This window comes from Lysobacter enzymogenes, assembly GCF_900106525.1.
GTDB lineage: Bacteria > Pseudomonadota > Gammaproteobacteria > Xanthomonadales > Xanthomonadaceae > Lysobacter > Lysobacter enzymogenes.
This window is the reverse complement of the sequence record NZ_FNOG01000016.1, coordinates 1-46,535: the sequence shown is the minus strand read 5'-3', so window position 1 is coordinate 46,535 and position 46,535 is coordinate 1. Positions and strand designations below refer to the sequence as shown.

Here is a 46,535-nt window from a genome sequence, read left to right as displayed (position 1 = left end):
GCGCCGCTCCTACAGGAGGCTTCGGCGGCTTCGATTCCGACTGTAGGAGCGACGCAAGTCGCGACCGCGAGGTCGCAACTGCGATGAAGCTTTCGGCGTAGCCGCGATGGCGTGGTCGCGGCTTGCGCCGCTCCTACAGGGGCTACGGACGGATTCGCTTGCGGGGGCGAGGCAATGCGAACGCGCCCCACGCCATTCACGATATTCGGCACTCGCCGCCGCCCTCCCGCGGCGGCGAGGCCGTCCCCATCACTGCACCGTGCAGCTGAACTCCAACGTCACCGGGATCGACGGCAGTAACGTGTCCAGAGTGACCCCGCTGGCCAGATCGCCGACGGTGATCGCGATGCTCGGACAGCCCGACGGCCCAGAGCACGTCACCGGGTTGCTGGCCGGGCAGTTCAGGCCGGCCGCGGGGGTGTCGCGAACCACCGCACCGGTCACCGACACCGAATCGTGAAGGGTCACTTCCAACTGATATGTCGTGGTGGCGCCCGCAACCAGCGTATCCCCGGCCTGATCGCTGGGTCCGTTGGCCGGCGTGTTGGTCTTGGTGATCGACAGATCGGTCGTGCGCAAGGTGTTGGTGTAGGTGCACACCGCAGGGTTGGTGCTGGTGATGGTCAGCGTGTTGTCCGCCTCCTGGCCATTGGTGCCGACCAGCTCATGGCCGCCGGTGCACGTCAACACGGTGCCGTAGTTGCCTACGTCCGGACCCGCTTCCGCCGGCAAGGTGATCGTGTCGCCGATGGTCACCAACACCGCCGCACCACTGTTGGCCGCATTCGGCGCCGTGGCATTGAACGCGGCGGTGTTGTTGGTGCCGCCCGTGGTCGCGCCGATGCTGATCTGATGCCCCGCGGTGCTGCCCGCCGCCCAAGCCTTGGCCAGTTGCAGCGTGGCCGTGCGCGGAGTGTTGGTGTAAGTACACACCGCCGCGGTGCCGCTGGTGATGGTCAGCGTATTGCTCTGCTGGCCGTCGCTGCCCGACAAGGTGTGGCCGCCGCTGCACGCCACCGTCGTGGTGTAGTTGGCCAGGTTCGCGCCCGTCTCCGCCGGCAGCGTGATGCTGTCGCCGACGTTGACGATCACCGCCGCGCCGCTGTCGGCCGCGGTCGGCGCGGTGGCGCCGAACGAGGCGGTGTTGTTGCTGCCGCCGGTGGTCGCGCCGATCGTCACCTGGTCGCCGGCGATGCTGCCCGCCGCCCAGGCCTTGGCCAGCTGCAAGCTGGACTGGCGCTGGTTGGTGAAGGTACAGGCGATCGCGTTGCCGACCGCAGTGTCCGCAGCAGCCAGGTTGAAGGTCGACGTCGCCGGATCGAACGCGCCGGCCGCTGGCGCCGCGCTGCCGCCGGCGGGAGTCACCGTACACGCGGCCCCCGCCAGCAACCAACCCGCGGGCACCGTCTCGGTCAGCGCGGTTGCCGTATCGACCGCCGCCAGGGTCTGCACGGCGCCCTGCGTACCGGTTCCGCCGTCGGCAGTCGTGGTGATCGAATGATTGGCGATGCCGTTGCTGCCGCCGAACTGGAAGGTGCCGGTTCCGCCGTTCGAAACCTTCGTCACCCGCACCGTCGGTGGGCGCTGGTTGACGAACGTACAGGCGATCTGGTTGCCGCGCGCGCCATCCGCGGCCGACAAGTTCACCGAACGGCCTGCGGCACTGAAGGTTCCGGCCGGAGCGGTCGTGCCATCCGGGCGCGTGACCGTGCAGCTCGCGGTGCGCAGGACAAACCCCGCGGGAGGCACAGTTTCCTGAACCACCATGCCACTGTTGTTGAGCGAATTATCCTGCAGCGTCGGGCCGGTGGTTCCCGGAGTTCCCGCCGCAGTGGTGGTGATCGACTGATTGAACAGCGCGCCGCTGGCGACAAGGATCCTGAACCCGAACGTCCCTGTTCCGCCTTCGGTGACTTTCGTGATCCGAAGTTGGGTGGCCATGTCGTCGTTGGTGATCGTACAGACCGCGTTGTCGCCAAGTCCCAAGGTCAGGCTGTTGCCGGCCACGGCGGCAGCGCCATTGAGCACGCACCTGTACTGCGAAGCCGCATAGCCGCCCGGACCGCCCGTCTCGCCCAAGGTATAGGCGCCCACCGCGACCGCAGCGTTGGTCACCGCAGCGCTGCCATGCGCGCCGCTGAGGTTGGTCGGCCCGGCGGCCGTCAGCGTCCACGCGGCGGCCGTCGCCGTGCCGCCGTTGTTGTTCACCACGGTCTTGCGCAGCGTCAGCCGCGCCGGCTGGTCGTCGTTGGTGATCGTGCAGACGGCGTTGTCGCCCCCGGCCAGGGTCAGGTTGTTGCCGACCACCGCTGCGCCACCGTTGACGACGCAGCTGTAAGCGCCGGTCGCCGCGTACCCAACCGGGCCGTTGGATTCCGCCAGCGTGTAGGCACCAGGATTTACCGCCGCATTGGTCACCGCCGCTGCGCCGTGCGTACCGCTAAGGTTGGTCGGGCCCGTCGCCGTCAGCGTCCACGCCGTGTTGACCGCGGCGCCGCCGTTGTCGTTGGTGACGGCCTTGCGCAGCGTCAGTTGCGCGGGCTGGTCGTCGTTGGTGATGGTGCAAGTGGCGGTGTCGCCCGCGGCCAAGGTCAGGTTGTTGCCGACCACCGCCGCGGCGCCGTTGACAACGCAGCTGTAGGCACCGGTTGCCGCGTAGCCCGCCGGGCCGTTGGATTCCGCCAGCGTGTAGGCACCAGGATTCACCGCCGCATTGGTCACCGCCGCTGCGCCGTGCGTACCGCTGAGGTTGGTCGGGCCCGTCGCCGTCAGCGTCCACGCCGTGTTGACCGCGGTGCCGCCGTTGTCGTTGGTGACGGCCTTGCGCAGCGTCAGTTGCGCCGGCTGGTCGTCGTTGGTGATCGTGCAAGTGGCGTTGTCGCCCGCGGCCAAGGTCAGGTTGTTGCCGACCACCGCCGCGGCACCGTTGACGACGCAGCTGTAGGCACCGGTCGCCGCGTAGCCGGCCGGGCCGTTGGCTTCCGCCAGCGTATAGGTGCCGGGATTCACCGCAGCGTTGGTCACCGCAGCCGCACCGTGCGCGCCGCTGAGGTTGGTCGGGCCCGTCGCCGTCAGCGTCCACGCGGTGTTGACCGCAGCACCGCCGTTGTCGTTGGTGACCGTCTTGCGCAGCGTCAACCGCGCCGGTTGGTCGTCGTTGGTGGCGGTACACACCGTGGTCTGGCCGAGCGCCAGGACGATCCGGTTGCTGGCGTCGACGGTAACGCCGTTGGTGCAAGCCCAGCCGGTCAGCGCGTAACCCGCGGGACCGCCCGTTTCCGACAGCGTGTAGGTGCCGACCGGAACGGCAGCCGCGGTGATGCCGGCCTGCCCTTCCGTGCCGCTGATGGTCGCCGGGCCCGTCGCGGTCAGCGTCCAGGCGGTATCGACGGCGGCGCCGCCGTTGTCGTTCACGACCGTCTTGGCGAGCGTCAGCACCGGCAATCGATCGTTGGTGAACGTACAGGCGATCGCGTTGCCGCCTGCCGTATCGGCCGCGGTCAAATTGAACGTCCGCGTCGCCGAGTCGAACGTGCCCGCCGCGGGTGCGGCGGTGCCGTTGGGCGGCGTAACCGTACAGGCCGCGTTCGACAGCGCCCATCCGGCGGGCGGAGCGTCTTCGCTGATCGCGGTCGCCGTGCCGGAAGCCGTCAGCAACTGCTGCGCGCCGACGGTTCCGGGGGTACCGGCCGCCGTCGTCGTGATGCTATGCGCAGCGATGCCGTTGTTGCCGGAGAAGCCGAACGTGCCGGTGCCGCCGTTGGAAACTTTGGTCACTGCCAAAGTTGTTGCAACGCGGGCGTTGGTGAACACACAGACCACATTGCGCCCGGCGCCCGCGACCAGCGGCAGCGTCGGCAACGTCAGCGTCTGCGTGCCGGCGTTGTAGCTTGTTCCGGCCAGCGTCGCGCCGTTGACGGTACACGACGGCGTACCCGTGACTTGCCAACCGGCGGCGGCCGCCTCGGTCAACGTAGTCGTTCCCGTGGTGCTGGCCAGGACCAAGGTCTGCCGCGCGCCCTGGGTGCCGGCCCCGCCGTCCGCCGTCGTCGCGATGGCATGGCCGGCGATGCCGTTGCTGCCGCTGAAATTGAACGTGCCGGTGCCGCCGTTGCTGATCTTGGTGACGGTGACGGTGTTGGCCACCCAGGTCATCGGCACGGACTGGTTCGGGATGTTCAAGCCGGTCGAGCTGGTGTAGTTGGCCTGCGTGTTGGTGAACGTGCCCAGCGTATTGCTGACCACGTTGACGCTGATGGTGCAGGTGGTCGCCGCGGCGCCCGGCACATTGCCTCCCGGCGTGCCGGCAGGCAGATTGCCGCCCGCGACCGAGAACGTGGTCGCGCCAGCGGTGGCGGTCAGCGTGGTGCCCGTACCGCAGGTGGTGGTGGCATTCGGCGTGGGGGCGATGACCACATTGGTCGGCAGCGTGTCGGTGAAGCCCCAGCCGACCTTGGCATTGTTGTCACCGCTGGTGTTGGTGACGGTGAAGGTGAGCCGCTTGACCTGGCCGACATGATTGGAGGCAATGTCCACCGCCTTGGTCACGCTGGGGCTCACGTCGATAGCGGCGAAATTGTCGAAAGCCCAGTCGTTACCGCCGCCCAACGGTTGTTGATTGATCATGGCGAAGGTCAGCCCTCCGCCGGTAATCAGCGGGGCCGAGCCGGCTCCCGTCGGAATATAGTTGGAGACTCGGACCTGTAGGGTGAAACCTGCGACGACCGGCGAGTCGGGACGCGCTGAAACGTTGTAACCGCGAGAGCCCGCCGGCGGGGCGCAGAGATTCATCTGGCTGCCGATCTGCGTCCCGTTGAGGTTGACAACGACCAGCGGCGAAGCGTTGCCCCCCCCGCAATTGACGACAGCAGCGGTGAACCGGAAGCTGATGAAACGGCCGCTGCCGCCTGCCGGGACACCCGGAAACGGGATAGGCGTGGCGTTCTGCATAATGGTATTGGGTGCGCCCGGATCGCCATTGGTATAGGCGGTCAGTCCAATGTTCTGCTTTTCGGCGTTGGTCGCGGTGGCGTTGTCGACTGTTGGCACAAAGCCATCGGGCCGGCCGGCGTTGAATGCGCCAAGCGCGAGCAGGTTTATCTGCGCCGAGCCCCAAATCCTCAATGGCTGAGGAGACCCCGCTCCCACGCAGCTCGCTGCGGCATTGGCATCGGCCGCGGGGCTCGCCCAAGCGCCGACGATGCCGTTGCATCCTATCGTACCGTTCCAGGAGGGATCGGCCGTATACGTCATGTTGAGCGGCGCGGGACCGATGTAGGCCGGGATGTCCCGCGTAGCGAAGGTGGGGCCGACGACGTTGCCGTTGTCGAAGGTTTCCTGAAAGATCACCGTCTGCGCCGCGGCAGGCAGCGCGATGCCGGACAGGGCCAGCGACAGCAGGCCGGCGAACTGGCTGTACTTAGTCATGCGCATCTCAATCACGCCCCAAAAATTCGTGGACCCGCCCGCCGGCCGTGGCGCATGGCGCCGCCCCTGAAACCGCATCCAGCCCGATCGACACTTCACTCATCTTCTTTTCCTAGGGTGCCGGCCCGAATGTCCCCGGTGCGGATTCGGCGGCGGTAGCGACGGAGCGGTCCGGGCGGCGCCTGCGCCACGGCTGGACGTTTCCTGGTGGCTCTGTCAGGGCGGCATGCGGTGCGCTCGGGCGCGCCGGCCTGCTCGCTGTGTTGAACCATTCGTCCAATCGCGCTCGGCCCCGGGAGGCGGACAAGACGGCGCCCGCAGCGGCCCGTTTGCGCGCTGCGGTGGCGGTCTCGCGGCACGTCGCCGGGTTCGGCGGGGGCGGCGCTGGTCGCGGTGGTGAGGTGTGTGAGGAGGCTGCCGGGCGCAGGCGGCTCGCGGTATCGCGGGTGTCGGGCGGGGATTGGTGGCTTCGGGCTTAAGCCGCGGGGCGGTTCGCTGCGAGCGGCGGCGCGGAGCGGGCGGCGCGCCTGGGATTCGGGCGGATGCCTGGGAAGCACCGGGGTGACTGGGGCGAACGTGGGCTGCGTCGCGGGGTTCGCGGGGACGCTGGCGGGTAGCCGGCGCCGTTGTTGCGTTGGCGCGGTCGCGGCTTGCGCCGCTCCTACAGGGGGCGACCGGGACAGCGCGGGCGGGAATAAAAAAGGCCGCCTCGGGGGCGGCCTTGTTTGGCGATGGCGATGCGGTTTAGCGCAGGACCATGATCGCGTCGACTTCGAAGGCTACGCCGCGCGGCAGCGCGGAGACTTCGACGGTGGAGCGCGCCGGATACGGTGGGTTGAAGTATTCGCCCATCACCGCGTTGACCTTGCCGAACGCGCCCAGGTCGGTGAGGTACAGGCCGAGGCGGGCGATGTCGGCCAGCGAGCCGCCGGCGGCTTCGCACACCGCCTGCAGGTTCTGGAACGCGCGGTGCGCCTGCGCTTCGATGTCGCCTTCCACGACCAGGCCGCTGGACGGGTCGAGCGCGATCTGGCCGGACAGGTACACCGTGTTGTCCACGCGCACGGCTTGCGAGTACGGGCCGATGGCGGCCGGGGCTTTGTCGGTCTGGATGATTTCGCGGGACATGGGTCGGGGCCGGGATAGGGAAGGGAGAAGGGGATCGTAAAGGCAGGACACGGCGACGCGAAAGAGCGCCCTGCCCGCTTCGGCGATTTCCTGTTCTGATTTCCCGGTTTCCCAGCTTCCAGCGAAAGCGAAGCCGCCGCGGCCGCTACATCCGCTGCACGCCCAGCACCACGGTCAGGCGCCGCACCCGCCGCATCACATCGGCCAGGTGGCGGCGGTCGTGCACTTCGATGGCGAAGCGCATCACCGCGATGTTGGCGTCGCGTTCCAGGTATTCGACCCGGTCGATGTTGGATTCGGCCTCGGCGATCGCCGCGGCCACCTGGGCCAGCGAGCCGGGGCGGTTGTCGACCTCGATGCGCAGCGCGGCGGCGAAGTCGCCGGAAACCTGGCGGTCCCAGCCGATGGAAACCCAGCGGTCGGGCGACTTGCGGTAGTCGGCGACGTTCGGACAGTCCAGCCGGTGCACCACGATGCCGCGGCCGGCGGTGTGGTAGCCCATGATTTCGTCGCCCGGCAGCGGCAGGCAACAGTTGGCGAAGCTGATGACGCCGCGCTCGGAACCGGTGATGAGGATCTTGTCCTCGGGCAGGCGCGGCCGGTCGATGGCGCGGCCGCGCGACTTGCCCGGCGCCTCGCGCGCCAGCGCCAGCGCGACCTGGTTGGGCATGCGGTTGCCCAGCGCGATGTCGGCCAGCAGCGCTTCCAGGCGCGGGTAACGGTTCTCGCTGAGGTAGGCCTCCAGGCGCAGCGCCGGGGTGCGGTCGAGCGAGGTCTCCAGCGACTCCAGCGCGCGGTCTAGCATGCGGTGGCCGAGTTGCACCGCGTCCTCGTGTTCGAGCTGCTTGAGCTGCTGGCGGATCGAGGTGCGGGCCTTGCCCGAGACCACAAACTCCAGCCACTGCGGCTTGGGCGAGGACGACTTGGCGGTGATGATCTCCACGCGCTGGCCGCTGGCCAGCTTGGTCCGCAGCGGTACCAGCTTGCCGTCCACGCGCGCGGCCACCGCGCGGTTGCCGACGTCGGTGTGCACCGCGTAGGCGAAGTCGAGCGCGGTGGAATTGCGCGGCAGCGAGAGGATGTCGCCCTTGGGCGTGAACAGGTAGACCTCGTCCGGGAACAGGTCGACCTTGACGTTCTCGAGGAATTCCAGCGACGAACCGGTGGCGCGCTGCGACTCGACCAGATTGGCGATCCAGCTGTGCGCACGCGACTGCGCGCTGTTCGGGCCTTCGCCGCCGTGCTTGTACGACCAATGCGCGGCGATGCCGCGCTCGGCGACGAGGTCCATGTCCTCGGTGCGGATCTGCACTTCCACCGGCGAGCCGTAGGGGCCGAACAGCACCGTGTGCAGCGACTGGTAGCCGTTGGCCTTGGGGATGGCAATGAAGTCGCGAAAGCGCCCGTCCAGCGGCTTGTACGCCGAATGCACCACGCCCAGGGCGTGATAGCAGTCGGGCACGTTCTTGACCACGACCCGGAAGCCGAACACGTCCATGACCTGGTTGAAGCTCTTATGCTCGTTGTGCATCTTGGTGTAGATGCTCCACGGCGACTTCACCCGGCTGATCAGCCGGTGCGGCAGCTTCTCTTTCGCCAGCCGCTGGGCCAGGTGCGCTTCGATCTGCACCAGCGATTCGCGCCGCACCACCGGCTGAGTGCGGATGCGCTTTTCGATCACCGCGTGGCGCCAGGGGTGCATGGCGCGGAAGCCCAGGTCCTGCAGTTCGGCCTTGATCAGGTTCATGCCCAGGCGCTGGGCGATCGGCGCGTAGATCTCCAGCGTTTCCAGGGCGATGCGTTGTCGCGCCTCCATGCTTTGCGCGCCGAGGGTGCGCATGTTGTGCAGGCGGTCGGCGAGCTTGATCAGGATCACGCGCAGGTCGCGCGCCATCGCCAGCAGCATCTTGCGGAAGCTCTCCGCGGCGGCTTCCTGGCGGTCGCGGAACTGCAGCTTGTCGAGCTTGGTGACGCCGTCGACGAGTTCGGCCACGGTCGGGCCGAATTCGGTGGACAGGCACTCGCGGGTGACCGGGGTGTCTTCGATGGTGTCGTGCAGGATCGCCGCGATCAGGGTCTCGATGTCCAAGCCCTGCTCGGCCAGCACCTTGGCCACCGCCACCGGATGGGTGATGTACGGCTCGCCCGACTTGCGCGTCTGCCCGGCGTGCGCGGCCGCGCCGACCGCCCAGGCGCGGCGCAGTTGCTGGCGCTGGGCTTCGGGCAGGTAATGCGCGGCCAGCTCCAGCTCGCGCACGTAGTCCGGCAGCTCCGTGTCGTCGGCAGCGGCGGGATAGGTGTTCAATGCGGGCTCGGCGGGAGTCATAACGGAAATTTACGCGCGCGGCACGGTCAGTGGCAACGCATCGGCCTGCATTGAATGTGGCGGCGGTGCGATGGGGCGCAAGCAATGATGCGCGCGACGGGGGCGCGGGCGCCGATCCGGTTCAGGAAAGCGGCAGGTTCGGGGCCGGGCTCGCGCTGGATGCGCAGGCGCTTGGGCTGTTGTGGGAGGGGCTTCAGCCCCGAGGCTCTTGTGTCCGGTCGCGGCGATCCGAGCGCAGAGCGTCGGGGCTGAAGCCCCTCCCACAAGAGCTGGCTGGCCTGGGCGGTCCACCTGGCCGGCATGGCTGAAGCGCAAAAGAAAACGGCCCCGCGAGGCGGAGCCGTTTTCCGGTCGCAGCCCGCGCCCGACGGGGCGCGAACCGCTGCTCGCGCGGCCCGCACGCGGCGGGCCGGGAGACTCAGTCGTCGCCCTTGGACAGGTCGTCGTCGGCGACCACTTCGGCCGCGGCCCATTCCAGGGCTTCGCGTTCCTTGCGCTCGCGCTCGGCCTTCTCGACCGCGTCGATGTAGTCCGGGTTGACCTGGCGCGCGGCGATTTCGCGCAGCGCCAAAACGGTCGGCTTGTCGTTGGCTTCGCTGTTGTCCAGCTGCGGCTCGACGCCGTTGGCCAGCTGGCGGGCGCGCTTGGCGGCCAGCATGACGAGTTCGAAGCGGTTGGGGACCACTTCCAGGCAATCTTCGACGGTGATGCGGGCCATGGGGCTCCTGCGGCCGGGTCGGCCGTCTTGCAAACGGATGGGGACCGGGAAGTCTAGGCGCAGCCGCCCCGAAACGCAAGGTTTTCGATAATTAACCCTTACGAATCAAGCGGATGCCCCCTGCAGGAGCGGCGCGAGCCGCGACCGCGACATCGCGCATACGACGCAAGACCGGAAGCCCGCAGTCGCGGCTCGCGCCGCTCCTACAGTCGGACGTCGGCCCTGCGCGGCCCGGATCAGCCCTCGTCGGCCAACAACGCCGTGATCAGCCGCGAATGCCGCGCCACCTGAGGTTCGCGCCGCAGTCGGCTGGCGGTGAAGATCGCGCACATCTCGTCGACCGCGGTGTCGAAGACTTCGTTGACGATGACGTAGTCGAATTCGCCGTAGTGCGACATCTCCTCGCGCGCGGCGGACAGACGCTGGCCGATCACTTCCTCGGTGTCCTGCCCGCGCGAGCGCATGCGCGACTCCAGCGCCTGCCGCGACGGCGGCAGGATGAACACGCTGACCGCGTCGGGCACCTTGTTGCGCACCTGGCGCGCGCCTTGCCAGTCGATCTCCAGCAGCACGTCCTTGCCGGCCGACAGGAACGGCTCCACCGACTGCCGCGCCGAGCCCTTCCAGTCGCCGTGCACGCGCGCATGCTCGAAGAAATCGCCTTCGGCGACCATCGCCTCGAACTCCTGCTCGCTGACGAAGTGGTAGTGCTCGGCGTGGCGCTCGCCCGGCCGCGGCTTGCGCGAGGTGAACGAGATCGACAGGCGGATGTTCGGGTCGCGCGCGAGCACCGCGTTGACGATGCTGGATTTTCCGGCTCCGGAGGGAGCGGCGACGATGTAGAGGGTTCCGCGCATGGGGTCGGTCGGTCCGGCCTGTGACAATGAAAACGGTGAAAACTGGAGGAACGGGCGAAGCGGAAACGGCAACGAGCGACGGCGCCCGTCCCGCGTTTGCGCCGGCGCGTTACTCGATGTTCTGGATCTGCTCGCGCGCCTGATCGATCAGCACCTTCAGCTCGACCGCCGCCGACGAGCTGCGCGCGTCGACCGACTTGGAGCCCAGGGTGTTGGCCTCGCGGTTGAATTCCTGCAGCAGGAAATCCAGGCGCCGGCCGACCGCTTCGCGCAGCTTGAGCACGCGCCGGGCTTCGGCGACGTGCGATTGCAGCCGGTCGAGCTCTTCGTCGACGTCGAGCTTCTGCAACCACAGCACCAATTCCTGCTCCAGGCGACCGTTGTCGGCCGGCTGGGCCAGGTCGGCCAGGCGGGTTTCCAGCTTGGTGCGCTGGCCGGCGCGGATCGCCGGCATCATCGTGCGGACCTCGCCTGCGATGCGCTCGATGCCGTCCACGCGCTCGCCGATCGCCGCGGCGAGCTTGGAGCCCTCGCGTTCGCGCGAGGCGACGAATTCGTCGAGCACGCTGTCCAGCAAGGCCAGCGCTTCGGCCTGCAACGCCGCCGGGTCGGCGGCCGGCGCCTGCAGCACGCCGGGGAATTGCAGCAGCTCGGTGAACTCGGTGCGCAGCGCCGGGAAGCGCGCGGACAAGTCGATGGCCAGCTCGCTGAGTTCGCGCAGACGGGTCGGATTGAGCTGCAGCGCGTCGCCGCCTTCCGGCGCGCGCAGGCGCAGGGTCAGGTCGAGCTTGCCGCGGCCGACGCGGGCGCCGATGCGCTCGCGCAGCGCCGGCTCCAGCACGCGCAGCTCGTCGGCCAGGCGCACGCCCAGTTCGAGGAAACGGTGGTTGACCGAGCGCAGCTCGCAGCCGAGCGTGCCCCAGGGTGTCGCGCGTTCGCCGCTGGCGAAGGCGGTCATGCTGCGGATCATTCGCCGGTTTCCGAGCCTTACGGGGGGTGAATGGTAAACTCGCCGGCCCTCAAAACGGTAACGCCGCGCCATGACCGGTCCCAATGCCGCCCCTGCCCAGGCTCCGGCCGGCCCCGTCGCCCGTCCCAGCGGCCGCCTGGCCGACCAGTTGCGCGAAGTGACCATCGAGCGCGGCTACACCCGCCACGCCGAGGGCTCGGTGCTGGTCAGCTTCGGCCAGACCCGGGTGCTGTGCACCGCCAGCGTCGACAACAAGGTGCCGGCGTTCCTGCGCGGCAAGGGCGAGGGCTGGGTCACCGCCGAGTACGGCATGCTGCCGCGCGCCACCCACACCCGCAGCGACCGCGAGGCCGCGCGCGGCAAGCAGGGCGGCCGCACCCTGGAAATCCAGCGCCTGATCGGCCGCGCCCTGCGCGCCTGCGTCGACCGCAAGGCGCTGGGCGAGCGCACCATCACCCTGGACTGCGACGTGCTGCAGGCCGACGGCGGCACCCGCACCGCCGCCATCACCGGCGCCTACGTGGCCCTGGTCGACGCGGTGCGCTGGCTGCAGGCGCGGCGCGAGATCACCCGCGACCCGATCTTCGGCGCGGTCGCGGCGGTGTCGGTCGGCGTCTACCGCGGCGCCCCGGTGCTGGACCTGGACTACGCCGAGGACAGCGACTGCGACACCGACATGAACGTGGTCATGAACGACGGCGGCGGCTTCATCGAGCTGCAGGGCACCGCCGAAGGCCACGCCTTCCGCCGCGAGGAACTCGACGCGCTGCTGGGCCTGGCCCAGGCCGGCATCGTCGAACTGCTGGAAAAGCAGCGCCAGGCCCTGGCCGCCTAAAGCGCGCGCCACGCCCCTGCGGGCGGTGGGGAGACGACGGCGAGTAGGGGATCTGCGCCCTTCGCCCGTTATGTGCTTCCTCACCGCCCGTTCGTTTTTTATCGATTTTGCCGATCGCGCCGGTTCCGCGCCGACGCGCGCACTGCATCGCAGTTCGCGCGCGCGGCGCTGAACTTTCGCGCTGCGTGCGCGTTCAATCGAAACGTTCGGCCGGGCGCCGGCCGGCGCGTTCGCGCGCATCGCCGCGCAAGCGCGGCGCGCTCGCGTCCGGACACCCCGCAGACCTCTCATCCTCCGCAAGGCATCGGCATGAACCGCAGCATCGGCAGCATCACCCTGGTCGTGGACGACTACGACCGCGCCATCGATTTCTATACCCGCGCGCTGGGCTTCGTCCTGCTCGAGGACATCGACCTGGGCGAAGGCAAGCGCTGGGTGCGGGTGGCGCCGGCGTCCGGCGCGCACACCGCGCTGCTGCTGGCGCAGGCCGCGGGCGAGGCACAGAGCGCGCGCGTCGGCGACCAGACCGGCGGCCGGGTCGGCTTCTTCCTGCACACCGACGACTTCGCCCGCGACCACGCCGCGATGTTGGCCCAGGGCGTGCGCTTTCTGGAATCTCCGCGCGTCGAGACCTACGGCACGGTCGCCGTTTTCGAAGATCTGTACGGTAATCGCTGGGACTTGCTGGAACCGAAAGCATGAAACTGGTGCTGGCCAGCAGCAACGCCGGGAAACTGGTGGAACTGCGGGAGCTGCTCGGCGACACCGGCATCGAACCGGTGGCGCAATCCGACCTGGGGGTCGAGGACATCGAAGAAACCGGCAGCACGTTCGTCGAGAACGCGCTGCTGAAGGCCCGGCATGCCTGTGCGGTGACCGGGCTGCCGGCGCTGGCCGACGATTCGGGCATCTGCGTGGACGCGCTCGGCGGCGCCCCCGGGCTGTACTCGGCCCGCTACGCCGGCCGCCACGGCGACAACGAAGCCAACATCGACAAGTTGCTGGCTGCGCTCAAGGATGTGCCCGATGAGCGCCGCGGCGCGCACTTCTATGCGGTGATCGTGGCCTTGCGCCATGCCGGCGATCCGCGTCCGATCATCGCCGAAGGCCTCTGGAACGGGCGCATCCTGCACCAGCGTCAGGGCAGCCGCGGCTTCGGCTACCAGCCGGTGTTCCTGGATACCGAGCACGGCATTTCCGCCGGCGAGATCGACGACGCGCTCAAGAACCGGGTCAGCCACCGCGCCCGCGCCCTGGCCGCGCTGCGCGCGCGCCTGCCGGAGCTGGGCGGGTGAACCGCCTGCTGCGCGCCGCCGCCGCGCCGCGCCGGGCGTTCCGCACCGGCGGCCACACCGTGGCCACGGTGGCGGTGCTGTACCTGTTGGCCCTGCCGATCGCGGTGTGGATCCGCCAGGACGGCCTGCAGACCGGCGCCACCGACTTCGGCAGCGAGCTGGAACTGGCGCTGTGGCTGCTGGCGGCGCTGGTCGCCGCGGTCGCCGCGGCGGCGGTGCAGCGGGTCAGCCTGGACGGCGTCGCCGCCGGCGGCGCGATCCGCTACGCCAACATCACCAGCGGCCACCGCACCCGCACCTTCGACCCGGCCGAGGTGCAGAGCATGTCCCTGCACCGGGCCAAGGACGGGCGCCTGCGCCTGACCTCGACCCTGGAACTGCGCCTGGCCCCGGCCGCGCACCGGCGCTGGACCACGGCGACCCTGTTCGACGGCGACATGTCCGGCGACGGCCGCGCCGAGCCGCTGGCCTCGATCATCCGCCAGGTCGTGGAGGCCAAGCCCGAGGTGGTGCTGGATACGAATCTGCGCGCGCTCCTGGCGGCGCGGCGATTCGGCGCCACGTTCGGGGGCGGGGCGAAGGAGTAAGCGGGCGGCCCCGAGAGGTCGGGGATATCGCGAGAACCGCGGGCACGCCGCCTCCAGGCGCGTCCTCCAGCCCCCGAGTCTCTTCCTGTCCCTGCGCCCCTGCCGTGCCCTGGCGCGCGCGGCCCAGTAAACTGCCCGCCTTCCCCGCCTCGAGTTCCGGGCCCTGCGCCCGGCCCTAGCCCATTGAGCGTCGCCCTCGTTCCCCCGCCGCTGTCGCTGTACGTGCACCTGCCCTGGTGCGTGCGCAAATGCCCGTACTGCGACTTCAACTCGCACGAGGCCCGCGGCGCGCCGCCGTTCGCGGCCTATGTCGATGCGCTGATCGCCGACCTGGAGTACGACCTGCCGCTGGTCTGGGGCCGCACCGTGCACAGCGTGTTCTTCGGCGGCGGCACCCCGAGCCTGTTCCCGCCGGAGGCGATCGAGCGCTTCCTGCAGGCGGCCAGCGCGCGCCTGCGCTTCGCCCCGGGCTGCGAGATCACCCTGGAGACCAACCCGGGCACCGCCGAGCACGGCCGCTTCGAGCTGTACAAGGCGGCCGGGGTCAACCGGCTGAGCTTCGGCATCCAGAGCTTCGACGACGGCTGCCTGCAGCGGCTCGGGCGGATCCACGGCAGCGCCGAGGCCGAGGCGGCGGTGAAGCTGGCCCAGGACGCCGGCTTCGACAACCTCAACCTCGACCTGATGTACGCCCTGCCCGGCCAGACCCTGGCCATGGCCGAATACGACCTGGAGCGGGCGTTAGCGCTGGAGCCGGCGCATATCTCGCACTACCAGCTGACCCTGGAACCCAACACCGTGTTCGCCGCACGGCCGCCGCAGGGCATCCCGGACGAGGACAACGCCTGGGACATCCAGGAACGCTGCCAGGCGCTGCTGGCGCAACGCGGCTACCGCCAGTACGAGGTCAGCGCCTACGCGCGGCCGGGGCGGCAGTGCCAGCACAACCTCAATTACTGGCGCTACGGCGACTACCTGGGCATCGGCGCCGGCGCGCACGCCAAGATCAGCCTCGGCGCCGAGCAGGCGATCCTGCGCCGCTGGAAGCTCAAGCACCCCACCGCCTACCTGGCCCAGGCCGGCCGCGCCGAGGCGATCGGCGGCGACGACCGGATCGCGCCGTCGCGGCGGCCGTTCGAATACATGCTCAATACCTTGCGGCTGGTCGAGGGCTTCTCGCTGGATTCGTTCGAGGCCTCCACCGGCCTGTCGCGCGCGCAGATCGCGCCGCAGCTGGACGCCGCGCAGGCCGCCGGCTGGCTGCAGCGCGACGGCGACCGGGTCCGCCCGACCGAGCTGGGCCAGCGCTTCACCAACGACGTGGTGGCCTTGTTCCTGGGCGCCGACGAGCCGGCCGACCCGCACGCCGGAAACTGAATCCGCCGGCACCGGCGGCATCACGGCTCAGACACATCCCGGCACCGAGACTGAGTTTGGCCGGCGCTTCGGGGACAAAGCGTTTGTGCCAATGGTCGCCTCCTGTCGGCCGTTCGCTGCGCCCGGTACCGTCGGGCTGGGCGGGCGCCGGGGAGGCGTGGTTATATTTCGCGGTCGTCCGTTCCGAATGCACATGCCCGCCACGTTCGATCCCTTGAACGCTTCGCCGCGCGCCACTTTGGCCACGGCCGTATTGCCACGCCGCGTGCGCCGCCTGCTGGAGCAGTTGTATGCCCTGGTGAGCGACGAGATCGCGCCGCAGATGGAACGGATGCTGGCCGAGTTCGAGCAGCAGCTGTTCCGCCAGGCCGACCAGGCCCGCAACCCCGGGTTGCAGTCGGGCTATCTGGAGACGCTGCGGCTGGTGCGGTTGCGGCGCTCGGATTTGATTCCTCGGTATTTGTCGGGGTTGGAGGCTTCGTTGTCGGGGGTCAGGGAGGCGGCGGTAGGGATGTCGCGCTCGGCTACGACTGCGGCGCCTGAGTTTCGGGAGCTTCGGTTGGTCGACGACAGCGAAGTCGACGAAAACACCGTGCTGCGCAGCCTGTCCAGCCGCCACGAATCGCGCGCCGGGCTCGGCCTGATGCTGCTGGGCCAGCGCTTCGGCGTGCTCGCCGGGATGCCGGCGTTCGATTGCGAGCGCCTGCCGGTCGGCCCGCAGCGGCTGATCCGCGGCTTCGCCCAGGCCTGCCAGCCGCTGCAGATTTCGCCCGAATCGCGCCTGGACCTGTACCGGGTGTTCGACCAGCAGGTGATGCTCGGCTATGCCGCGCTGGTGGAATCGATGAACCAGTTGCTGGTGCGCGAGAACGTGCTGCCCAGCCTGTCGTTCGTGCCGCTGCGCACGCGCCCGCAGGCGCAGGACAAGCCGGCGCCGGCGGCCGAAACGGCCGCGCGCGGCGCCGACCCCGCGCAACCCGCGGCCGACGCCGATACGCGCCCGGCCGGTCCGCGCCCGTACACCGCCTGGACCACCGCCCCGGCCGCCGCCGACGGCGCGCCCGACTTCGCCACCTTGCAGCGCTGGCTGGCCGATCGCCGCGACCTGGTCGACAAGCTGCGCCCGCGCACCGCGCAACCCGATGCGCCGCAGCCGCCGGCGCCGCTGTCCACCGCCGAACTGGTCGCCGGGCTCGAACGCCTGGACGAGGCCGCGGCGCGCGGCGCCCAGCCGCTGCGCAAGATCGCCGACCTGCGCCAGGCCGTGCTCGCCCAACGCCGCGCCGCCGGCGCCGACGCCGCGCTGTCGCGCGAGGACGGCGACACGTTCGAGCTGCTGGGCCTGCTGTTCGACGAGATCGAACAGCGCCTGCGCGGCGACGCGCTGATCTCCAGCCTACTCAACCGCCTGCAGCCGCCGCTGCTGCACGCCGCGCTGCGCGACCGCTCGCTGCTGGCCGCCGACGGCCACCCGGCGCTGCAACTGCTCAACACCGTGGCCGAAGCCGGCGCGCGCTGGACTCCGAACGAGGAAGCCGACCCGCAACTGCACGAGCCGCTGCGGCAGGCGGTGGAGCACGTGGTCGAACAGCGCGGCTCGGCGCAGTCCTTCGATTCGGCCAACCAGCGCCTGCAGGAGCACCTGCACGCGCAGGCGCGCAAGGCCGAAGTGGCCGAGCGGCGCTTCGTCGAGGCCGCGCGTGGCAAGGAAAAACTGGAGCTGGCCAAGCGCCGCGCCCAGCAGGCGCTGGAACAAACCGTCGCCGGCCAGCGCTTGCCGCGCTTCGTCCAGACCCTGCTCAACCAGGCCTGGACCGACGTGCTGACCCTGACCCAGCTGCGCCACGGCGAGGATTCGCCGGCGTGGCAGCGGCAGTTGCAGATCACCGGCCAGATCGTCGCCGCCAACCAGGGCGCCGGCAGCGAAGCGCTGCGCGGGCTGGACGGCGACATCGAACACGCGCTGACCCTGGTCGGCTACCACGGCGACGACGCGCGCGCGATCGCCCGCCAGCTCACCGCCGGCCCGGTCGCGAACGAGGACGCCGCCTCGCGCACCGAGCTGGCGATGAAGCTGCGCCAGCGCAGCCGCCTGGGCGAAGACAACGCCACCGCGGCGGCGCCGCGCGCGCCGCTGCCGCCGCGCGACGAGCGCGAGCAGGCCTGCTTCGAACGCCTGCGCGCGCTGCCGTTCGGCACCTGGTTCGAATTCGTGCAGAACCAGCAGGGCGACGCGGTGCGGCGCCGGCTGTCGTGGTTCAGCCCGGTCACCGACAACGCCTTGTTCGTCAATCAGCGCGGCCAGCGCGCGGCCGAGCACTCGCTCGACACGCTGGCGCGGATGATGGCGCGCGGCCAGGCGCGGGTGGTCGAGCAGGAACGCAGCCGTCTGGTCGACCGCGCCTGGCATGCCGCGCTGGACGCGCTGCGCGGTTTCGGCGGGCGCGGCCGCGACGAGGCCGCGTCGGCGCAAGGCGAACCCACGTGAGCGGGGCGGCCGTCAGTGGAGCGGGCATGAGCGAAGAATTCCGCCGCGCGCGCCGGCGCCGCATCGTCGACACGGTGCAGGTGGTCGACACCATGACCGAACAGGTGATCGGCCACCTCGGCAATCTGTCGGAGACCGGCATGATGATGATCGCCAGTGCGGCGCTGACCGACGACGCGCTGTACCAGTTGCGCTTCGACCTGCGCGACGCGCCGCGGCAGGCGCCGATCGAAGTCGGCGCGCACCTGCTGTGGCAGGACAGCGCGAGCATGCCGGGGCAGAACTGGGCCGGGTTCCGCTTCATCGCGATGCCTGAGGACGGGATGGTGCATTTGCGGCAGTGGCTGGATTCGCCGGGTGGGAGTTACGAATAAGGGGGCGTCGCGGCCCTCATCCGCCCCTTCGGGGCACCCCCGATCAAAAGCGCTTCGAGGGCAGGCTCTTCTCCCGCGAGCGGGAGAAGGAACAGCCATTGGCACCTCGCTTTTGAGCCCCTCTCCCGCTTGCGGGGTGAGGGGCTGCGCTTGCGAGCCATCGGCTCGCGCAGCACCGAACGCCCGAACGCTCTGCGTTCGGGCCGGGGCGCGGGTTGGGGTGAGGGCCGCGCCTCCCCCAAACCACACCCAATCCCGCAAGCCCCACCCCGCACAGATGCGGCAAAATGGCGATTCCGGCCTCCCCGCCAGCACCCAGCCCGCCGCCATGACCGCTTCCGCCGCCCCCGCCGATCTTTACGCGCAGCATTTCGCCGAACAGCAGCGCCGCGCCGCGCAAGCGCTGGAACGCGGCGGCTTCGACCATCTGGTGGTCCCCAGCGGCACCCTGCATTACCAGGTCTTCGACGACCGCGACTATCCCTACGCGGTCAACCCGCAGTTCAAGGCCTGGGTGCCGCTGGTGCGCAACCCCGGCAGCTGGCTGGTCTTCACCCCCGGCGCTACGCCCAAGCTGATCTACCTGCAGCCCTTCGATTACTGGCACGTGGTGCCGCAGGCGCCCAGCGGCGCCTGGGTCGAGCACTTCGAAGTGATCGTGATCCGCGAGCCGGCCGACGCGCTGCCGCATCTGCCCAAGGATCCGGCGCGCTGCGCCATCCTCGGCGAGCCGCAGAGCGCGCTCGGCGATTACGCGCCGAACAATCCGCAGGCGGTGATCGACTACCTGGAATACCACCGCGCGTTCAAGACGCCCTACGAAGTGGCGATGATGCGCGAAGCCACCCGCAAGGGCGTGCGCGCGCACCGCGCCGCCGAGGCCGCGTTCCGCGCCGGCGCCAGCGAGTTCGACATCCACCTGGCCTACTGCGCCGCCGCGCGCCAGGACGCCAACGAACTGCCCTACGGCAACATCGTCGCGCTGAACCAAAACGGCGCAGTGCTGCACTACATGGAACTCGGCCGCGAAGCGCCGGAGCAACTGCGCAGCTTCCTGATCGACGCCGGCGCCAGCCACGCCGGCTACGCCTGCGACATCACCCGCACCTACGCAGGCGATACCGACGGCGAGTTCCAGGCGCTGATCGACGCGGTCGACGCGGCCCAGCAGCGCATGTGCGCGCAGGTCCGCGCCGGCTTCGACTACAAGCAACTGCACCTGGACGCGCATCTGGCCCTGGCCGGCATCCTCAAGGACTTCGGCGTGCTCAAGATCTCGCCGGAAGCGGCGGTGGCCAACGGCGTCAGCAACGTGTTCTTCCCGCACGGCATCGGCCACGGCATCGGCCTGCAGGTGCACGAAGTCGCCGGCTTCGCCGCCAGCGACCGCGGCGGGCGCATCGACAAGCCCGCCGGGCATCCGTATCTGCGCCTGACCCGGGTGCTGGAGCCGGGCATGGCGGTGACGATCGAGCCGGGGCTGTACTTCGTCGATCTGCTGCTCGACGGCCTGCAGCGCGGCGAGCACCGCGACAGCGTGGATTGGGCGCGCATCGATGGGTTCCGCCCGTTCGGCGGCATCCGCATCGAGGACGATGTGGTCTGCACCGACGACGCGCCGATCAACCTGACCCGCGAAGGATTCGCCGCGGCCTGAGCGCCGCGTCCCGCCCCACTGCCACCGGAGCGCCGCGATGAGCGATACCCACGATCCCTTCCTCGCCGCGCTCGACGCATATGCCGCAGCGGTCGCAGCCAAGGACGCCGACGCCTTCGCCGCGCTCTACGCCGACGACGTGCACGTGTTCGACCTGTGGGGCCGCTGGGAACTGCGCGGCCTGCCGGCGTGGCGGGCGATGGCGCAGGACTGGTTCTCCTCGCTCGGTGCGGAGACGGTGGCGGTGACTTACGCCCAGGCGCAGTCGCGCGCCGACGGCGCGCTGGCTTACGGCCACGCCGTGCTCACCTTTGCGGCGCACACCGCCGACGGCGCCCGCCTGCGCTCGCTCGACAACCGCATCAGCCTGGTGCTGGAGCGTCGCGGCGAGGGCTGGAAGATCGTGCACGAGCACACTTCCGCGCCGGTCGATCACGCCAGCGGCAAGGCGGTGCTCAAGCGCGACGGGGCCGAGTAGCGGCTTCGGTGCTTGCAGGCAGGCCTTCAGCGCCCGCTCTTGTGGGAGGGCCTTCAGGCCCGAGGCTTTTGTTTCAGATAGCCGCGACCTGAGCGAAGAGCTTCGGGCCTGAAGGCCCTCCCACAAGAGCGCAACGCCTCGGGCTCGCAGGCCGGTTATAGCGACACCTGCGCGCGCACCCCGCAGGATTGGCGCTGCGTGCCCGGGCAGGCCGCGCAGCGCCTGCCCGAGCCGCCGCGAGACTCACCAGACTTCGATGGTGCGCCCGCTCTGCACGCCCTCGACGCTGCGCTGGTAGGCCAGCGCCGCGCGCGCGGCCGGCACCGGCTCGAAGCCGGGGAAGAACGCGCCGTAGGCGTCCATCGATTCGCTCAGCACGTTCGGGCTGACCGCGTTGATGCGCAGCCCGCGCGGCAGTTCGCAGGCGGCGCCGGCGACGAAACCTTCCAGCGCGCGGTTGACCGCGCTGGCGTTGACGCCGCCGCGGATCGGCTCGGCCGAGACGATGCCGGTGGTCAGGGTGATCGAGCCGCCATCGTTGAGAGAGTGCTGGCCCAGCAGCGCCAGCCGCACTTGGCCGAGCAGCTTGTCGTTGAGGCCGATGGCGAACTCGGCCGGCTTCATCTGCGTCAGCGGGCCGAAGTGCAGCGCGCCGGCGGCGGAAACGATGGCGTCGAGCTTGCCGGTCTTGCGCAACAGCGCCTCGACGCTGGCGTCGTCGGTGATGTCAACCGGGTACTGCGCGCTGCTGCGGCCCGCAGCGAGGATCTCGTGGTGGGACAGGGTCTGGGCGATGGCGCGGCCGAGAGTGCCGGTGGCGCCGACAAGCAGGATCTTCATGACGATTCCTAGGGGGAAGGAGAACAGGCGCCCAGTCTGCGCGCCCGGCCGGGCACGGTGAATGCGCTAGCATTTCGCGCACCCCTAACCCTGAGTTAGCCATGGACCTGCTGCGCGCGATGGCGGTGTTCGTTTCGGTCGCCGACACCGGCAGCTTCGCCGCCGCCGCGCAGGCGCAGCGGCTGTCGGCGGTGATGGTCGGCAAGCACATCCGCCAGCTCGAAGAGCGCCTGGGCGCGCGGCTGCTGCAGCGCGACACCCGCAAGCAGCGCCTGACCGAGGTCGGCGCGGCGTTCCTGGTCGAGGCGCGGCAGGTGCTGGAACAGGTGCGCCGCGCCGAGACCGTCAGCGAGCGGCTCGGCGATGGCGCGCGTCCGCGCGGTCATCTGCGCGTCAGCGCGCCGCTGACCCTGGGCACGGTCTCGATCGCGCCGCTGGTCACCGCTTATCTGCGCGCCTATCCCGAGGTCAGCGTGGACCTGGCGCTGGAGGACCGCATGACCGACCTGATCGCCGAGGGCATCGATGCGGCGATCCGGATCGGCCCGCTGGCCGATTCCGACCGCCTGGTCGCGCGGCCGCTGCGGCCGTACCGGATGATGGTCTGCGCGGCGCCGTCGTACCTGCGCGAGCGCGGCACGCCGGCGAGCCCGGCCGAGCTGGCCGGGCACAGCTGCCTCAACCACCTGCTGTGGCATCCCAACGCCGGCTGGCGCTTCGCCAGCCTCGGCGGCGAGGCCTTGCAGCTCAGCGGCCGGTTCGCCTCCAACCACGGCGAAGCGCTGCGGCGCGCGGCGCTGGACGGCTGCGGGATCGTGCTGCAGCCCGAGGTGCTGCTGGCCGAAGACATCGCCGCCGGCCGCCTGGTGCCGCTGTTCGAAAACGACCTGCCGCCGCCGCGGCCGGTGCACCTGCTGTACCCGCGCGACCGCCAGCCGGTGCCGAAGCTGAGCCGGTTCGTGGAGTTGGTGATGCAGACGCTGGGGCCGCGGGAATGACGGAAGTCGACCTGTAGGAGCGGCGCGAGCCGCGACTGCGATAACGCGACTGCGCCAACGCGACTGCGCCGAAACCTTCGCCGCGAGCGAGGTGTCGCGGTCGCGGCTCGCGCCGCTCCTACAGTCGCTGCGTTGTCGATTCGCTCTAGGCGCTGCTTTCACGCCGACATGACGATAGGTGGGTTGCGCGTCGTTTCTTTCGAGTTCGCGGCGCCCCCTCACCCCGTCATCCCCGCGAACACGGGGATCCAGAGACTTCAGAGTCATGTCGCGATAAAGCCCTGGATGCCCGCCTTCGCGGGCATGACGTTAGGTGGGTGCGCGCGGCGTTTCTTTCGACCTCGCGACGCCTCTCTCACCCCGTCATCCCCGCGAACGCGGGGATCCAGAGACTTCAGAGTCATGCCGCGATAAAGCCCTGGATGCCCGCCTTCGCGGGCATGACGATAGGAGGGTTTCGCGGGGTCTCTTTCGAGTTCGTGGCGCCTCTTCCAGACCGTCATCCCCGCGAAGGCGGGGATCCAGAGACTTCAGAGCCATGCACCGGTGAAGCCCTGGATGCCCGCCTTCGCGGGCATGACGATGGTTGAGTTGCGCGGCAACCGGCCGTCCGCGGACCTAAGCCGCCCGCCGCTGCGCCATCAACGCTTCGATCTCGTCGGCGCTGCGCGCCAGCCGCGCGGTCAGGACCTCGTGGCCTTCCTTGGTGATCGCCACGTCGTCCTCAGTGCGGATGCCGATGCCGCGCCACTTGGGTTCCACCGTGCTGTCGTCGGGCGAAACGTACAGGCCCGGTTCGATGGTGAACACCATGCCCGGTTCGAGCAGGCGCGATTCGCCGTCGATGCGGTATTCGCCGACGTCGTGCACGTCCATGCCCAGCCAGTGCCCGGTCTTGTGCCGGTAGAAGCGCTTGTAGTGGCCGTCGGCGAGGTTGCGCTCCAGCGTGCCCTTGAGCAGGCCCAGCCGCAGCAGGCCTTCGGTCAGCGTCTGCACCGCGGCGTTATGGCCGGCTTCGTAGGTCGCGCCCGGCCGCGCCTGCGCTAGCGCCGCGGCCTGGGCCGCGCCGACCAGGTCGTGCAGCGCGCGCTGTTCGGGCGTGAAGCGGCCGTTGACCGGGAAGGTGCGGGTGATGTCGGCGGCGTAGCCGCGGTACTCGGCGCCGGCGTCGATCAGGATCAGTTCGCCGTCGCGCGACTGCGCGCGGTTGGCGCGGTAGTGCAGCACGCAGGCGTTGGCGCCGGTGCCGACGATGCTGCCGTAGGCCGGCTCGGCATCGAAGCGGCGGAACACGCATTCGATCTCCGCCTGCAGTTCGAATTCGTGCATGCCCGGCCGCGCCGCGCGCATCGCCGCTTCGTGGGCGAGCACGCTGATGTCGGCGGCGCGCTGCATGAAGCGCAGTTCGTCGCGGTCCTTGAACAGGCGCAGTTCGTCGAGCAGGTGGCCCAGTTCCAGGAACTCGTGCGGCGGCTGCGCGCCCTGGCGCACCATCGCCCGCACCCGGTTGAGCCAGCCGATCAGCTGCAGGTCGAACTCGACGTCGCGGCCGAAGTGGTAGTACACCCGCGAACGGCCTTCCAGCAGGCCGGGCAGGATGTCGTCGAGGTCGGTGATCGGGTACGCATCGTCCAGGCCGAACGCCTCGACCGCGTCTTCCGGGCCGTAGCGCGGGCCGTCCCAGGCTTCGCGCTCGCGGTCGCGCTCGCGGCAGAACAGCAGCACCTCGCCGTGGGCGCGGCCGGGCACCAGCACCAGCACCGATTCGGGCTCGGGGAAACCGCTGAGATAGCTCAGGTCGGAATCCTGGCGGAACGGGTAGTGGGTGTCGCGGCTGCGCACCAGCTCGTGCGCCGAGGGCACGATCACGATCGCATCGGGCCCGGCCATTTCCATCAACTGCCGGCGCCGGCGCGCGTAGGCCTTGTCCGGCATGGTCAGCGCGGCCTGCATTTCAGTTCAACCGCTGCCGGCGGCGCGCGGCCAGGACCACATCGCCGTGCAGGCCGAGCGCGGCGATGCGCACGAACTCTTCCAGTTCGGTCAACGCCTCTTCGTCTTCCTCGTCGCCCTCTTCCTGCGGCGCGGTGGCGGCGAACTTGGCCAGGTCGCCGAGCGCTTCGCGGCTTTCCTCCGACAGGTTGGGCGCGGCGCCCGCGGCCAGGCCGAAGCCGCCGAGGAAACCGCGGCACCAGTCGAACAGCGCGCCGCTGCGCTCGCTCAGCGAGGCCTCGGCGCCGGGCAGCAGCAGTTCGAAGCCGAATTCGTCGTCGCCCATCTGCGCCGCGCTGGCCTGGCGCAGGCGATCGAGCGCGCCGTCGGCGGCCGGGGTCGCGGTGGAAGCGTCGGCGAGCACCTTGGCCGGCCATTCGCGCACGTCGGCGCCGCCGCCGGCGAGCCAGCCGCACAGCGCGCCGTGCAATTCGGAGGCGGAGGTGCTCAGGGTCAGGGCCTGGCTTTCGGCCTCGACCTCGGACAACAGGGGAAGTTGGTTTGCGGGCACGGGCACGCCAATGAAGGGGGATTGCCGGCAGTTTAGCGCGCGCGGCCGGCGCCGCGCCGATCCTCACGCGGCCTACACGGACGATGCGCGCGGCCGCGCCGAGCGCACGGTTTTGCAGGCCATTACACGCGCGCCGCAAGGCCGGGCCGCGCGAGAGCTTGTTGCCGCCATCAGCGCCTGCCTACACTGCGGCTCTTGCGTGCCTGCGCCACGGTGTCCGTGCGTCCTTTCTCCCCCGCCACCCTGCTGACCGCTGTTGTGATCGCCGCCGTGCTGTGGGTGGCGACGTGGCCGCAGCCCGTGGCCGCGGCGACCCGCGATTTCTATTTTTCGCGCCTGGGCAGCGAGCTGGGCCTGAGCCAGAACTCGGTGACCGCGTTCGCCCAGGACGCGCACGGCTTCGTCTGGGTCGGCACCCAGGGCGGCCTGCACCGCTACGACGGCCAGCGCTACGTCGCCTACCGCCACGATCCGCGCGACCCGGCCAGCCTGCCCGACAGCCATGTCACCGCGCTGGCCCTGGACGGCCAGCGCGCGCTGTGGATCGGCACCCATTCGGAATATCTGGCGCGGCTGGACCTGGCCAGCGGCAGCATCCACCGCTACGGCGCGCCGGAAGCGCAGGCCGGGCGCCAGGTGGTCGCGCTGCTGCCGTGGCGCGAGCAGGTGCTGATCGGCACCCTCGCCGGCCTGGAGCGGCTGGACCCGCAGACCGGCGCGCGCGAGCTGCTGCTGGCGCTGCCCGGCGAGGCCGCCCGCGCCGCGCCCTGGCAGGGCCTGGTCCAGGGCGGCGACGGCAGCGCCTGGTTCGCCAGCTCGGCTGGCCTGCACCGAATCAAACCCGATGGCCGGGTCGAGCGCATCGGCGCGCCGATCGCGCTGCGCAGCCTCGCCCTCGACCACCGCGGCGTGCTCTGGGCCGGCGGCGCCGACGGCCTGTACCGGCTCGACGGCCGCACCGGCGTGCTGGTCAAGATCGAAGACGAAGACCTGGCCGGGCTGCGCGACGCGCGCGCCCTGGTCGAGGCGCACGACCACCGGCTGTGGATCGCCGGCTTCGGCAGCGGCCTGTACCGCTATGACCCGGAGACCGGCCACAGCCAGCGCATCCACGCCGAGCCCGGGGTCGAGGCGAGCCTGCCGGAAGACACCATCGACACGCTGATGGTCGACCAGGGCGGACTGCTGTGGGCCGGCGGCCTGTTCCGCGGCGTGGCCGTGGCCGATCCGCGCGGCACCCGCTTCAGCTACGTGCTGGACCTGGAAGACTCGCGCCCCGACCGCGCCGCCGCCGACGCCAGCATCCGCGCCCTGGCCCAGGACGACAGCGGCGCGATCTGGATCGGCACCGACAACGCCCACCTGCGCCGCTACGACCTGTCCGGCGACCGCTTCCAGGACATGACCGCGCTGCTGCCGGCGGCTTCGCGCCGGATCACCGCGATCGCGCGCGAACCCGAACACGCGGCGGACCCGGCCGGCGCGGCCGCGAACGGCGCTGCCACGACCAGCGCCGCTGCAAAAAGCGCCGCCACCGCGCGCAGGGCCACGCCGCCCGGGCGCCTGTGGCTGGCCACCGCCAGCGGCCTGCTGCGGCTGGACCCGGGCACCGGCCGGATCGAGGCGGTCGACCTGCGCGGCTACAAGGACGCGGCCCTGCGCTCGCTGCGCTTCGCCCGCGACGGCAGCCTGTGGCTCGGCGGCGACGAGATCGGCGCGCTGCACTACCTGCCCGACACCGGCGTGCTGGTGCGCTATGCCTACCGCGAAGGCGATCCCAAGGGGCTCAGCCACCCGCGCGTCAACGCCATCTTGGAAGACCGCGCCGGCCGGATCTGGTTCGGCACCGGCGACGGCCTGGACCTGCTCGATCCCAAGACCGGTTACCTGCGCCATTACCGCCACGTCACCGACCAGGCCGACAGCCTGCCGGGCAACACGGTGCGCGCGCTGCACCAGTCCGCCGACGGCTCGATCTGGGTCGGCACCCAGGCCGGGCTGAGCCGGGTGGTGGAATTCGGCGACGGCCGCATCCGCTTCGAACACCCGCTGGCCGAGGTGCTGGGCGACCATCCGGTGCCGGTGGTGTTCACCCTCGCCGAACGCCCCGACGGCCGTCTGTGGCTGGGCACCGACAACGGCATCCTGCGCTTCGACCCGGGCGCCTCGCTGGTGCGCCGCTACGGCCTGGCCGACGGCCTGCAGGATCTGGAATTCAACGCCGGTGCGGTCGCCGCGCTGGCCGACGGGCGCCTGGCCTTCGGCGGCGTGCGCGGGCTCAACCTGTTCGACCCGGCGCGCATCGCCGATTCGCGCTACACCCCGCCGGTGCGCCTGCTCGGCGCCTGGATCGGTTCGGACACCAGCGCCGGCTCCAGCGCGCTGTGGCAGTCGTCCAAGCTGGAGATCCCCGACGGCGCCGGCATCCTGCGCCTGCGCATCGGCGCGCTCGACTTCGGCCCCAACAGCGGCATCCGCTATCGCTACCGCATGGACGGGTTCGACCGCGACTGGATCGACAACGGCCCGCGCCAGGACATCACCTACACCCGCCTGCCGCCGGGGCGCTATCTGTTCCGCGCCCAATCGACCAACCGCGACGGGGTGTGGAACACCCAGGAACTGACCATCCCGGTCAGCGTCGACCCACCGCTGTGGCGGCACCCGCTGGCGATCGCCGCCGCGGCCCTGGCCGCGCTCGGCGTGCTGCTGAGCTTCGGCTGGCGCTGGCACCGCGCGCGCCAGCGCGAACGCGGCTACTTCACCCAGATCCGCGAACGCGGCTACTTCACCCAGATCCGCGAACGCGAAGAACGCCTGAAACTGGCGCTGTGGGCCTCCGGCGAACAGTTCTGGGACTACGACCTGACCCGGCGCGAACTGCACCGCATGCGCGTGGACGACCACAACGCGCAATCGCCGGAAATCGGCGTGCAGGCCGACATCGCCGACGATCACGAGATCCATCCCGACGACCTGCCGCGGGTGGCCGAGCTGCTGCGCAAGCACCTCAAGGGCGACGCCGCGCTGTTCCTGTCCGAGCACCGCATGCGCACGCCCAAGGGCGAATGGGGCTGGGTGCGGGCGCGCGGCCGGGTGGTCGAGCGCGACGGCGAAGGCCATCCGGTGCGCGTGGCCGGCACCGGCCGCGACGTCACCGCGGTGCGCAGCGCCGAGCGCGAACGCCGCATCGCCAGCGAGGTGTTGCGCTCGATGGCCGAGGCGGTGGCGGTGTTCGACCGCGACTTCGTGTTCGTCTCGATCAATCCCGCGTTCTCGCGCATGACCGGCTATCCCGAGAACGAAGTCATCGGCCAGACCACCGGCCTGCTCGACAGCCGCCAGCACGATCCGGAGTTCTATTCGGACATGCGCGACGAGCTGCAGCGCAGCGGCCGCTGGTCGGGCGAGATCTGGCAGCAGCGCAAGGACGGCAACGAGTTCCTGTGCTGGCTGCAGGCCTCCATCGTGCTCGACAGCAGCGGCCAGCGCGGCCATTACGTGGCGGTGCTGACCGACATCACCGACCAAAAGCGCGCCGAGCAGGAACTGCGTTACCTCGCCAACTACGACACCCTGACCAGCCTGCCCAACCGCACCCTGCTGTCGGAGCGGCTGTCGCGGGCGATCGTGCGCGCGCGCCGCCACGGCCACCGCATCGCCCTGCTGTTCCTCGATCTGGACCGGTTCAAGGACATCAACGACTCGCTCGGCCACGCCGCCGGCGACCGCATCCTGCGCGCCGCCGCGGTGCGGTTGCAGGAAACCGTCGGCGCCGAACACACCGTCGCGCGCCTGGGCGGCGACGAGTTCACCGTGGTGCTGGAGAACCTGGACACGCCCGAGCAGGCCGAAGACGTGGCCCGGCGCATCATCAAGGCGTTCGAATCGCCGCTGGACTTCGACGAGCGCCACGACGTGGCGATTTCGCCATCGATCGGCATCAGCGTCTATCCCGACCATGCGCAGGTGCCGACCGACCTGCTCAAGCACGCCGACACCGCGATGTACCAGGCCAAGGCCGCCGGCCGGCGCACCTTCATGCGCTACACCGAGGCGATGGACATCGAGATCCGCCAGCGCGCGACCATCTCCGCAGCGCTGCGCAAGGTGCTCGACCGCAACGAGCTGCGCCTGGTGTTCCAGCCGCGGCTGTCGCTGCCGGAGGCGCGCATCACCGGCGTGGAAGCGCTGCTGCGCTGGCAGAGCGCGGAGTACGGCAACATCCCGCCGACCCAGTTCATCCCGCTGGCCGAGGAAAGCGGGCTGATCCTGGAGATCGGCGAGTGGGCGATGCGCGAAGCCTGCAACCGCCTGCGCCAGTGGCGCCAGCACGGGCTCGACCAGTTGTCGGTGTCGGTCAACGTCTCGGCGATCCAGCTGCTGCGCGGCGACTTGCCGAAAATGGTCGCCCGCGCGCTCAGCGAAAGCGGCATCCCGCCGTGGCGGCTGGAGCTGGAACTGACCGAAAGCGTGGTGATGTCCAACGCCGCGCACACCTCCAACACCATGCAGGCGCTGCGCGAACTCGGCGTGGCGCTGGCGGTGGACGACTTCGGCACCGGCTACTCGTCGCTGGCGTATCTCAAGCGCCTGCCGATCAACACGCTGAAGATCGACAAGGAATTCATCAGCGACCTGACCCGCGACCCGGACGACGAAGCCATCACCACCACCGTCATCACCATGGCCCATTCGCTGGGCCTGAACGTGGTCGCCGAAGGCGTGGAGCTGGAAGAGCAGATGGAATTCCTGCGCGCGCACGGCTGCGACGAAATCCAGGGCTACTGGCTGGCCAAGCCGCTGGAAGCCGACGCCTGCCTGGCCTTCATCAAGCAGTGGCAGCCGCCGCAGAGCGTGCGCGCGGCGTTCTGAGCGCCGCACCCGGCCTCGGCGAGGCCGGTTTTTGTGGGAAAGCTTTGAAGCCCGAGGCTCCCGCTCTTGTGGGAGGGCCTCCGCGAACCTTCCTTGAGGGCCTATGTGCGAACGCGAACGCGGTCACGTCGCGACCGCGGCGCAATGCCGCACAAATTGCCGCGATTCGCGCCCCGCAACGGCGGATCGGCCGAACTTTGCGGATTAGCCAATCCGGTCAATGTTCATCCGGACCTGCCGCCGATCCGGAGGCTTGACCCTGGACTATGGTCCAGACCGAACACTGGCGGCACACCGAGCGCCACGAACAGGGAGGTGGACTTTGAAGATCGGGGAGTTCGCGCAACGCGTCGGGGTCGGCATCGACACCGTGCGCTACTACGAACGACAGGGGTTGTTGCCGTTGCCGACGCGCCAGATGTCCGGCTACCGGCGTTTCGAGACCAAGGACGTGGCCCGGCTGCAGTTCGTCCGCCGGGCCAAGAACCTGGGCTTCACGCTCGCCGAAATCCGCGAACTGCTGGCCCTGCTCGGCAGCCGCGGCAGCGACATGGCCGGGGTCAAGGCGGCGACGACGCAGAAGCTCGCCGACGTGGAAGCCAAGATCGCCGAACTCAGCCACATCCGCGATCTGCTGCAAGTCCTGCTCGACTCCTGCCCCGGGCGCGGCGCGGTGGAATGTTGTCCGATCGTCAACGCACTGGAAGGAGAGAAACACATGAGCGGTTCGCATCCATTGGACAAGCCCTCCGATGGCCCCCAGCCGGCGCAGCGCAGTTGCTGCTCGGCCGCGCGCACCTGCGAGACCGACGCCGCGACCGGCGCGGTCGATCCGGTCTGCGGCATGCAGGTGAACATCGAAACCACGCCGCACCACGCGGTGCAGGCCGGCGTGGGCTACTACTTCTGCTCGGCGCAGTGCCGCCAGGACTTCCTGGACACCGGCGCAGCATCGGCCGCGCGCTGACGCCGGCCGACAGGGGAACGGCCGCTCGCCCCCGCCGGGCGGCCGTAGCGCGAGGCCCGCATCGGGCGTTCGCGTCGCTTCAGATCTCACGTCTCAGATCTCACGCCGTAGTCCTACGCTTCAGCACGAACGCTTCGTAGCGCGCGCTTCGAAGCCGCACGCCCCAGCGCTGCACGCTTCTGCGCAGCGCGCTTCAACGCCGCACGTTTCGACGCCGCACGCATCGGATCGGCGCTTTCGCGATCCGCGCGTTTACGGCCCGCCGTTGCAAGAACTCAATCCAGCCAGTCGCGACCGCACGGTCGCGGCGCGTCCGCCTGCGCGCCCGCGTTGCGGCGCGCGCAGCCATCCACGCCAGCCCGAGGGGGAACCCATGAGCACCGCCAGCAGGATCCTCGACCCGCAACCCGCCAGCGCGGCGCCGCCGCGCGCCGCGCGCCAGGCCGCGCACACGCCGGACTACCTCGCCGACGCCCTGCGTCCGGGCGCCACCAACGCGCAGATCGCGCTCGCCGCCGACGAGCTGCTGGCGCTGGTGCGCCAGGGCCTGTCCGGCGACCAAGCCGCCTACGCGCAGTACCAATCCATCCTGCTCGACCTGCACCTGCCCGGCGAGCCGCACAGCGAACCGACCCGGCGCTGGCTCGCCAGCCAGATCTATTCGGTCGAAGACCAGTTCGCCCCGGCCCTGCCCGAGTTCCGCCCGGTGCCGGTGGAAGAATTCCGCGCCGTCATCGACGCCGAGATCGCCTCGCGCACCCGCGTGCGCCACCCGATGTCGCAGCACCTGTTCCAGGGCGAACCGTCGCAGCAGGACGTGCGCAGCTTCCTGCAGCACCACTGGAACCGCTCGTACAACTTCTACAGCCTGCTGGCCGAGCTGGCGTTCCGCTTCCCCGACATCCGCGACGCCTCGGTGTTCTACCGCAACCTCTACGGCGAAGCCGGCGCGGAAACGCCCGAGCGCTCGCATCCGGCGCTGCTGTCGCACCTGATGACCCACTTCGAGATCCCGCTGGAGATCGACTTCGCCGTGCTGCACCCGCTGGAGAAGGCCTACCTCAACAACCGCATCCGCTGCGTGCGCCACACCGACGTGGCCTGGGGCCTGTCGCTGTTGTACGCGGTCGAATCGGTCAGCTGCGTCAACCACCTGCGCATCTACGAGCTGCTCCAGCGTATGGGCGTGCCCGAGGAACCCAGCGAGTTCCACCGCCTGCACGGCACCCAGGACGAGATCGACACCGAGGAGATGTGGGAGTTGATCGCCAAGTACGCGCACGAGGATTCCTTCCAGCGCACGTTCATGCAGTCGCTGGCCCGCCACTTCGACATCAACCGCGCCTACTTCGATCTGTTGTGGCGCCAGATGCAAAGCCCCTCCGTCCACTGAGCCGCCGCCATGAACGCAGCCATGAACGCCACCATGCCCGCACTGACCCTCGCCGCCCGCAACCATTCGCTGCAGCAGCTCGACGCGCTGCAGAGCAACCGCGCCCGCATCCTGGCGCGCGCACTGGACCCGGAAGCGCCGTTCGCCCACCTGCACACCGCCAGCAAGACCCTCACCTCGCTGGCCGAAGACGCGCTCAAAGGCCAGGACGCGGCCAACGAGGAATACCAGAAGCTGCTGTACATCCTCTCGCTCAGCGACGACACCGGCACCGCGCTGACCCGGCGCTGGCTGTCCAACGAGGCCTACCGGGTCGAGGAGCGCCACATCCCCGCCGCCGAAGTGCCGCAGGCGCTGTCGGAGGCCGAATTCCTCGCCCGCATCGAGCAGGAAGTCGCCGCGCGCTCGCGCGAGAAGCACCCGATGTCGGAATACATCTTCGAAGGCCGCGCCAGCCGCGCGCAGTTGCAGGTGTTCCTGCGTCGGCAGTGGTTCCGCACCTTCCGCCTGTACCGCGACGCCGCCGACCTGCTGGTGAATCTGGTCGACGTCGACGAGGCCGCGGCGCTGGGCCGTTATCTGTACGGCGAGCTCGGCGAAGAGAGCGAGCAAGGCTCGCATCCGCGCCTGCTGGCCAAGCTGCTCGCGGCGATCGGCCTGGAAGCGGATTTCCAGGCGGTCAGCACGCTGCCCGAAGAGATCGCCTACCTCAACAACCGCGTGCGCAGCTTCCGCAATCCCGACGTGGGCTGGGGGCTGGCGGTGTTCTACATCACCGAGATCGTCGTGCCGGGCAACCACGAGAAGCTCTACAAGGCGCTGCTCAAGGCCGGCCTGAGCGAGGACGAGGCCGAGTACTACCGCATCCACGTCAGCCTGGTGCCGCCGCGGGCCAAGCGCGAATGGAGCCTGATCGCCAAGCGCCTGCCCGACCACGCCTTCCAGAAGTCGTTCCTGACTTCGCTGGCGCAGCACTTCCGGGTCGAACGCGCCTACTACGACGCGGTCTGGGAAGAGATGCAGCGCGTGCCATAACCCTCCGCCCGATCCGCAGCACCCGCGCCAGCCCGCCGCCACCGAGCCCGCTGCCATGCCCAGCCACGCCACCGAATCGCGCCTGTACGCGGGCGTCTACTCCGATCCCGACTTCGCAGCGATCTTCTGCGACCGCAACCAATTGCAGAAGTGGCTGGACGTGGAGCGCGCCCTGGCGCTGACCCAGGCCGAGATGGGCATGATCCCGGACGAGGCGGCGCGGGAGATCGCCCGCGCCGCCAACGCCGAATCCTTCGACCTCGACGCGCTCGGCCGGCAAAGCCGCGAAACCGGCCACGTGCTGGTGCCGACCATCCGCGCCCTGGCCGCGCTGTGCCGCGGCGACTGCGGCGAGTTCGTGCATTACGGCGCGACCACCCAGGACATCCTCGACACCGGCCTGGTGCTGCAGATCCGCGACGCCTGGCAATGCGCGCTGGCGCGGCTGCGCTCGATCCGCGCACAGCTGCTGCAGTTGGCGCTGCGCCACAAGCGCACGCCGATGGTCGCGCGCACCCACGGCCAGCAGGCGCTGCCGACCACGTTCGGCTACAAGGTCGCGGTGTGGGTCGACGAGATCGACCGCCATCTGGAGCGCTTCGACCAAGCCTATGCGCGGGTCATGACCGGCAACCTCACCGGCGCGGTCGGCACCCTGGCCTCGTTCGGCGAACGCGGCCTGGAACTGCAGCGGCGCACGCTGGCCCGGCTCGGGCTGGCGGCGCCGCAGACCAGCTGGCACAGCGCGCGCGACCGCATCCTCGACGTCGCCGGGCTGCTGGTGCAGGTGGCGGTGACGATGGGCCGCATCGCCAACGAGGTCTATCACCTGCAGCGCACCGAGATCGACGAAGTCCGCGAGGCCGCGCCGCCGGGCAAGATCGGCTCCAGCACCATGCCGCACAAGCAGAACCCCTCGACCATCGACCTGATCAGCGCGTTGTCGCGGCTGATCCGCGCGCAGATGGTCGCGCTCACCGACGCCGCCTTCCAGCAGCACGAACGCGACGGCACCGCGTGGCGGATCGAATGGGCGGCGCTGCCGGAAATCTTCGTCTACACCGGCGCGTTGCTGGCGCGCATGGACGAGGCCCTGGCCGCGGGCCTGGACATCCGCGAGCAGCGCATGCGCGACAACCTCGACCTGCTCGGCGGCCGGATCCTGTCGGAGCGGGTGATGCTGGCGCTGGGCGAGCGGGTCGGCAAGCAGACCGCGCACGACCTGGTGCACGAGGCCTCGATGCGCGCGCGCCGCGACGAGCTCGCCTTCGCCGACGCCCTGCTGGCCGACGCGCGCATCCGCGACGCGTTCGCGCCCGGCGCGCTGAAAGCGCTGCTCGACCCGGTCACCTACACCGGGCTGGCGGCGCGAATGGTGGAGCTGGTCGCCGGCGAAACCGCCGCCGTCGCCCGCCACCGCACCACTGCCACCGAAGCGGCCGCGCAGATCGCGGCCGCCGACATCGCGGTCCGCGGCTAGCCCTCAGCCGCACGCACAGCCGCGCACGCAAAGCGTTTCCACCCCGCCACTCCCGAACGGAAGGTATGCGATGGAACCCCAAACGCTCGTCCCGATTCCGCTGGCCCCCTTCGCCGCGCCCGCCGCGCCCGCGCACTGCGCCACCGGCGCCGAACACGCGCTCGACGATTGCCGGCACGAACACAGCCACGTCCTCGACTCCCAGACCCACGGCGGCGGCTACGCCGGCGCCGCGACCCGGGCGATCTTCTGCAGCCGCTGCCGGCTGCAGCGCTGGCTCGACGTCGAAGCCGCGCTGGCGCTGGCCCAGGCCGAGGTCGGCATGGTGCCGCGCGCGGCGGCGCTGGACATCCAGCGCGCCGCGCGCCTGCCGGCGATGGACATCGAACGCATCGCCGAAGGTGTCGCCCGCACCGGCCATTCGCTGATGCCGCTGCTGCACGCATTGCAGGACTTGTGCGGCGCCGAGGCGCGCGAGTTCGTGCATTACGGCGCCACCACCCAGGACATCCAGGACACCGCGCAATCGCTAGAGATGCGCGACGTGTTCGACGCGATGGACGCCGAACTCGACGCGCTGCTGGCGCGGCTGGCGATCCTGGCCGATCGCCACCGCTGTTCGGTGATGGTCGCGCGCACCCACTCGATCCCGGCGCTGCCGACCACCTTCGGCCTCAAGGTCGCCGGCTGGATCGACGAACTGCTGCGCCACCGCGACCGCCTGCGCCAGGCGCGCCAGCGCGTGCTCGTCGTGCAGCTGTTCGGCGGCGTCGGCACCATGGCCGCGTTCGGCCCCAAGGCGATGCCGCTGCTGGACGCGTTCGCGCGCCGGCTCGGCCTGGAAGTGCCGCTGGCCGGCTGGCACGTCGCCCGCGACCGCGTCGCCGAATTCGTCAGCCTGCTGGCGATGACCACCGCTTCGCTGGCGCGCGTGGCCGACGAGATCCGCACCCTCAACCGCTGGGAGATCGGCGAGGTCGAGGTCGGCTGGAGCGCCGGCCAGATCGGCAGCAGCACCATGCCGCACAAACGCAACCCGGAAGGCTGCGAGCAGGTGGTGGTGATGGCGCGGCTGGCCAAGGCCCAGGTGATGCTGGCGCTGGACGCGATGATCCTCGAACACGAGCGCGACTACCGCGGCACCCGCCTGGAATGGTGCGCGGTCGCTGACGTCTCGCACTACGCGCTGATGGCGATCCGCCTGCTCGCCGACACCGTCGCCGGCCTCACCGTCAACGATGCGCGCATGGAGCGCAACGCCCAGGCCTTCAGCGATTCGATCTGCATGGAAGCGTTCGTGTTCGAAATGTCCAAGACCCTGGGCAAGAACAGCGCCTACGAAATCATCTTCGAACTCACCCAGGCCTGCCAGCGCGACCGCGTGCCGATCCGCGAGGCGGTCGAGGCCGATCCGCGCGTGCTCGCCGCGGTCGGCGAAAGCCGGCTGGCGCGGCTGTTCGAACCCGGCGCGCACCTGGGCATGGCCGAAACCATCGTCGACGGCGTGCTCAACGAAGCCGGCCGCCGGCGCTGAGCGCATCACCCACCACACCCTTACCAGCAAGCATACGAGCCCGGGAGACACGGCAATGGCGGAAGGCAACGCGATGGACCACAGCAAGGTCGAACAATTCTCGGCCCGGATCATGGAGGACTACGGCAACACCCTGCGCGGCGCCATGCTCTACCTGGGCGACCGGCTCGACCTGTTCAAGGCGCTGGCCCGCCTGGGCGCGGTGACGCTGGAGGAACTGGCCGCCGACACCGGCCTCAACGCGCGTTACCTGCGCGAATGGCTGGGCGCGATGGCCACCGGCCAGTACGTGCACTACGACCCGCAAACCCGCCGCTACCGGCTGCCGGCCGAGTACGCGCCGGTGCTGGCCGACGAAGACTCGCCGTACTTCGCCGGCGGCATCCTCCAGCTCAGCGTGCCGTTCGTGAGCATGGCCCCGCGCATCGCCGAAGCCTTCCGCAACGGCGGCGGCGCGCCGGAAGAGGCCTACCCGCTGGAAACCTGGCAAGGCATGGAGCGCATGACCATGCCCTGGTACAAGCACTTCCTGGTGCAGCGCTGGATTCCCTCGCTCGACGGGGTCAAGGAAAAGCTCGAAGCCGGCGGCACCGCGCTGGACTTCGGCTGCGGCAGCGGCCTGGCCGCGATCACGATGGCGCAGGCCTTTCCCAACGCGCGCGTGGTCGGCGTGGATTTCCACCTGCCGTCGATCGAACGCGCGCGCGCCAACGCGCAAGCCGCCGGCGTCGCCGACCGGGTCAGTTTCGAAGTCGCCGACTCGGACGCGGTGGTCGGGCAGAAGTTCGACTTCGTGACCACCTTCGTCGTCATCCACGACGCCGCCGACCCGCAGCAGATGCTGCACGACCTGCGCGCGACCACGGCGGAGGACGGCACCTACCTGATGGTCGAGCTCAACCTGTCGGAAGAACTGCACGAGAACATGAACCTGTTCGGCCGGGTGATGTACCCGCAGAGCACGCTGTACTGCATGACCTGCTCGCTGTCGCACCACGGCGCCGGGCTGGGCGCGTTCATGGGCGAGAAGCGCGCCCGCGAGATGGCCACCGCCGCCGGTTTCAGCCGCTTCCGCAAAGTCCCCTCCGACCGGCCGCCGCTGCCGGCGCTGTTCGAACTGCGGCCCTGAGCCGCCGCGGGCGCGCCGGCGCGGCCGGCGCGCCCGTCCTTGATGCAGTACCCCAGCGATTCGTCCGCCACCGGCGCGTCGCGCGGCCCGGCACGCCACACCGGCCGCGCGGCGCGCCGTCTTCGCGGACGCGGCGACGGCGCCCGCAGCCGCTGAAATCCGCCGTTCGCGCCGCGCCGCCCGGGCGCCCGCCCGCAGCGAAGGGCCGCGCGCCAGTGTGACCGCAGCCCAACCGGCCCCCGCCCCGCCTTGACCGCCCCCGCCCGGTCCTGCCATCGTGCCGGGATGGATCGCGCCGAACTCATCGTCGAACTGCAAGCCGTGCTCGCCCGGGTCGATGAACTCGGCGAGCGCGTGCGCCGGCTCAGCGACGAGAACCGCAGCCTGCGCCAACAGCAGGAGCAACTGATCGGCGAGCGTTCGGCCCTGCTGGCCAAGAACGAGCAGGCCCGCACCCGCGTCGAAGCCATGATCACCCGGCTCAAGTCCTTGGAACAGCACACCTGAGCCCTTTCGAATCCGCCGTCCCCGACCTCGCCCATGAGCCTGCCCGTATGAGTACGACGAGCGAAGCCGTCAGCATCCGCCTGCTCGACCGCGAGTACACGGTCGGCTGCGAGCCCAACGAGCGCGAAGACCTGCTCGCCGCCGCGCGCATGCTCGACAGCAAGATGCGCGAGATCCGCGGCGGCAACCGCATGGCCGCGCTCGACCGCGTGGCGGTGCTGGCCGCGCTCAACTTCGCCCACGAGCTGCAACAGCTGCGCGGCGAGAGCGGCGGCCGCGAGCGCGAACTCGCGCGCACCCTCGACGACCTGCACCGCAAGCTCGACAGCCTGTTCGACGCGGCCGCCTCGCGCTGAGTCGCGCCATCGCCTTGCAACGGCGCGCAACCGCGCCGACGCCAACGCCGATACCGGGCGCACGCGCCAGAAACCGACGCGACGCGCGTCACGCCGCGCCCCGTTCATGCCGCTGCGCATCGAGCGCATGAACCGCAACGCAGCATCGCCGACGAGCGGATTCGCCTGTCGGCACTCGCGCGCTATACTGCGCGCACGTCCTCTGCTGTGCGCGACGGCGTGCGCAAACATTCGCCTTGTCCCTTAATGACGACACCGGGGACGCGCCGGAAGCCTGGAGTGCAAGTCCGCCTAGCAGCGGGAAGCCCGAAGGCGTCCAAGCGTTCCCACTTGAACCCCGGGTTCAAGGTCGTTTCGCAAGCATCGCCATTGGCGGAGGACTACTTTTCCCGGAACGGGCGCGACGTCACCCAGGTGACCGCGCCCGTTTCCTTATGCACGCCAGGCCGCCTTGGCCCTGCCCCGACCATGCCGAGCCCCCCGAACGCATGACGCACGATCGCACCACCCTGCGCCGCGAACTGCGCGAGCGCCGCCGCACCCAGCCTGCCGCCGCGCGCATCGGCGGCGCCGAAGCGCTCGCCGCGCAACTGCTGTCGCTGCCGTTCGCGCCGCAATCGGGCTATGTCGCTGGCTACTGGGCCAGCGACGGCGAAATCGCCCTGCACGCCTGGCAACTGCGCCTGCCCGCGGACTGCGTCTATTGCCTGCCGGTGCTGCACGCCGACAAAAGCTTGCGTTTCGCGCCTTGGCGGCCGGGCGATCCGCTGGTCGCCAACCGTTTCGGTATACCGGAGCCGGCGCTGGCTGACAGCTCGCTGCTTCGGGCTGAGGACATGGGTCTGATTGTCTTGCCTTCGGTTGGTTTCGACGCCCGCGGCCACCGTCTGGGCATGGGCGGCGGCTGGTACGATCGCAGCCTCGCCTTCCGCCAACGCCGCCCCGCCCCCCCCTGGCTGGTCGGCGCCGCATTCGAATTGCAGCGCGTCGAGCGCCTCGACGCCGCCGACTGGGATGTCGCGCTGGACGCCGTGTGCACCGAAGCCGGCACCGTGGATTGCCGCTCCGCGCTGTACGCCTGATCCCCCAACCGCGATGCGACTGCCCCCGCATCCGAACCTTGCGAGCCCCCCGCATGACTGCACGACGCCGCTATTGGCTGATGAAGTCCGAACCGGACACTTTCTCCATCGACGATCTTGAACGCGTGCGCACCGAGCCATGGAACGGCGTGCGCAACTACCAGGCCCGCAACTACATGCGCGACGGCATGAAGGTCGGCGACGGCGTTTTGTTCTACCACTCCAACACCGCCGTGCCCGGCATCGTCGGCCTGGCCACCATCGCCGCCGAGGCCTATCCGGACCCGACCCAGTTCGATCCCAAGTCCGACTACTACGACGCCAAGAGCACCCGCGAAGACCCGCGCTGGCTGCTGGTGGACGTGGCTTTCGAACGCAAGCTCTCGCGCACCATCGCCCTGGACGAGATCAAGGCCCGCGCCGAAGAGCTCGGCGAGGACTTCGCCCTGACCCGCCGCGGCAACCGCCTCTCGGTGCTGCCGGTGTCGGCGGCGCAGTGGAAGCTGCTGCTGGCGATGGAGTGACCACCGCAGGGCGGCCAGGGCAGCGGGGAAACGGGAAAACCCCAGGTTTTCCGCCAGTTCCTCCGCTCCCGCCGTCGCCCTGATTCCCGTCCCACCTTTCCTCCCAACTGCCCGAATCCAATGAGCGAACACAAGCGCCTGGCCGCCGAAAAAGCCATCGACTACATCGAAGACGGCATGATCGTCGGCGTCGGCACCGGCTCGACCGTGGCCTATTTCATCCAGGCCCTGGGCCGCATCAAGGAACGCATCAAGGGCGCGGTGTCCAGCTCCGAGCAGAGCACGGCGCTGCTGCGCGAGCTCGGCATCGAGGTGCTCGACCTCAACAGCGCCGGCCAGCTGTCGCTGTACGTCGACGGCGCCGACGAGTGCGATCCGAACAAATGCCTGATCAAGGGCGGCGGCGCCGCGCTGACCCGCGAGAAGATCATCGCCGAGGCCAGCGCCAAGTTCGTCTGCATCGTCGACCCGTCCAAGCAGGTCAAGGTGCTGGGCAAGTTCCCGCTGCCGGTGGAAGTGATTCCGATGGCGCGCAGTCTGGTCGCCCGCCAGATCGTGGCAATCACCGGCGGCCAGCCGGTGTGGCGCCAGGACGCGGCCGGCAACGGCGTGGTCACCGACAACGGCAACGTCATCCTCGACATCCACAACCTGGCCATCGCCGAACCGGTCAAGCTGGAGAACGCGCTCAACCAGATCCCCGGCGTGGTCGCCGTGGGCCTGTTCGCGCGGCGCAAGGCCGATGTGGTCATCGTCGGCGGCGAGCCGCCGGTGGTGCTGTAAGTTTCCGCTGCGGCCGTTGCCGGCCGCCGATGGGATTGCGCCCGGCCGCTGGCGGCCGGGCAATCGTTTGAGTTTCGCCGTATACGGCTGATCAGCCGATCGAACTGCGCCGCTTGCGGCAGAACGCTCGATCGAACGCCTGCGCCGACGGCCGCACGATCCGCTCCGTTCGTCGCGTGCGAACGGACACCCGGTTCCACCCGGCCCTCCACGGCCGGACAATGCGCCAGCCCGGCCGCCGCCGGCCGGGCGCGTTCCAGTCGCGGCAACGGACGCTGCGGCCTCAACCCGGGCGACTCGCCCACATCGACATGAGTACCGACCACAAGCCTTACGGCGCTGTCTTCAACCATCAGCTCTGGGATCTGTCCTCGCTGATCCTCAACGCCCGCCTCGCCGACGCGCTCGAACGCGGCGTCGCCCGCTATCCGATCCACCGCTCGCTGCGGCTGGCCGCGCGCACCCAGGTCGACGCCATGTTCGACGACCTCGCCACCCAGCTCGGCCTGAACGCGCACCGCCCCAACGGCCGCAACCTGCTGCTCGACGGCGAGGGTGTATTCGTCGACGCCCACGCCGGCAGCAAGGCCGACTACTGTTCGTTCTACTTCGGCATCTGGGCCGACTCGGTCGAACGCGCCGAAGCGGTCCTGCAGGCCGTGCAGGCGCGCATCGAACCCGTGCGCATCCGCGAACCGATGTTCTCCATCGACTGGAACTTCCTCAGCGGCAACGGCCAGTTGCAGAGCGCCAGCATCGAGGAACTGGCCGACGATGTGCTGCTGGACGAGGCCTATCCCGACATCGGCGGCGTCGCCGGCTTCATCGACCGCTATCTGCGCGCCAAGGAAACGGTGCTGGTGCTGCAGGGCCGGCCCGGCACCGGCAAGACCCGGCTGATCCGCGCGATCCTCGGCGAGATTTCGCGCCGCAACGAAGGCAGCGCGCAGGCGCTGTACACGGGCGACAAGAAAGCGCTGGAGTGCGACGAGATCTACGTCAAGTTCATCACCGGCGACGACCACGCCTTCGTCGTCGAAGACGCCGATCATCTGCTGCGTCCGCGCGCCGAAGGCAACGAACACCTGCATCGCTTCCTCGCCATCGCCGACGGCGTGGTGCGCGCGCAGGGGCGAAAGATCATCTTCTCGACCAACCTGCCCAACGTCGGCGATCTCGACGACGCGCTGGTGCGGCCGGGCCGCTGCTTCGCCCACGTCGACGTGCGCGAACTGCGGCTCGACGAAGCCGCGGTGTTGATCCGCCGCCTGGCCGGCGAGCGCGGCCTGGACGCCGACGCCGCCATCGCCGCGGTCGCCGGCAGCGGCAACCGCAGCCACTCGCTCGCCGCGATCTATCAGGCCGTCGACCGGCTGAAGTGAACCCATCGGGGCGGCCCATCGCGCCGCCCCGATTTCTCACCTGTAGGAGCGGCGCAAGCCGCGACCGCGACATCGCACATACGACGTAAGCGAGGTTTCGCAGTCGCCGCGCCTAAAAAACCAGCAACCCATTGAAATAAGAAAGAATCTCGCCACCTGAGACGACAGCTGCCGAAGATGACCGGCCGCGTCGCTGCGCCCAGCTCCGCACAGCGCGATACTGACGCCCCAAGCATGGCCCGCCGCCGTGACCCTGCGCTGCCTGTTCGTCGACTTCAATTCCTACTTCGCCTCGGTCGAACAATTCGACCGCGACGACTTGCGCGGGCGTCCGGTCGGCGTGGTGCCGGTGATGGCGGCCAGCACCTGCTGCATCGCCGCCAGCCGCGAAGCCAAGGTGCACGGGGTCAAGACCGGCACGCCGGTGCGCGAAGCGGTCGAACGCTGCCCCGACATCACCCTGGTGCAAGCGCGGCCGGCGCGCTACGTCGAACTGCACCATCGCTTGATCGCAGCGATCCAGGACTGCATTCCCATCGACGGCAAACCGCTGTCGATCGACGAAGTCGCCTGCCGCCTGATCGGCCGCGAACGCGAGCGCGACAACGCCGTCGCCATCGCGCGCAAGATCAAACGCACGCTGATCGAACGCGGGCTCGACCCGATCCGCTGCTCGGTCGGCATCGCGCCGAACACCTTCCTGGCCAAGACCGCGTCGGACATCGACAAAGTCGACGGCCTCACCGTGGTCGAACTGGCCGACCTGCCGCACGCGCTGCACGGCCTGCAGTTGCAGGATCTGTGCGGCGTCGGCCCGTCGATGCTGCAACGCCTCAACCACGCCGGCATCGACACGGTCGAGCAACTCACCGCGGCGCCGCGCGAGCGGCTCAAGGCGATCTGGGGCGGTATCGAGGGCGAGCGTTTCTGGGCGCAGTTGCGCGGCATCGAATTGCCGCCGCGGCAGCGCGCCGCGGTCGCTTCGGTCGGCCACTCGCACGTGCTCGATCCGCAGATGCGCAACGCCGACGGCATGCGCTCGGTGCTGTTCAAGCTGCTGGCGAAAGCGGCGATGCGCCTGCGCCAGGAACGCAGCAAGGCCCGCGGCCTGAGCCTGCACGTGCGCTTCGTCGGCCGCGAGCAACGCTTCAGCCGCGACCTCTCGTTCGCCCCGCTCGACGACACGCCGACCTTGCTGCACCTGATGGCCGACGCGCTGGAACCGCTGCTGCGCGCCGCCGCCAGCGGCCGCTGGCGGGTCGAACGGCATCCGCCGCTGTCGGTCGCGGTGTCGCTGATCGACCTGCTACCCGACGCCGGCGACAGCGCCGCGCTGTTCCCCGAGCGCCAGCGCAACCAGGCGTTGACCCGCGTGCTCGATCAGGTCAACCAGCGCTACGGCAACAACCGCCTGTACTTCGGCGCAATGCAGGACGCGCTGGCCCAGGGCGCCGCACCGATGCGCATCCCGTTCCAGCACATTCCCGACGAAGCCAGCGAAGCCGACCTCGGCGCCGCCGCCCTGGTCGCCGACCCGAGCATGGACGAGCTGTGGCTGCAGCGCGAACGGCAGTTCAAGGCGATGGCCGAAAGCGCGCACCGGCAAGAACGCGAACGCGGCGCGGCGAAAGCGAAGCCGCCCGGGCACAAACCCTCGGGCGTAGGCGGCTGGGTGCGCAAGCGCGCAGGTTCGCCCGATGACGACGGCCGCGGCACCACCGGCTCCCTGTTCTGAGCTTTCTCTCTCGGTACGTTTCCCCCTGTAGGAGCGGCGCAAGCCGCGACCGCGAAACCGCACCTACGACGCTAGCGCAGTTCCCCGCGCCTCCACAAAAAAGCCTCTCTCCCACAAAGGAAGAGAGGCCTGAGATCAGCCATCAAAGCCCCTCTCCCGCAACGCGGGAGAGGGGTTGGGGTGAGGGCAATTACGCCTCGACCGCAACAAACCCACCGGTCTGCCGCTTCCAAAGCCGCGCATACAACCCATCGCGCGCAATCAGCTCCTCATGCGTCCCGGTCTCGATGATGTGGCCCTTGTCCATCACCACCAACCGGTCCATCCGCGCGATGGTCGACAGCCGGTGCGCGATCGCGATCACCGTCTTGCCCGCCATCAACGTCTCCAGGCTTTCCTGGATCGCCGCTTCGGCTTCCGAATCCAGCGCCGAGGTCGCCTCGTCGAGGACCAGGATCGGCGCGTTCTTCAACAGCACGCGCGCGATCGCCACGCGCTGGCGCTGGCCGCCGGACAGCTTCACCCCGCGCTCGCCGACCAGGGCCTCGTAGCCCAAGCGTCCTTCGCCGTCGACCAGTTGCCCGATGAACTCGTCCGCACGCGCCTTGCGCACCGCTTCGAACATGTCCTCTTCGCTCGCGTTCGGCCGCCCGTACAGCAGGTTGTCGCGGATCGAACGATGCAACAGCGAAGTGTCCTGGGTGACCACGCCGATCTGCGAACGCAGGCTTTCCTGCGTCACCGCGGCGATGTCCTGGCCGTCGACCGCGATGCGGCCGCCTTCCAGGTCGTACAGGCGCAGCAGAATGTTCATCAGCGTCGACTTGCCCGCGCCCGACGGCCCGACCAGGCCGATCTTCTCGCCCGGCTTGACCGTGAGGTCGAGGTCGGCGATCAGCCCGGCGTCCTTGCCGTAATGGAAGTGCACGTTCTCGAAGCGCACCTCGCCGCGGGTCACCTGCAACTGGGCGGCGTCTTCGCGATCGACCACGGTCAGCGGCCGCGAAATCGTCTCGATGCCGTCCTGCACCGTGCCGATATCCTCGAAGATGCCGTTGACCGTCCACATGATCCAGCCGGACATGTTGTGGATGCGGATCACCAGGCCCGTCGCCAGCGCGATCGCGCCGACCGTGATCGAGCCCTTATGCCACAGCCATAGCGCCAGGCCGGTGGTGCCGACGATCAAAAAGCCGTTGAGCATGGTGATGCTCACGCCCATCAGCGTGGTCATGCGGGTCATCTCGCGCGAACGCTGGGTCTGCTCGACCATCGCCTCGGCCACGTATTCCTCTTCGCGCCGCGAGTGCGCGAACAGCTTGAGCGTGGCGATGTTGGTGTAGCCGTCGACGATGCGCCCCATCAGCTTGGAACGCGCGTCCGAGGCCCGCCACGAACGCAGCTTCACCCGCGGCACGAAGTAGCGCATCAGGCCGATGAACAGCACGATCCACACCAGCAGCGGCGCCACCAGCCACACATCGGCTTGTGCGAACAGATAGATCGCCGAAGCCGAGTACACGACCACGTACCAGATCGCATCGAACGCCTGGGTGGTGGATTCGCGCAACGACGGGCCGGTCTGCATGATCCGGTTGGCCACGCGGCCGGCGAAGTCGTTCTGGAAGAAGCTCAGGCTCTGCCGCAGCATGTAGCGGTGGGTTTGCCAGCGCACCAGGTTGGTCATGTTCGGGTGCACGGCCTGGTTCAGCAGCAGATCGTGCAGGCCCAGACACACCGGCCGCGCGACCAGCATCACCACCGCCATCCACACCAGCTGCTCGCCGTGGGCGGCGAACAGTTCCGAGGCGGGCGTGGTGTTGACCAGGTCGACCACCTTGCCGAGGTAGTCGAACATGATCACTTCGACGATGGCGGCGAAGAAGCCGACCACGGTCAGGATCACGAAGATCGGCCAGGCCTGGCGGATGAAGTGCCAGTAGAACCGCGCCACCGAGCGCGGCGGCATCTGCGCCGGCGCCGGGCGGAACGGATCGATCAACGATTCGAACCAACGAAAAATCATCATGAGAGTGTTGCCTTATCAACTGGAACGGCTCCCGCCGCGGCGTTCGTCCGGCGGCGCGCCGGAACCGGCGCGGGCGGACGACGCACGCGAGCGACTGGGCGCCCAAGAGGCGCCGATCGATAAACGGGAGTGAGGCGGCGGACGCGCACGTGCGATCCACGGCCACCGCAGCGGCCTGAAACGAACGACGGTCGGCCAAACGCGGCCCGGAACGTATCCGGAGCCGAACGCACCGACTTAGCGGTGACGGACCTTGCCGGTGATTGTGAACTTCATCGTGCGCCTCTCCTTTCGACGGAACCGGTCCCGGAGCGTCTTGGCGCAGCGGGAACCGGCGGCACGGCCATGCCCCGTCGGGGGCGATGTGGCCGGCAAGCTGCGCGCGGCGCGATGCCGGCGTCTAGCAGCCCGGCGAGTGTACCCGCAGTCGCGCGCTCAGATGTGCAAGCGGGCTGAATGGGTGCGTTTATTTTTGTGCCAAGGGACTGGGTTTAACGCGCACTGAGGTGTATCGCCGGCAGCAGCGGCGGTAGTTCCGCAGATTATCTGGATTATCTGCATCCGACCGAAGCGGTTGGCGGGCTCGTCGCGATTCCCGCCCGCGAACGGCCCGTAGCCCACGCCGGCAGTGCCAAGCGCCGCTCGATATTGCGCGGGTTACTGCACGTCGCTCTCGGATGGGTTTTATGTCGCGCAAAAGAAGAAGGCCGGATCCTTTCGGATCCGGCCTTCAGGGTAAAGCCCCTGGCGATGACCTACTCTTGCATGGCTTAAGCCACACTACCATCGGCGCATATGCGTTTCACTTCCGAGTTCGGGATGGGATCGGGTGGTTCCACACAGCTATTATCACCAGGGAGAGGGTG

At 69.7% G+C, this 46,535-nt stretch carries 35 protein-coding genes, 1 rRNA gene and 1 other RNA gene; 25 read left to right on the top strand and 12 right to left on the bottom strand.

Annotated features, from left to right (window positions below; all coding sequences use genetic code 11):
- Positions 1–249: 249 nt before the first annotated feature.
- From BLU84_RS25090 to BLU84_RS25065, 7 genes are all read right to left on the bottom strand, one after another.
- A complete protein-coding gene (locus BLU84_RS25090) occupies positions 250–5,427 on the bottom strand; it encodes a beta strand repeat-containing protein (RefSeq protein ID WP_139175252.1) in 5,178 nt (1,725 codons plus the stop codon).
- A 744-nt stretch (positions 5,428–6,171) separates the two neighbouring features.
- On the bottom strand, positions 6,172–6,555 hold the full coding sequence (locus BLU84_RS25085) for a RidA family protein (RefSeq protein WP_074873691.1): 384 nt from the start codon (positions 6,553–6,555) through the stop codon (positions 6,172–6,174).
- Positions 6,556–6,700: 145 nt separating this feature from the next.
- Complete coding sequence (locus BLU84_RS25080; protein WP_074873689.1) at positions 6,701–8,881, bottom strand: RelA/SpoT family protein; 2,181 nt, start codon at positions 8,879–8,881, stop codon at positions 6,701–6,703.
- Between the two features lie 9 nt (positions 8,882–8,890).
- Positions 8,891–9,145 carry a DUF6053 domain-containing protein gene (locus BLU84_RS28985; protein ID WP_425479454.1) on the bottom strand — a complete coding sequence of 85 codons (255 nt, stop codon included), beginning with the start codon at positions 9,143–9,145 and terminating at the stop codon, positions 8,891–8,893.
- A gap of 154 nt (positions 9,146–9,299) precedes the next feature.
- Positions 9,300–9,599 (bottom strand): DNA-directed RNA polymerase subunit omega, encoded by a 300-nt coding sequence (rpoZ, locus tag BLU84_RS25075; RefSeq protein WP_057946389.1) that lies wholly within the window; start codon positions 9,597–9,599, stop codon positions 9,300–9,302.
- Between the two features lie 236 nt (positions 9,600–9,835).
- A complete protein-coding gene (gmk, locus tag BLU84_RS25070; RefSeq protein ID WP_074873687.1) occupies positions 9,836–10,456 on the bottom strand; it encodes a guanylate kinase in 621 nt (206 codons plus the stop codon).
- A gap of 109 nt (positions 10,457–10,565) precedes the next feature.
- Complete coding sequence (locus BLU84_RS25065; RefSeq protein ID WP_074873685.1) at positions 10,566–11,426, bottom strand: YicC/YloC family endoribonuclease; 861 nt, start codon at positions 11,424–11,426, stop codon at positions 10,566–10,568.
- 70 nt (positions 11,427–11,496) lie between these two features.
- Here BLU84_RS25065 and rph point away from each other — a divergent pair, with 70 nt between their 5' ends.
- From rph to BLU84_RS25020, 9 genes are all read left to right on the top strand, one after another.
- Entirely contained in the window at positions 11,497–12,261 is a 765-nt protein-coding gene (gene rph, locus BLU84_RS25060; protein WP_074873683.1) for a ribonuclease PH, read from the top strand.
- Positions 12,262–12,570: 309 nt separating this feature from the next.
- Positions 12,571–12,963: a VOC family protein gene (locus BLU84_RS25055; RefSeq protein WP_074873681.1), complete on the top strand. Its 393-nt coding sequence runs from the start codon at positions 12,571–12,573 to the stop codon at positions 12,961–12,963.
- On the top strand, positions 12,960–13,556 hold the full coding sequence (rdgB, locus tag BLU84_RS25050) for an RdgB/HAM1 family non-canonical purine NTP pyrophosphatase (RefSeq protein WP_074873680.1): 597 nt from the start codon (positions 12,960–12,962) through the stop codon (positions 13,554–13,556). Before BLU84_RS25055 ends, rdgB begins: the two co-directional genes overlap by 4 nt.
- Positions 13,553–14,143, top strand: coding sequence for a hypothetical protein (locus BLU84_RS25045; protein WP_074873677.1), 591 nt, complete (start codon positions 13,553–13,555; stop codon positions 14,141–14,143). The genes rdgB and BLU84_RS25045 overlap by 4 nt, the downstream gene beginning before the upstream one ends.
- Before the next feature lie 183 nt (positions 14,144–14,326).
- Positions 14,327–15,520 carry a radical SAM family heme chaperone HemW gene (hemW, locus tag BLU84_RS25040; protein WP_074873674.1) on the top strand — a complete coding sequence of 398 codons (1,194 nt, stop codon included), beginning with the start codon at positions 14,327–14,329 and terminating at the stop codon, positions 15,518–15,520.
- A gap of 193 nt (positions 15,521–15,713) precedes the next feature.
- Positions 15,714–18,008: a DUF1631 family protein gene (locus BLU84_RS25035; RefSeq protein WP_074873715.1), complete on the top strand. Its 2,295-nt coding sequence runs from the start codon at positions 15,714–15,716 to the stop codon at positions 18,006–18,008.
- A gap of 26 nt (positions 18,009–18,034) precedes the next feature.
- Positions 18,035–18,382, top strand: coding sequence for a PilZ domain-containing protein (locus BLU84_RS25030; RefSeq protein WP_074873673.1), 348 nt, complete (start codon positions 18,035–18,037; stop codon positions 18,380–18,382).
- Positions 18,383–18,710: 328 nt separating this feature from the next.
- Positions 18,711–20,039, top strand: a complete 1,329-nt coding sequence (pepQ, locus tag BLU84_RS25025; protein ID WP_074873672.1) for a Xaa-Pro dipeptidase — start codon at positions 18,711–18,713, stop codon at positions 20,037–20,039.
- A gap of 37 nt (positions 20,040–20,076) precedes the next feature.
- The gene (locus BLU84_RS25020) at positions 20,077–20,517 is read left to right on the top strand and encodes a YybH family protein (protein WP_074873670.1); all 441 of its coding nucleotides are present in this window, start codon (positions 20,077–20,079) and stop codon (positions 20,515–20,517) included.
- Positions 20,518–20,760: 243 nt separating this feature from the next.
- Here the strand turns inward: BLU84_RS25020 and BLU84_RS25015 are convergent, their stop codons facing one another.
- Entirely contained in the window at positions 20,761–21,357 is a 597-nt protein-coding gene (locus tag BLU84_RS25015) for a short chain dehydrogenase (RefSeq protein ID WP_074873668.1), read from the bottom strand.
- Between the two features lie 101 nt (positions 21,358–21,458).
- Here BLU84_RS25015 and BLU84_RS25010 point away from each other — a divergent pair, with 101 nt between their 5' ends.
- Positions 21,459–22,355: a LysR family transcriptional regulator gene (locus BLU84_RS25010; protein ID WP_074873666.1), complete on the top strand. Its 897-nt coding sequence runs from the start codon at positions 21,459–21,461 to the stop codon at positions 22,353–22,355.
- Between the two features lie 618 nt (positions 22,356–22,973).
- Here BLU84_RS25010 and BLU84_RS25005 read toward each other — a convergent pair.
- Positions 22,974–24,308, bottom strand: a complete 1,335-nt coding sequence (locus tag BLU84_RS25005) for an aminopeptidase P N-terminal domain-containing protein (protein ID WP_074873665.1) — start codon at positions 24,306–24,308, stop codon at positions 22,974–22,976.
- A 1-nt stretch (position 24,309) separates the two neighbouring features.
- The gene (locus tag BLU84_RS25000; RefSeq protein WP_074873663.1) at positions 24,310–24,858 is read right to left on the bottom strand and encodes a UPF0149 family protein; all 549 of its coding nucleotides are present in this window, start codon (positions 24,856–24,858) and stop codon (positions 24,310–24,312) included.
- A 219-nt stretch (positions 24,859–25,077) separates the two neighbouring features.
- Between BLU84_RS25000 and BLU84_RS24995 the strand changes: the two genes are divergently transcribed.
- The 15 genes from BLU84_RS24995 to BLU84_RS24925 all read left to right on the top strand — a co-directional run bounded on the left by BLU84_RS24995 (position 25,078) and on the right by BLU84_RS24925 (position 43,640).
- Positions 25,078–29,733 (top strand): EAL domain-containing protein, encoded by a 4,656-nt coding sequence (locus tag BLU84_RS24995; RefSeq protein ID WP_139175250.1) that lies wholly within the window; start codon positions 25,078–25,080, stop codon positions 29,731–29,733.
- A 322-nt stretch (positions 29,734–30,055) separates the two neighbouring features.
- Positions 30,056–30,700 carry a MerR family DNA-binding protein gene (locus BLU84_RS28025; RefSeq protein ID WP_074873659.1) on the top strand — a complete coding sequence of 215 codons (645 nt, stop codon included), beginning with the start codon at positions 30,056–30,058 and terminating at the stop codon, positions 30,698–30,700.
- 373 nt (positions 30,701–31,073) lie between these two features.
- Positions 31,074–32,093 carry an HOASN domain-containing protein gene (locus tag BLU84_RS24985; protein ID WP_083383095.1) on the top strand — a complete coding sequence of 340 codons (1,020 nt, stop codon included), beginning with the start codon at positions 31,074–31,076 and terminating at the stop codon, positions 32,091–32,093.
- A 9-nt stretch (positions 32,094–32,102) separates the two neighbouring features.
- The gene (locus tag BLU84_RS24980; RefSeq protein WP_211664607.1) at positions 32,103–33,128 is read left to right on the top strand and encodes an HOASN domain-containing protein; all 1,026 of its coding nucleotides are present in this window, start codon (positions 32,103–32,105) and stop codon (positions 33,126–33,128) included.
- 55 nt (positions 33,129–33,183) lie between these two features.
- The gene (purB, locus tag BLU84_RS24975) at positions 33,184–34,608 is read left to right on the top strand and encodes an adenylosuccinate lyase (protein ID WP_074873657.1); all 1,425 of its coding nucleotides are present in this window, start codon (positions 33,184–33,186) and stop codon (positions 34,606–34,608) included.
- A 70-nt stretch (positions 34,609–34,678) separates the two neighbouring features.
- Positions 34,679–36,142 carry a class-II fumarase/aspartase family protein gene (locus BLU84_RS24970; RefSeq protein ID WP_074873655.1) on the top strand — a complete coding sequence of 488 codons (1,464 nt, stop codon included), beginning with the start codon at positions 34,679–34,681 and terminating at the stop codon, positions 36,140–36,142.
- 55 nt (positions 36,143–36,197) lie between these two features.
- A complete protein-coding gene (locus BLU84_RS24965; RefSeq protein ID WP_074873653.1) occupies positions 36,198–37,271 on the top strand; it encodes a class I SAM-dependent methyltransferase in 1,074 nt (357 codons plus the stop codon).
- A 285-nt stretch (positions 37,272–37,556) separates the two neighbouring features.
- The gene (locus tag BLU84_RS24960) at positions 37,557–37,778 is read left to right on the top strand and encodes a TIGR02449 family protein (protein ID WP_074873651.1); all 222 of its coding nucleotides are present in this window, start codon (positions 37,557–37,559) and stop codon (positions 37,776–37,778) included.
- A 47-nt stretch (positions 37,779–37,825) separates the two neighbouring features.
- Positions 37,826–38,134, top strand: a complete 309-nt coding sequence (locus tag BLU84_RS24955) for a cell division protein ZapA (RefSeq protein WP_074873649.1) — start codon at positions 37,826–37,828, stop codon at positions 38,132–38,134.
- A gap of 196 nt (positions 38,135–38,330) precedes the next feature.
- Positions 38,331–38,517, top strand: a non-coding RNA gene (ssrS, locus tag BLU84_RS24950) — 6S RNA.
- Positions 38,518–38,622: 105 nt separating this feature from the next.
- Positions 38,623–39,216 carry a 5-formyltetrahydrofolate cyclo-ligase gene (locus tag BLU84_RS24945; RefSeq protein ID WP_074873647.1) on the top strand — a complete coding sequence of 198 codons (594 nt, stop codon included), beginning with the start codon at positions 38,623–38,625 and terminating at the stop codon, positions 39,214–39,216.
- A gap of 53 nt (positions 39,217–39,269) precedes the next feature.
- Positions 39,270–39,740 carry an EVE domain-containing protein gene (locus BLU84_RS24940; RefSeq protein ID WP_074873645.1) on the top strand — a complete coding sequence of 157 codons (471 nt, stop codon included), beginning with the start codon at positions 39,270–39,272 and terminating at the stop codon, positions 39,738–39,740.
- A 120-nt stretch (positions 39,741–39,860) separates the two neighbouring features.
- Positions 39,861–40,523: a ribose-5-phosphate isomerase RpiA gene (gene rpiA / locus BLU84_RS24935; protein WP_074873643.1), complete on the top strand. Its 663-nt coding sequence runs from the start codon at positions 39,861–39,863 to the stop codon at positions 40,521–40,523.
- 311 nt (positions 40,524–40,834) lie between these two features.
- On the top strand, positions 40,835–41,905 hold the full coding sequence (locus tag BLU84_RS24930; protein WP_074873642.1) for an ATP-binding protein: 1,071 nt from the start codon (positions 40,835–40,837) through the stop codon (positions 41,903–41,905).
- A gap of 247 nt (positions 41,906–42,152) precedes the next feature.
- Positions 42,153–43,640, top strand: a complete 1,488-nt coding sequence (locus tag BLU84_RS24925) for a DNA polymerase Y family protein (RefSeq protein WP_074873640.1) — start codon at positions 42,153–42,155, stop codon at positions 43,638–43,640.
- Positions 43,641–43,830: 190 nt separating this feature from the next.
- Here BLU84_RS24925 and BLU84_RS24920 read toward each other — a convergent pair whose 3' ends face one another.
- Complete coding sequence (locus tag BLU84_RS24920) at positions 43,831–45,663, bottom strand: ABC transporter ATP-binding protein (protein ID WP_074873707.1); 1,833 nt, start codon at positions 45,661–45,663, stop codon at positions 43,831–43,833.
- A 748-nt stretch (positions 45,664–46,411) separates the two neighbouring features.
- Positions 46,412–46,526: ribosomal RNA gene (gene rrf, locus BLU84_RS24915) — 5S ribosomal RNA — on the bottom strand.
- Positions 46,527–46,535: the final 9 nt, after the last annotated feature.

What these genes read in the sequence shown, in the direction of transcription:
- BLU84_RS25010 (WP_074873666.1), top strand. Translation starts at nt 21,459, where the DNA reads ATGGACCTGCTGCGCGCGATGGCGGTGTTCGTTTCGGTCGCCGACACC.
- BLU84_RS25030 (WP_074873673.1), top strand. Translation starts at nt 18,035, where the DNA reads ATGAGCGAAGAATTCCGCCGCGCGCGCCGGCGCCGCATCGTCGACACG.
- purB (WP_074873657.1), top strand. Translation starts at nt 33,184, where the DNA reads ATGCCCAGCCACGCCACCGAATCGCGCCTGTACGCGGGCGTCTACTCC.
- BLU84_RS24940 (WP_074873645.1), top strand. Translation starts at nt 39,270, where the DNA reads ATGACTGCACGACGCCGCTATTGGCTGATGAAGTCCGAACCGGACACT.
- BLU84_RS25005 (WP_074873665.1), bottom strand. Translation starts at nt 24,308, where the DNA reads ATGCAGGCCGCGCTGACCATGCCGGACAAGGCCTACGCGCGCCGGCGC.
- BLU84_RS24945 (WP_074873647.1), top strand. Translation starts at nt 38,623, where the DNA reads ATGACGCACGATCGCACCACCCTGCGCCGCGAACTGCGCGAGCGCCGC.
- BLU84_RS24930 (WP_074873642.1), top strand. Translation starts at nt 40,835, where the DNA reads ATGAGTACCGACCACAAGCCTTACGGCGCTGTCTTCAACCATCAGCTC.
- rpiA (WP_074873643.1), top strand. Translation starts at nt 39,861, where the DNA reads ATGAGCGAACACAAGCGCCTGGCCGCCGAAAAAGCCATCGACTACATC.
- BLU84_RS24965 (WP_074873653.1), top strand. Translation starts at nt 36,198, where the DNA reads ATGGCGGAAGGCAACGCGATGGACCACAGCAAGGTCGAACAATTCTCG.
- rdgB (WP_074873680.1), top strand. Translation starts at nt 12,960, where the DNA reads ATGAAACTGGTGCTGGCCAGCAGCAACGCCGGGAAACTGGTGGAACTG.
- rpoZ (WP_057946389.1), bottom strand. Translation starts at nt 9,599, where the DNA reads ATGGCCCGCATCACCGTCGAAGATTGCCTGGAAGTGGTCCCCAACCGC.
- BLU84_RS25065 (WP_074873685.1), bottom strand. Translation starts at nt 11,426, where the DNA reads ATGATCCGCAGCATGACCGCCTTCGCCAGCGGCGAACGCGCGACACCC.
- BLU84_RS24955 (WP_074873649.1), top strand. Translation starts at nt 37,826, where the DNA reads ATGAGTACGACGAGCGAAGCCGTCAGCATCCGCCTGCTCGACCGCGAG.
- BLU84_RS25080 (WP_074873689.1), bottom strand. Translation starts at nt 8,881, where the DNA reads ATGACTCCCGCCGAGCCCGCATTGAACACCTATCCCGCCGCTGCCGAC.
- rph (WP_074873683.1), top strand. Translation starts at nt 11,497, where the DNA reads ATGACCGGTCCCAATGCCGCCCCTGCCCAGGCTCCGGCCGGCCCCGTC.
- BLU84_RS24985 (WP_083383095.1), top strand. Translation starts at nt 31,074, where the DNA reads ATGAGCACCGCCAGCAGGATCCTCGACCCGCAACCCGCCAGCGCGGCG.
- BLU84_RS24960 (WP_074873651.1), top strand. Translation starts at nt 37,557, where the DNA reads ATGGATCGCGCCGAACTCATCGTCGAACTGCAAGCCGTGCTCGCCCGG.
- BLU84_RS25015 (WP_074873668.1), bottom strand. Translation starts at nt 21,357, where the DNA reads ATGAAGATCCTGCTTGTCGGCGCCACCGGCACTCTCGGCCGCGCCATC.
- BLU84_RS24980 (WP_211664607.1), top strand. Translation starts at nt 32,103, where the DNA reads ATGAACGCAGCCATGAACGCCACCATGCCCGCACTGACCCTCGCCGCC.
- BLU84_RS24970 (WP_074873655.1), top strand. Translation starts at nt 34,679, where the DNA reads ATGGAACCCCAAACGCTCGTCCCGATTCCGCTGGCCCCCTTCGCCGCG.
- gmk (WP_074873687.1), bottom strand. Translation starts at nt 10,456, where the DNA reads ATGCGCGGAACCCTCTACATCGTCGCCGCTCCCTCCGGAGCCGGAAAA.
- BLU84_RS25035 (WP_074873715.1), top strand. Translation starts at nt 15,714, where the DNA reads ATGCCCGCCACGTTCGATCCCTTGAACGCTTCGCCGCGCGCCACTTTG.
- pepQ (WP_074873672.1), top strand. Translation starts at nt 18,711, where the DNA reads ATGACCGCTTCCGCCGCCCCCGCCGATCTTTACGCGCAGCATTTCGCC.
- BLU84_RS25090 (WP_139175252.1), bottom strand. Translation starts at nt 5,427, where the DNA reads ATGACTAAGTACAGCCAGTTCGCCGGCCTGCTGTCGCTGGCCCTGTCC.
- BLU84_RS25020 (WP_074873670.1), top strand. Translation starts at nt 20,077, where the DNA reads ATGAGCGATACCCACGATCCCTTCCTCGCCGCGCTCGACGCATATGCC.
- BLU84_RS25055 (WP_074873681.1), top strand. Translation starts at nt 12,571, where the DNA reads ATGAACCGCAGCATCGGCAGCATCACCCTGGTCGTGGACGACTACGAC.
- BLU84_RS25085 (WP_074873691.1), bottom strand. Translation starts at nt 6,555, where the DNA reads ATGTCCCGCGAAATCATCCAGACCGACAAAGCCCCGGCCGCCATCGGC.